The sequence below is a fragment of the Geobacter metallireducens GS-15 genome (assembly GCF_000012925.1).
GTDB lineage: Bacteria > Desulfobacterota > Desulfuromonadia > Geobacterales > Geobacteraceae > Geobacter > Geobacter metallireducens.
Genome location: NC_007517.1, coordinates 626,890 through 684,560, shown reverse-complemented (window position 1 = coordinate 684,560; position 57,671 = coordinate 626,890). Strand labels below are relative to the sequence as shown.

The window sequence follows — 57,671 nt, the reverse complement described above, 5'->3', positions numbered from 1 at the left end:
TACGGGTGATCTTCGCAACCTCTTCGTCAGGTATGGCAAAAGGGTTATTCCCCCCGACAAATCCAGTAACCTTGGAGGTTTCCTTCACTACATGCCATGTCTCATCGCTCAACTCCATGTTGACAAGGATATAGCCAGGAAAAAACTTGCGGGAGGAAGTCTTCTTCTCCCCCTTTTTCAACTCTACCACTGTTTCTGAAGGAATAAGAATCTCGCCGAAAGACTCCTCCAGGCCAAGGTTCTTTATTCGTTCAGAAAGGGAGAGCCTTACTTTATTTTCAAATCCGGAGTACGTATGGACCCCGTACCACTTTTTTGCCATAGTAGTTTGCGTCCTTTAGCCAAGGATAAGGCGCATCAGCTTCGCCAGAATCACGTCACACGCCCCGAGATAAATGGAGATTATGACAACGATAGCCACCACGACCCACGTCGTTGAGATGGTCTCTTTGCGGGTAGGCCAAGTCACCTTGCCCAACTCGGCCTTCACTTCAGTGAGAAAATCTTTGGCTTTTGCGATCACGTGAGAACCCCGGGATGGATAAAAAATGGCAGGCCAGGAGGGATTCGAACCCCCAACATCCGGTTTTGGAGACCGGCGCTCTAGCCGTTAGAGCTACTGGCCTGCGTCCGCTGGGGCTGCAGATCGCAACCCCAAACCTGTGACCGTGGTTACTTGGTTTCCTTGTGGACGGTATGAGTACGACAGAAGCGACAATACTTTTTGAACTCGAGCTTCTGCGGAGTAGTCTTCTTATTCTTAGTGGTCGTATAGTTCCTCTGCTTGCACTCGGCGCAAGCAAGAGTAATAATGTCTCTCATTGGCTTAACCCTTCATAGTAAAGAATGCGAGCAGGCCTAGGCCTGCTCGCGAAATTTCCAGCAACAATTATTCGATGATAGAGCTGACAACACCGGCGCCGACAGTACGGCCACCCTCACGGATAGCGAACCGCAGGCCTTCGTCCATGGCGATTGGGGTGATCAGGTTAACCGTTACGGCTACGTTGTCGCCGGGCATGACCATTTCGGTCCCTGCGGGAAGGTCTACTATGCCGGTCACGTCGGTGGTCCGAAAGTAGAACTGCGGACGATAGCCGTTGAAGAACGGGGTGTGGCGCCCGCCTTCTTCCTTGGTCAGAATGTAGGCCTCGGCCTTGAACTTGGTGTGCGGGGTGATGCTCCCCGGCCTCGCCAGCACCTGGCCACGCTCGATGTCTTCACGCTTTACACCACGGAGCAGGGCGCCGATGTTGTCGCCGGCACGCCCTTCATCGAGGAGCTTGCGGAACATTTCTACACCGGTAACAGTGGTCTTGGTGGTCGTCTTGATTCCAACGATCTCGACTTCCTCGCCCACCTTGACAACGCCACGCTCAACCCGACCAGTGGCAACGGTACCGCGACCGGAGATGGAAAAGACGTCTTCGACGGGCATCAGGAACGGCTTGTCGATGGCGCGCTCAGGCTCGGGAATATAGGCGTCGACGGCGTCCATGAGCTTGACGATGGCTTCAGAGCCGAGCTCGTCCTTGTCGCCATTGAGGGCCTTGAGGGCGGAACCCTTAATGATGGGAATGTCGTCGCCCGGGAAATCATAGGAGGAGAGCAGTTCGCGAATCTCCAGCTCGACGAGCTCAAGAAGCTCTTCGTCATCGACCATGTCAGCCTTGTTAAGGAACACAACGATGTAGGGAACCCCTACCTGACGAGCAAGCAGAATGTGCTCGCGGGTCTGGGGCATGGGGCCGTCGGCGGCGGAGACAACGAGAATCGCGCCGTCCATCTGAGCCGCACCGGTGATCATGTTCTTGACGTAGTCAGCGTGGCCGGGACAGTCAACGTGAGCATAGTGACGCTTTTCGGTTTCATACTCAACGTGCGAGGTGGCGATGGTGATACCACGCTCACGCTCCTCAGGGGCGTTGTCGATCTGATCAAAGCCCTTGAATTCGGCCTGGCCGCGCTCGGCCAGAACCCGCGTGATGGCGGCGGTCAGCGTGGTCTTGCCATGATCAACGTGACCAATCGTCCCTATGTTGACGTGCGGTTTTGTTCTCTCGAATTTTGCCTTTGCCATGTAGGATTCCTCCCGGACAATCTATTTTGAGAATTGCTTCTCGCTAAAAACGAAAAAAATGGAGCCCACAACCGGATTCGAACCGGTGACCTCTTCCTTACCAAGGAAGTGCTCTACCTACTGAGCTATGTGGGCATGATGCAAAGTATGGAGCGGGAAACGGGACTCGAACCCGCGACCCTCAGCTTGGAAGGCTGACGCTCTAGCCAACTGAGCTATTCCCGCCGAACCGCTCTGAAGCTTTTTGAAGCCCCGCAGCGCCACCGCTCCCAGTACCAACGGCTTCTCAACCTCCTGGGGCACGCCTACGTCACAAGACTTCTGAAGATTGTATGGTGGAGGGAGGAGGATTCGAACCTCCGAAGTCGTACGACGACAGATTTACAGTCTGTTCCCTTTGGCCGCTCGGGAATCCCTCCAGACGGAGATGCGAGTTTCAAATGGAGCTGGCGACAGGACTTGAACCCGCAACCTGCTGATTACAAGTCAGCTGCTCTACCAGTTGAGCTACGCCAGCGCGAAAAAATCTATACCTGCTTTTTATTTCACGGTCAAGCTTTTTAGCACAAAGAAGACACTCTATATAAACCACTGAATAATGCATGTCAAGTTAAATAATCCAACCGCCCTACTTTCACACCAGATACCAACGTCGTTTTCCTAGAAGGGAAGCAAGTCATTGTTCTGCAGGGTTTCCACCATCAGGCGCGCCGTTCCCGCCGGATCGGCTTCACCGTCTCCAATAATTTGCCCCTTGGCGCGCTCCGGGGGAAATATACGACTAACCCACGTCGGAGGCCCCTTAAGTCCAACGGTTGCTGGATCAAGTCTGAGCACCTCGTTGTTCCACATAGTCACCGGCGAATCAGCAGCCTCTATGCGCATCGGAACGGCAGGATATCGCGGGCGGTTGATTTCCCGAACAACCGTCAACATGGCTGGCAGTCGTGCCTCCACCATTTCGTAGCGCCCCTCAAGCTTTCGCCGCACCCTGATTTACGGGCGCCGAGATCAAGCTCCTCAAGCCGATCGACCAGTGTCAACTGGGCAAACCCGAGCCGGGTAGCGATCCCCGGCCCTACCTGCGCGGTATCGCCGTCAATGGTCTGCTTTCCGCATATCACGAGGACGACCTCGTCCTTTTCACCCAGACAGCTGATGGCAGAAGAGAGGACATTACTGGTCGCGAGGGTGTCAGCCCCACCAAACGACCGGTCGGAGAGGATAATTGCCTCGTCGATCCCGAGGGCTATCGCCTTGCGAATGGTGGCCTCGGCATTGGGGGCCCCATGGCTATGACCGCAACCCGCAGGCCATAACGGTCCCTGAGACAAAGGCTCTCTTCCAGGGCATGGGTGTCATAGGGATTTACTATGAATGGAATCCCTTCACGCACCAGCGTGTTGGTAACTGGATCAATCTGAACCTGCGTCGTGTCGGGACTTGCTTGATACAGCATACGACAAGCATGGCGCCCTCCTCCATGGGGGCAGCACGCCCCTTGTATAGGACTAAATTAATTAAATCGCATCCGTGTCCGGAGTCAAGGGCGGCGCTTGCCACCTCTCGGCGCGCTGCGGCTTTTTTCCCTCTGCCGGAATCCCCCAAGGAGTTCGGCAGCCTCCTTCTCGCGGCCACAGGCCCGAAGTGCTTCAAGAACGTTGCGCCGCTCTTCGGGCTGATGCCACAGAAGCAGCGCCTTCTGAAGCCGTTTCTCCCGGTCGCTTCGCGCCACATAGACGTTCCGCCCGGAGAAGGGATCGATACCCGTATGGTACATGCAGGTGGCAAGGGTTCCAGGGGTAGGTGTGAAGTCCTGCACCTGGTCCACCCGCATGTTGTGGCGCTTGAGAAACAGGGCCAGCTCCACCATGTGATCAAGAGTACAACCTGGATGCCCCGACATCAGGTAGGGAATCACGTACTGTTTTCGCCCCAGGCGCATGCTTTCGTCCCTGAAGCGGGCAAGAAAGCGCTCGAACGCCTCCTTCCCCGGTTTACGCATCAGATCGGTGACCACATCCACCGTATGCTCCGGAGCGACCTTGAGGAGTCCGCCCACATGGTGGGCCAACAGCTCGCCAAAGTACCCCGGTTGTCGCTCCAGGAGGTCGTAGCGGATGCCCGACGACACCGCCACGTGCCTCACTCCCGGAATCGCTCTCACCCGCCTGAGGAGGGTAGCCGCCCGTCGGTCGTGGGTGACAAGATGTCGACAGACCGATGGGAAGAGGCAGCTTTCGCGGCGGCAGTTCTTCCCTGCATCAGGACTGCCACAGCGCAGGCCATACATGTTGGCTGTCGGCCCGCCCACGTCGCTGACACTCCCGCGAAACCAAGGCATCTTCACCATTCGCCCGACTTCCTCCGTAACTGAGTGCTCGCTTCGCGACTGGATAAACTTCCCCTGGTGGTGGGTTATGGCGCAGAAGGCGCACCCGCCGAAGCAGCCGCGATGCGTGGTGATGGATGACTTGATCTGGTCATAGGCTGGTATTGGCTCTTTGTATGACGGATGGGGCGTCCGGGCGAACGGAAGTGCATAGACAGCATCTATCTCCGCTTCAGAGAGTGGAACGGAAGGGGGATTACAAACGAGCAGGCGCTCGCCGTGGCGCTGAGCAAGGGCCTTGCCGCTACCGGGATTCATTTCATGCGTGACGAGCCTGAAAGCTTCGGCATAGCGACGGGGATCAGCCATCACCTCCTCGCAGGCGGGAAGCACTATCGCGCCGGAAGGCACGTCTCCCCGGGCCGCATACGCCGTCCCCGGAATGTCGGTAAGCTGCGCGAGGGGTTCTCCGCCGCTCAGCCGCTCGGCCAACTCCAGGATAGGTCGCTCCCCCATACCGAATACGAGGAGGTCCGCCTTGGCGTCAAAGAGAATGGAGCGACGGACCTTGTCTTCCCAATAGTCGTAGTGGGCGAAACGACGAAGCGATGCTTCAATGCCGCCGACAACCACCGGTACGTCCTTGAATGCTTCCTTGAGTCGGGAGGTATAGACAATGGTGGCCCGATTGGGGCGGGCGCCATGGCGGCCGCCGGGGGTATAGGCGTCGTCGTGGCGTAGTTTCTTGAGGGGGGTATAGTGGGCAACCATTGAATCCATGGCGCCGGCAGAGACGGCAAAGAAAAGACGGGGACGCCCAAGAGCCATGAAGGGCTCCCGGGAGCGCCAATCGGGTTGGGGAATGATCCCGACCCTGAAGCCGTGGGATTCAAGCCATCGGGCCAGAAGCGGAACACCAAAGGCCGGGTGGTCGATATAGGCGTCACCGGTAACAAAAACGACGTCAAGTTCGTGCCATCCCCGTTTTAACGCCTCGGCTCTTGTGGTTGGAAGAAACGGCATAGATACCCGTCAGGGAAAAAGGGGGAGCCCTTCCAGCCCCATCGTCTCAGGGAAGCCGTACATAATGTTCATGTTCTGCACGGCTTGGCCGGCGGCACCTTTCACGAGGTTATCGATGGCGGAAACCACGATGACCCGCCCAGTGCGACTGTCCACAGCCAACCCGATGTCGCAGAAATTGGAGCCACGCACGTGAGCAGTGGATGGGACGTTTCCGGCGGGAAGCACACGGACAAAGGGCTCCCCTTCGTAGAATTCAGCATAGAGCTTCACCAGTTCGGCGACGGAGTCAGTGCCTGTAAGCCGCGCGTAGATGGTGGAGAGGATTCCCCGGTCCATGGGAACCAGGTGGGGAGTGAAGGTGATGGTGATCGGCCCACCAGCCAGAAGCGACAACTCCTGCTCGATTTCGGGGATATGCCGGTGCACTCCACCCACCCCGTATGCCTTGAACCCGTCATTCACTTCGCAGTAAAGGTTCTCTACCTTGGCGCCCCGGCCTGCACCCGAAACCCCAGACTTGGAGTCGGCAATAATGGTCGACGGGTCGATAAGGCGCTTTTTCAGGAGCGGCATGAGCCCCAGAATGACGCTCGTGGGGTAGCAGCCGGGGTTACCCACGAGCCAGGCATCACCGATCTTCTCCCGCCGGATCTCTGGAAGGCCGTAGACCGCCTCCTTCAGGTTCTCGGGGTTCATGTGGGGTTCGTACCACTTCTCATAAACGGCTGGATCATTGAAGCGATAGTCGGCGGAGAGGTCAACCACCCTCTTCCCCAGCTCCAGAAACGTGGGAACCACTTCCATAGCCGCCTTGTGGGGAAGGGCCGTAAAGATAAGGTCGGCCTTCTGGGCCACCTTGACCGGTTCCAGATTCTCAAGCACCTGTGTGTAGCGGCTGCGCAACGTCGGGAAGACAGCGGCGACGGGCCGGCCGGCGCTCTGTTCAGAGGTAATACAGGTGACAGCCACCTCGGGATGGCAGTAAAGCAGCCTGAGCAGCTCGACTCCGGTGTATCCGCTCGCTCCGACGACGGCAACATTCAGCATAGGCAAACTCCTGAGAAAAAAGGTGGCTGACACGAAGTATCAAAAGTATAGGGCAAACTCTGGCAAAGCAAAAGGGGAAAACCCGAATGGATTTTCCCCTTGAACAGCCGTGGCTGCAGATGATGCGCTTAGCGCTTGGAGAACTGGCAGCTTCTCCGGGCGGCGCGCTTACCGTACTTCTTCCGCTCCTTGATGCGGGAGTCACGGGTGATGAAACCAGCCTTCTTGAGGGTGCCGCGGAGGGCGACGTCCACTTCGAGAAGAGCTTTCGTAATGCCATGCTTGATGGCGCCGGCCTGACCAGAGTCGCCGCCGCCGCGGACGTTCACATAGATGTCGAAGTTGCCCACTTTCTCAACCAGTTCCAAAGGCTGTTTGACGACCATCTTGGAAGTCTCGCGCCCGAAGTAGTCGTCGATGGACTTGTTGTTGATGACAATGTTCCCGGTCCCCGGCTTCAGCCAGACCCTGGCGACCGACGATTTCCGCTTACCCGTACCGTAGTAGCTGATTGCTGCCATTCGTTATCTCCTGATCCGTATATTCTCTGAACCGATTAGATTTCGAGAGTCTTGGGCTGCTGGGCCTCGTGCGGATGCGCGGGACCGGCGTAGACCTTGAGCTTCTTGAGCATGTGACGGGCAAGCTTGTTCTTCGGAAGCATCCCCTTTACAGCCTTGCGGATAAGGTCTTCAGGCTTTTTCTCGATGAGCTTGCCTGCGGCGATGGACTTGATGCCCCCCGGAAATCCGGAGTGGCTATAGTACATCTTGTCGGCGAGCTTGTTGCCGGTGAGCTGAATCTTCTCAGCATTGACCACAACGACAAAATCACCAGTGTCAACACTCGGGGTGTAGATCGGCTTTTTCTTGCCGCGGAGGATATTGGCGATCTCGGTGGCCATGCGACCGAGCACCTTGTTATCAGCATCGACCAGGAACCAGTCCCTGGTTACTTCTTCTTTCTTTGCAACCTTCGTCGTCTTCATCGAACCCTCTCAAACTGGATGGAATAAAGAGTAAAACACTTTTCTCAGCGAAGGACGGATAATACTATGGCTATCAGCAGCTGTCAACCCTAAAATATATGTCAATAATAGACTTCCATGAGGCACAGCCCCTGAGGGGGGGCTGTCGGGCCGGCAAAACGTTCTCCAGGATACCGAAACAGAAGCGCCACGTCATCGGCACTCCGCCTCCCCCGGCCAACCTCCACCAGGGTGCCAACCATGATCCGGACCATGTTGCGCAGGAATCCGGAACCCTTTACGTCAATATGGAGGAGATCCCCTTCCAGTGCCAGGTCCACGGCATCTATCCGTCGGACTGTGGTCCGCGCGGCACAACCTGCTGTGCGAAAAGAGGCGAAATCATGCTCACCGACCATATGGCTGGCCCCCTTTTCCATGGCTGCCAGATCGAGCGTCTCCCTCGCGTGCCAGACATAGTGGCGGCAAAGGGGAGAACGGCGCTCCCCCCGGTGTATGGTATAGCGGTAGTGCTTGCCTGCGGCGTCAAAGCGCGGATTAAAGCCGTCCGGAGCCTCCAGCGCTTCCATCACAGCGATATCGGGAGGAAGAAGCGCATTGAGCCCATCGGAGAAGGCCCGCATCGGCAGCCCTTTGGCAGTGGTGAAGGCGGCAACCATGCCCCGGGCGTGGACACCGGCATCGGTGCGGCCAGAGGAATGCACGCGAACCGGTTCCTTCAGCAGCCTCGCCAACGCCTCTTCGACCACCTGCTGGACAGAGATGCCGTTGGGCTGAATCTGCCAGCCCGCGTAGTTTGTGCCGTCGTACTCGAGAACAAGTTTAATGGTATGCATAAAAATCAAGGACGCCCTGGAGGGCGTCCCGCTCATGGTGACATGTTGCCATGCGTCCCGGCTGGGGGATATACGAACAGGCCCTACCTGAGATACTTTTCGATCAGAATCTCGGCGATTTGGACGGCATTCGTGGCCGCACCCTTGCGGATATTGTCCGCCACCACCCAGAGGTTGAGGCCGTTGGCGATGGACTCGTCCTCACGGATTCGCCCCACGAGGGTCAGGTCCTGGCCGGCAGCGTCGATGGCCATGGGATAGGATGACGTGGCCGGATCGTCCACCAGCTCCACCCCGGGCGCCTTTGCCAGAAGTTCGCGGGCCGTGGCCACGGTCAGCTTGTTCTCGGTTTCGATATTCACTGACTCGGAGTGGCCGTAGAAGACCGGCACTCGAACTGCAGTGGCGGTTACCCCGATGTTCGCCTCAAGAATCTTCCGGGTTTCGTGCACCATCTTCATCTCTTCCTTGGTATAACCGTTGTCACCGAAGGAATCGATCTGAGGAAGGCAGTTGAAGGCGATCTGGTGGGGGTAGGTCGCCACTTCCGGCGACTTCCCCTGAAAAAGGGTGACCACCTGTTTCTGTAGCTCTTCAATAGCTTTCTTGCCGGTGCCGGAAACAGCCTGGTAGGTGGAGACCACGATCCGCCTGATGACAGCGTGGTCGTGGAGCGGCTTCAGGGCCACCACCATCTGGATGGTGGAGCAGTTGGGGTTGGCGATGATACCCTTCTTCCGGTAGTCGGCGATGGCGTGGGGATTCACCTCGGGAACCACCAGCGGCACGTCCGGATCCATCCGCCAGGCACTGGAGTTGTCGATACAAACGGCGCCGGCAGCTGCCGCCGCGGGACAGAAATCCCGGGAACGGTCGCCGCCAGCCGAAAAGAGGGCGATGTCGATCCCCTCAAAGGAGTCGCGGGTCAGCTCTTCCACCATCACCGGCTTTCCCTTGAACTCCAGCACCTCGCCGGCGCTCCGGGCACTGGCCAGGTAGCGGATCTTCCCCACAGGGAAGTTGCGCTCTTCGAGGCATTCGATCATCTGGCCACCGACGGCGCCAGTGGCGCCGACGACGGCCACGTTCCACAGTTTTGCCATTACTTATTTCTCCACGAGGATACGGAGCATCCGGCGCAGGGGCTCGGCAGCCCCCCAGAGGAGTTGATCGCCGCAGGTGAAGGCCTGCATGTACTGGGGGCCCATCTTCATCTTGCGGACCCGGCCGATAGGGACTGTGAGAAGCCCGGATACCGCGGCGGGGGTCAGGTCGGCCAAGGTGTCGGCCTTGGTGTTGGGGACGAACTTGACCCACTGGTTGTCGTTCTTGATCAGCTCTTCAATATCGCCCAGGGGGACGTCCTTGTTCAGCTTGATGGTCAGGGCCTGGCTGTGACAGCGCATGGCGCCGACGCGGACGCAGATGCCGTCCACCGGGATCGGGGTGGTTGTGCCGAGGATCTTGTTGGTCTCGGCGAAGCCCTTCCACTCCTCCCGGCTCTGGCCGTCCTCCACCTCCCGGTCGATCCAGGGAAGGACGCTGCCAGCCAGGGGGAAGCCGAACTCTTTCGTCGGCAGGGCGTCGCCGCGCAGGGTGGCGGTCACATCCCGGTCGATGTCGAGGATGGCCGACGAGGGATTCTTGAGGAGGTCAGCCACGGAACCGTGGAGGGTTCCCATCTGGGAGAGGAGTTCGCGCATGTTGGGGGCACCGGCGCCGGAAGCAGCCTGGTAGGTCATGGAGGTGAGCCACTCCACGAGGCCGGCCCGAAAAAGCCCTCCCAAGGCCATGAGCATGAGGCTCACGGTGCAGTTGCCGCCGATGAAATCCTTTTGCCCCTTGGCCAGGGCCGCGTCGATGACGTTGCGGTTCACCGGGTCGAGGATGATGACCGCATTCGGCTCCATCCGGAGGGTGGAGGCCGCGTCGATCCAGTATCCCTGCCACCCTTGCTTGCGGAGTTCCGGGTGGACGGCCTTGGTGTAGTCGCCACCCTGGCAGGTAACGATGATGTCGAGCTTTTTCAGTTCTTCAATGTCATCGGCACTCTTGAGGGTGCCTGCATTCATGGGGGCAGGCTGCCCCGCCTGGGAGGTGCTGAAGAAAACCGGCTCGATGCCGGTGTTGAAATCCCCCTCCTCCACCATCCGCTGGAGGAGAACCGAACCGACCATACCGCGCCAACCGACGATTCCTACTTTCATGGGCAGAACTCCTTTTTCGGGAATAAGGTAAATCCGTTACAGGGCCACGATGATCGCGTCACCCATCTCTTTGGTGTTGACGAGCTTTTCGCCCGGCTTCTCCTGAAAGATGTCACGGGTCCGACATCCCTGGTCGAGCACCTTGGCCACGGCGTTGTCAATGGCATCGGCCGCGTCCACCATGCCGAAGGAGAAGCGGAGCATCATCCCCATGGAGAGGATCTGGGCGATGGGGTTCGCAATCCCTTGCCCCGCAATGTCCGGGGCGCTGCCGCCGGAGGGCTCGTACATGCCGAAGGTCCCCTCGGCAAGCGACGCGGAGGGGAGCATCCCCAGGGAGCCGGTCAGCATGGCTGCCTCATCGGAGAGGATATCGCCGAACATGTTCTCGCAGAGGATGACATCGAACTGCTTGGGCCAGCGGACCAGCTGCATGGCAGCATTGTCCACGTACATGTGGGAGAGCTCCACGTCCGGGTATTCCTTGGCAATGCCGGTGACCACCTCGCGCCAGAGGACCGACGAGGAGAGAACGTTGGCCTTGTCGATGGAGCAGACCTTTTTGCCCCGCTTGCGAGCCGCCTGGAAGGCAACGTGGGTGATCCGTTCGATCTCGGGGACACTGTAGCGCATGGTGTCGAAGCCGACCCGGTCGCGCCCCTCGCCTTCGATCCCCTTGGGCTGGGCAAAGTAGATGCCGCCGGTCAGCTCGCGGATAACCAGCACGTTGAAACCGCCGGCGATGACCTCCTCCTTGAGGGAAGAAGCGCCCGTCAGGGACGGGAAAATGATGGCCGGCCGCAGGTTGGCGTAGAGACCGAAGATCTTTCTGAGGGGAAGGAGCGCGCCCCGCTCGGGCTGCTCATCCGGGGGAAGCGTCTCCCACTTGGGGCCGCCCACGGAGCCGAAGAGGATGGCATCGGACGTCTTGCAGATAGTAATGGTAGTTTCGGGGAGGGCCTTCCCTTCAAGGTCAATACCGGCGCCCCCGACATTGGCGTGGGTCCGCTCGAATTTCACGTCGTACTTCTTCTCTATGGCGTCCAGCACCCGGAGCGCCTCGGCCATAACCTCGGGACCGATGCCGTCACCGGGAAGAACCGCCACCTTGAACACCTGAGACATCCCTACACCCCCGCACAAGAAATATACAAAAGTACTTAATGCTATTGAGCAAAGTCTCTGTTGTCAACAAAAAACCGGCAAAGTGAAATCAGCCCAAACGAGGGGGAGACCCTGATTAGCTGCAGGAAAATTGAGCATTGGGAAGGGGCAGACCAATGGGAAGGGATGACGTAAAAGGGGCGCCTGCCGCATACGACAGACGCCCCGGGTTTAAATACCGCCGGCAAACAGCAAGGCAACCCTCACTGTCCGGCCAGAGGACCTACCAGGCCTCACCGGTTGTGTTCTGGTGGGAGCCGTGGCAATCCGCGTCGCAGGACGGCGTGTCATAGCGGCTTGCCGATGTCGCCTTGGTGTAGCGCAACAATTTGTCCTGCAAGCTGGGGGTCCCGCCACCTTTCCCGTCAGGATAGTACCGGCTTGGCAGTCCCGAAGTGAAGGTCACAATCAACCGGCTTACCTTGCCGCCATGGGGTACCCGCGTGTGGCAATACACGCAGGGGTATTTAGAGTGGTTGCTTTCCGAGTGCGTGTTGTTCGTATTGACGAGGGGGTGGCAGTTCTTGCAGAACAGCTTGCTGTTGCTGGCGTCACCGAGCTTCCAGAGCTGGCCGGTGGCGGAGTTGTAGGGCCAGTCCCTGCCGACGCCAACCAACTTGCCATCGGCGCCGTGGCAGTCGAAGCACTTCATTGTCTGCTTGCCCATGTTGACGTTCCAGGGCGAAGACAGTTGAGTCTTCACAAGGGCCTTGGGCGCGGGAGAATTGGGGTAATTGTTGAGACCGGTGACAATGGGGTGGCCGGAGCGGTTATACTGGCTGAATTCCATGGCTTGGTCGGTAAGAAGCAGCCCCGACGGTCCCGTCACGCCGCTCACGCTATTGGTGGTTGAACCAAGACCGTTGGATGAGTGGCACTTGACGCATACCTGGTACTCCTTGGTTGCAGGAGTAACCTTTGTGTACGATGACGGTGCCGTCCAGATCCCACTGGTAACCGGTTCCACGCCGTTATAGGCGGCGAAATTCGCGGCGTAATCACCATGCTTGCTCAAATGCGTCTCGGCCCCGTGGCAGTTGGAGCAGGTATAGGGCTGTCCCGCCACACCAGTGGCAATGGTATCCTTGACGGCAGCAACGGTGCTGTCATGGCAGGTCTGGCAGACGGTGGCGACAAAACCGCCGTGCTGGGTGACCAGATTGGTTCGATGACAGGAACCGCACGTGCCCGTCCCTATGGTTGCCACGTGTCCCGCCATGGCCGGAGCGGCCAAAGCGAGGAGCGCGATGAATGTGATCCCGATGCGCTTCATTTCGTTTCTCCTTTCAGTTCCTGGACTCTGATTAGTCTCACTACGTTACTGTACCTGGAAGGCACCCTCGGCAACGTAGAGGCTGTTCGAAGTGGGGGTGACACGGAACTTCATCCAGCCGTAGCCGTTCATCTGCTGGGCGATGGAAGTGACGTCGATATCCTTCCACCCGGTGCTGCTCGTGCTGTAGCTCGTGTAGTAGCGGGTGTTCACCGAGGTTCCGTTGGACTGGTACGGGTAGATCCTCAAGGTCCGCGAGGAACTGATGGAGGAGACATACACCCGCAGCACCACCTTGGTGGCGGTCAGGGCATCGCGGTTCAGTTTCATGGCGATGACGTAGTTGCTGCCGCTGCTGCCATACTGCAGCAGGTAGCGGTCGGTAGTGTTGCCGTCGCGGAAGTTGGCGGTGACGTCGCTGCTGTTGCTGTCCGAGGAGGTGACGGAGTAGAGCCGCTGCATGGACAGAACCTGGTCGGCAAAGACCGAGCTGCTGGTCGGGGCCGCCTGGACGGTGACGATGGTGGTGGCGCTGGCGCTGGCGCCGGCGTTGTCGGTGACGGTCAGGGTCACGGTGTAGGTGCCGGCCGTGGCGTAGGTCTTGGTGACGGAGACGCCACTGCCGGTGGTGCCGTCGCCGAAGGTCCAGGCGTACGATACGATGGTGCCGTCCGGGTCGCTGGAAGCGGCCCCGGAGAGGGTCACTGCCTTGTTGACGGTGGTGGTCACATTGGCGCCGGCGTTGGCCACCGGAGGCTGGTTGCCGTAAGCGGCGTGGCAGGAGGTGCAGGTCTGCGGTATGCCGGCCATGCCATCGTTGATGGCTTTCTGGTAGCCGGCGTTAGTGTTGTTGTGACAGGTGAAGCAGTAAACCATTTTCTCTTCATGGGCGGCGATGAAGCCGGTGGTGCTGTTGAGGGTGACCATGTCGTGCTGCTTCGCATGGTTGCCGAAGCCGCCGATGGCGTTGTGGCAGTCGGCACAGACAACCGGTTGGCCACCGAGACCTTTCTGAACAGCCGCGGTTATGGCCGTGTTGGTGCTGGCGTGGCAGGCGGCGCACTGGAAGCCCCGCTGGGCGTGCAGGTCGGTCAGGTTGGTGATGTGGCAGGTGTTGCAGTCGGCGTAGGGAGCGCTGACCTTGCCGGTGTGGGCCGTGGGATGGTTGTACTGGCCGTGGCAGGTGACGCAGTTGACCACCGTGCCGGCACGGCCGGCGGTGATGGCGTTCTGGACTTCAACCCGGGAGCTGGAGTGGCAGGTGGCGCAGGTGGAAGTCCGGGTCAGGTGCTCGTCAAGGACACTCTTGGTGTGGCACTGGGCGCACTCGGCCGCGGTCTGGGCCATGTCGTGCTGGGCAATGTGGTTCACCGTGCCGTGGCAGTTGGCGCAGGATACCTGGATATTGTTCCGACCGTCGGTGATCGTTTTCTGAACGGTGGCGTTGGTGCTCTGGTGGCAGGTGGCGCAGGTGGAGGTCCGGTTCGTGTGCTCGTAAACCACTCCCTGAGTGTGGCACCCTGCGCAGTCCGCAGGCGTTACCACCATGTTGTGCTGGGCTACGTGATCAAAACCAACGTGGCAGGAAGTACAGGTGACCACGACCCCTGTCTTTGCGGAAAGTATAGTCTGTTGCACCGTGACATTAACGCTGCTGTGACAGGTATAGCAGGTGGACGTGCGGGAAAGATGCTCGTTCACCACACCAAGGTTATGGCACTGGGCGCAACTGACATCGGCCATGGCATTATTGTGATTGGTCTTGGGGTTCATGGTCGCATGACAGACACTGCAGTCCCGGACCACAACGGGCGTATTGGCGCCGGAAGCGTCCACAACTATCTGGTGACAGTCAAGGCATTGTTTACCGCGCTCAGCGATCAGTTGATGGTGTCGTCCCTGGTGAATCAGGTCGCCATGACATGCAATGCAATCGCGAACCACAACAGGAGTCTGACTTCCGGACGGACCAACCATCTGGTGGCAGTCAAGACATTGCTTTCCTAGACTGAGCAGCGCATGGTGCCGGTCCGCGGTTTTCCCCTGCGCATCGTTATGACACCCCCTGCAATTGTTCTCAACAAGCGCATGGGCCTCGGGCTGCATAATCGGCACGAACAGGAACAGTGCCAGCAGCGCAAAAACGGTCAGGCGCCCCCTTTCAGAGCCATCTTCAGTCTTCATCTTTTTCCCCTTTCAACTCCGTGACACAGCCTTTTACACGACCAACGAGAAGAATCAAGCCCCAACCATTGATTAACGAATATTAGTTATTTGTGACACATATTGCAAGAAGTACAAAAAAGGCGGCACCGTATCTGCCGCCTTGAGTAGGTTATGGAGTTCGTCCACTATGACCTCTTCTGTTGAGTTTTTTCAGTGAGGCCGGGGGAAGGCTCCCCCGGCCATTCTCTCTTGAAACAAACTCAATTGCACTCTACCAGGTTTCGCCCCCTGATATGGAACCATGCTCACCGCAGTTGGTGCTGCAGCTGGACGTACCGTACGTTCCCGAGGCGGCCTTCTTGAAGGCGGTGACGTGAGGCATCTCGCCTCCCTTGCCGTCGCCCGAGTAACGGGCAGGCAGGCCGGGGGTGGCTGTCCCAATGAGCCGCGACACCTTGCCGCCATGGGGCACCCGAATATGACAGTCGATACACTTGACGCCGCTATGGTCACCGGTGGTGTGAACCTCGCCTGCCCCGGAGAAGTTGTGACAGTTCCAGCAGAACGACATGGAGTTGTTGTTCATCGTCTGGAAGGTGCCGGTGGTAACCCCGGCCACAGTGTAGGGCCATGCCTTGTTGGTCCCCTTCAGGGACCAGGTGATTCCCGCCCCCTGAATACCGGTATCGACGAAGTCGTGGCAGTCGGCGCAGGTCATAGTCTGGTTTCCGACATTCAGCCACGGCGCCTTCATTTCCGTTGTTTTCAGGGCGCGCGGTGCGGGGGAGCCGGTCTGGTTGTTGAGGGTGACGATGACCGGGTGGGCGGACCGGTTGGTGGGGCTGAACTCCCAGGCCTGATCCGTCAGGTTGAGCCCGGAAGGACCAACAACACCAGACGTGGCATTGGTTGTGGCGCCAAGGCCGTTGGAGGAGTGGCACTTGACGCAGAGTTGGTACATCTTGGCTGCCGGCGTTGCCGGGGTATAGCTGGTCGCTCCGGTCCACGTCGTGGTGCCGTAGCCCGGCTCAACCCCGTTATACGTGGAGTAGTTCGCCGCGTAGCCGGGATGTTTCTGGGCATGGGACTGCGACCCGTGGCAGTTGGAGCAGGCGTACTGTTGGCCGGCTACCCCGGCAGCGATAGTGTCCTTCACGGCGGTTGCCATGCCGTCGGTTGCCGGGATGTCGTGGCAGGTCTGGCAGACGGTGGCGGCAAAGCCGCCGTGCTGGGTTACCAGGTTTACTTTATGGCAGTAGGAGCAGTTCCCCTGCCCAACCGCGGCGGTGTGTCCCGCCATGGCCGGAGCCGCCATGGCGAGGAGCGCGGCTGTAGTGATGACGATGCGCTTCATTTCTTTCCTCCATTCGGTTCGCTGGATTCTGTTCACGTCACACCTCCCTTACTGGACCTGGAAGGCGCCCTCGGCAACGTAGAGGCTGCTCGAGGAGGGAGCGACACGGAATTTCATCCAGCCGTAGCCGTTCATCCGCTGGGCGATGGAGGTGACGTCGATATCCTTCCACCCGGTGCTGCTCGTGCTGTAGCTCGTGTAGTAGCGGGTGTTCACCGAGGTCCCGTTAGACTGGTACGGGTAAATCCTCAGGGTCCGCGAGGAGCTGATGGAGGAGACGTACACCCGCAGCACCACCTTGGTGGCGGTCAAGGCGTCGCGGTTCAGTTTCATGGCGATGACGTAGTTGCTGCCGCTGCTGCCATACTGCAGCAGGTAGCGGTCGGTGGTGTTGCCGTCGCGGAAGTTGGCGGTGACATCGCTGCTGTTGCTGTCCGAGGAGGTGACGGAGTAGAGCCGCTGCATGGACAGAACCTGGTCGGCAAAGACCGAGCTGCTGGTCGGGGCCGCTTGGACCGTGACGATGACGGTATCGCTGGCGGTGGCCCCGGCGTTGTCGGTGACGGTCAGAGTCGCGGTGTAGGTGCCGGCCGTGGTGTAGGTCTTGGTGGCGCTGGCGCCGCTGCCGGTGGTGCCGTCGCCGAAGTTCCAGGCGTAGGAGGCGATGGTGCCGTCGGGATCGGTGCCGCTGCCGGTGAAGGTGACCGCCTGGTTGACCCCAACCGTCACGTCGGCGCCGGCGTTGGCGGTCGGCGGCAGGTTGTTGCCGGCTACGGTGTGGCAGGCGTTGCAGCTCTGCTGGATGCCGGCCATGCCGTCGTTGATGACCTTGACCACCGTGGCGTTGGTGCTGGTGTGGCAGGCGGTGCAGTAGACCATTTTCTCTTCATGGGCGGCGATGAAGCCGGTCTGGTCGATGAGGCTGATTTTGTCATGCTGGCCGGCATGGTTACCGAAGCCGCCGATGGCGTTGTGACAGTCGGCACAGACTACCGGCTGACCGCCGAGACCTTTCTGGACGGCCGCGGTTATGGCCGTGTTGGTGCTGGCGTGGCAGGCGGCGCACTGGAAGCCCCGCTGGGCGTGCAGGTCGGTCAGGTTGGTGATGTGGCAGGTGTTGCAGTCGGCGTAGGGAGCGCTGACCTTGCCGGTGTGGGCCGTGGGATGGTTGTACTGGCCGTGGCAGGTGACGCAGTTGACCACCGTGCCGGCACGGCCGGCGGTGATGGCGTTCTGGACTTCAACCCGGGAGCTGGAGTGGCAGGTGGCGCAGGTGGAAGTCCGGGTCAGGTGCTCGTCAAGGACACTCTTGGTGTGGCACTGGGCGCACTCGGCCGCGGTCTGGGCCATGTCGTGCTGGGCAATGTGGTTCACCGTGCCGTGGCAGTTGGCGCAGGATACCTGGATATTGTTCCGACCGTCGGTGATCGTTTTCTGAACGGTGGCGTTGGTGCTCTGGTGGCAGGTGGCGCAGGTGGAGGTCCGGTTCGTGTGCTCGTAAACCACTCCCTGGGTGTGGCACCCTGCGCAGTCCGCAGGCGTTACCACCATGTTGTGCTGGGCAATGTGATTCACACTCACGTGGCAGTTGGAGCAGGTAACCACCGTGCCTGCCTTGCCGGTTGCGATGGTCTGCTGCACCGCCGGAACCGTGCTGGAATGGCAGGTGGCGCAGGTGGACGTGCGGGAAAGGTGCTCGTTCACCACGCCAAGATTGTGGCACTGGGCGCAGTCCACGTTAGCCGTGGCCTTGTCGTGCTGGGCAATGTGGTTCACCACCCCGTGGCAGGAAACGCAGTTGACCGTGATCCCGGCGCGGCCATCGGCGATCGCCTTCACCACCGCCGCGTTGGTACTCTGGTGGCAGGTGGCACAGGTGGAAGTACGGTTCAGGTGCTCGTAGACAACCCCCTGGGCGTGGCAGGAAACGCACTCGGCCGAGGGAACGGCCTTGTCATGCTGGGCGATGTGGTTGATGCTGATGTGGCAATTGAGACAGTTGACCGGCTGCCCGGCGGGTCCCATGCCGATCGTGATGGTATTCTGCACTTCGGGCTTCGTGCTGTTGTGGCAGGTGGAGCAAGTGGAAGTGCGCGTGAGGTGCTCGTTCACCATGCCAAGACTGTGGCACTGGGCGCAATCAGGGGCGGTGGACGCCTTGTCGTGGGCAGCAGCGTGGTCAACCAGGGCGTGGCATGATCCGCAGTTATAGACATCGAGCAGAACGAAGCCACCGGAACCGTTGGAAACAGTCTTGTGACAAAAGTCACACGCGTATCCATTAAGATTCGCCCGGCTATGGTGCATAGTGGCAATAGTGTCGGGCAGTGGGGGGGTATGACAGCCACGGCAGTCGTCCGTGGTCAGCGCCATGGCGTTGTTCGATGCGCCCGTTCCGAGGAGCATCGCAACCGCCATCGCTCCCGCCACCATCAGCGTCGGCAACAACTTTTTCAATTTAGTGTACATGTTCACTCCCTTTCTCCTCCTTTAATGGACTGTTTATCTGAAAACCAATACTGGTGGTTGACACTCCGAGGGGAAACGACGCCTAATAACGGGGTCGCGCCGTGCTTTGACGGCATACCTCTAAACATCCCATACTGATTTCAAACATTTTGCTGCAACTGAATACCTATTTAGCATTCCACATGCCAGAGTTCGGTTCGGTACAGTGAAACGGAAAGAACTCATGGAATGGGCGCTATCGTCTGGTGGGGGACATGCTTGTGCTGGCTGACCGTTTTCAGGAGCGCCTTGACCTCCGCGGGCATCTCCTTCCCCTCCTTGAGCATCGCCTTCATCTGGCCGGCCAGATAGGAGTGGTTAATGAGGAGATCGAGGACCGACAGCATGAACTCCTGCTTCCAGGGGGAGAGCTTGTCCAGGTTCTGGAACTTGTGCATGAAGAACTTCTGGGATGCTTTCCCCAACTGGCGCTCCAGTTCTTCCATGGTCATGTTTTTGGGCTTGATGACCGGCTCCACCAGGTTGTATTTGCGGTAATCCTTGGTGGCCACGTAGGGCTCGAGCTCGGGGTAGAGCTCGGCATAGGGCCAGGGGGCGATGGCAAGAAAGAACGCCATGTCAGGGTTGTAGTGCTTGGCGAGCTCGATGGTCTGCTCAATGGATTCAGGGGTGTCGTCGGGCATGCCGAGGACGAAAGAGGTTTCCGAAACGATGTCGGCCCCATTAATCAGGTCGATGGCCTGCTTGGACTGGGCAACTTCCGTATCCTTCTTGAAGAGGTCGAGGGTTTCCTGGCTTCCCGCCTCGACCCCCACATAGATGTGCTCAACGCCACCTTCCCGGTACTTGTCCATGATATCGGCGTCCCGCAGAATGTCGTCCACCCGGGTCTCCATGAGAAGCTTCACCGGCACTTCCCGTTCCACCATGAGATCCAGGATCCGGACCCACCGCTCCCGGTCGAAGGTGGGAAGCTCGTCGGAGAGCATGGCCACCTGGACACCGTGGACGTTGTGGAGCATCTCCAGCTCGGCCACGAAGTTCTCGGCGCTCCGGGCGCGCCATGACTGGGCCCAGAAGAGCTGCTGGGAACAGAAGGAACACTGGGATTTGCAGCCGCGGGAAGAGGAGACGATGGCCAGCCGGGCGTTCTTCTTGGCCCGGTAGGTATAGATGGGCCACTCCACCAGATCCCAGGCTGTGGGAAGATTGTCCAGGTCATGAATGTACGGGGCCTTGGGGGTAACCACCACCCCGCCGTCGCGCCAGTAGGCGATTCCGAGAACCTTCTTCGGGTCATCGCCGGCATTGAGGCAGTGGCAGAGCATGGGGAGCGTCTCCTCCCCCTCCCCCCTGACGATGTAGTCCACGGCGTCGTGGTCGTGGGTAAGAACCTCGTCGTAACAGAAGGCCGCGTGGACGTTGCCGAGCGCCGTCACGATGCGGGGGTTGATGGACTTGGCGAACCGGAGCAGTTTCACCGCTTCGACAATGGAGGCGGTATAGGCGGTCGTGGCAACCATATCGGGGCGGAACGCCTCGATCCGCTTCTGGATGTCGGGCCACTTGTGCCACAGAGACATGGCATCGTAGTAATCCACCTCGTACCCCGCCGCTCTGAGTGCCCCGGCGATGTAGACAAAACCGACATTGAGCCAGGTGCCGGCCGACTCCACAACGCCCGCGTGGTAGGGGGGGGTAATGAGGGCTATTCTCTTGATTTTCATTCACTTCTCCTCGACGAGGTTGGGAACTGAGCCAGACAAAAAGCAAAAATCGGGCCGCCCCCAAAGAGCATTAGCTTATGCACATTCTGCTTATAAAACGCAAGTTTTTTAACTTGAGTGGCACCGGAGGACACCGCGAGTTGGCGGAACGCTCCGGCTTATGACGGAACAGTGGGGATGGAGAAGAACCGGTGGGAGGTACAATGTCCGTCAGTGAAACACCAGCGGGTAAACGAACAGATAGCCGGCGCCGAAAGCCGAAAGGAGAACCACATGCTTGATAATGAGCATCCGGCGGCGAACCCGCTCAGCGTCGGCGCCGTACCAGTTGTCGACGTAGGTAAAGGTCCGTCCGGCGCCGGTGGCCATGATAAAAACCATGGAAACGACGCTCGTCCAGAAAAAAATATGCTCCAACCGGTTCAGTATGGCGACGACTTCCGGCGACCGGAGCTGATGCATCCGGTGGATGAGGGCTATGGAGGCAATGGCGGCAAGCCAGATCCCGGCGGCGAAGTCATGGACAAAACCGTTCAGGATGACGGCGATGCTACGGATGTTGTTTTTCATTCTACTCATTCCCCTCCCGCACGATCATCTCCTCGATGGCCTCGCCGCAGGGGCAGAGGGGATCATCCTTCTTGATCTTCGCCACGTACCGGCCGATGGAGAATTTCATGTAGAGATCGAGGAAGGAGAATATCTTTTTCTCCCCCATGGGTCCCACCGGCTTCTCCGAGGGCATCGGCGACACCTTGCCGTCCACCACCTGGGCCCGGCCAATGATCTCGAAGCCGTCTTCCGTTCGGAAGCCCAGGTTGTCGGTCTGCACGCCGAGGACCGTCGGCAGGTTCGCCAGATCGTAGTGGCGAAGGAGCCCCACCTCCCCCGGCGGCAGCACCCGCGAGCAGGTCTCGATATCCATGGCCACGACGCGGCACCAGGGAAGATCCGGCTTGATCCGCTCCCGGTCGAGGCCCGTGCGGAGGTCTTTCAGGCTGGAATCGGCGCTGTTCGTGGCGCTCTCGGCCATGCCGAGGACGTTGAGACAGTAGGCGGGGTCCACGCCGAAGGTGTCGCGGCACCGCTCGTAGTACTCATCGCGGCCGCAGTCCCCGAAACGACCCCGGTACCCGCCGCCGTCCACAATGCGGCTCCCGGCCGGGAGCGCGAAGCGGAGGCCGTTTTTCCGGCAGGCATTAAAGAAATAGATGAAGGCGGAGGTGGAGCCGATGAGCGCCACGGGCCTGTCCGCCACCACCAGTTCCCGGAGCCGGTCCATGAACTCCCGGATGAGGAACCCCCGCCGCGTGATGAAAAAGCCGCTCTGGTCGGTGCCGAAGGAACGTATTGTCTCGGCCATGCCGATGGCCATTCCCATGGACGGGGCCGTCTCCGGCGACGGAGCAAGGACCAGGATCGGCATCCGCTCCCCCTCGGGAAAGACGTAATCTCCCATCACCTTGCGGTTGGCCGCCAGCACCAGTTCGCGGCCATACTCGTCCCGAAAGATTATGCCGCGCAGGTCAGGGTCGGTGGTTCCCCCCGTGATGTTGGCCATGACGGTCTTCTCGTAGGGGAAGGAAATGACCAGGTTCTTCTTGAAGGCGTCCGACGGATAGGCGGGGATATCCTCCCAGCGGCCAATCCCGGCAGGGTTGATTCCCTTGCCGTCGCAGTAGGCACGGTACGCCTCGTTGGCCCCGTACTGGAAGCGGAACACCTCCAGCGCCAGCGACTCGAACCGGTCCTCCCCGCGGGAGTCGGTGATGTAGTCACGAATCGTCTCGAAAAGCTCCCGCCGGCGGTCATCACTCATTGGTTCTCTCCAGGTACAAGGCAAAGCGGCCATGGGCCGGGATCATTTAAAGTACTCAGAATGGACCGAGCCACCGATCAGCGGCGTAAAGAAGAGGGAGAGGACCGACAGCAGGAAGCAGAGGATGTAGAGGTAAGCCGCCGCTTCCCCCTTCAGCCCGAAGAAGCGCCGCAGGTGCAGGTAGATACCGAAGGCCACCCAGGTAATGAGCGACCAGGTCTCGATGGGGTCCCACCCCCAGAAGCGCCCCCACGATTCATAGGCCCAGATGCTCCCCGCCAGCATGGCGATGGCCCAAAAGGTGAAGCTGAAGCCGGCGAAGCGGAAGGCGAGAATATCCATGGTCTCCATGTCGGGGAGGCGGGTAAGCCACTGGATGCCGGTGCGCTTGCGCAGGATGAAGAAGATGGAAAAGGCCAGGGCCACCAGGAGCGTGCAGACCGAAATCTTGTAGAAGGTCACGTGGAGGATGAGCCAGACACTGCGCAGCGTCGGCGGCAGCATCTTCACCTGGGGCTCGAAGAAGATGCCGACGGCGATCATCAGGAAGGCGGCCGGAAACACCAGGATGCTCGCCGGCCTTATCTTCGGCAGGAAGTGGGCAAAGACCATGAAGAGGAAAAGCCCCATCCATGCCTGGGAAGAGAGGACCTCGAACCGGCCGATGTACGGGCCGTGCCCGACAATCTTCCACCACCAGAGGATGCCGATGCCGTGCACCAGAAGCCCCGCCCCCACCAGGAGATAGCTGATCCCCGTGGCGCGTTCCTTGCGGAAGATGAGACCTGCCACGTTGAAGATGGTGGCGAGCACGTAGATGACCACTGCCGCCCAATGGATGATGGTTATTGACGAAAAAGAGCTTTCCATGAAACGCATACCTCTCTGAAAAAATCGCCGGTTGATTCGTACCGCCCCCGGGTCAACCGGCGCCTACCGCACGGAAGCCTTCCCGGAAGCCGGCGCGGCCGGGGAAGCCTTCGTGTCGGCGCCTTTCCCCTTCTCGCCCTCCGCGGCAACATCCCTGACCCACCAGGCGCCGTTCTTCTTGGCGAGATGGTAGTTCGTCCGGTAGACAAACCCCTTCTCGTCCCGCTCCACTTTCCCGGTATCGATGTTCACATGCCGGAAATCCCAGACCTCCCGGGTCTTCACCGAGGCGGAGGTGGCGGCGGCGAAACGGATATCCTTGAAGGATATGTCCTTGAGCTCCGACATCATCCTGATCCGCCCCTCGCCCAGGGCCGCCATGTGGAAGTAGACCTTGGCAGTCTGGGGCTCCTCGGCCACCCGGGCCAGCCCACCCATGTTCATGGTCGCGTACCCCTGGGCCAATTGGGTGTTGTAGCGTTTCACCGTCTCCCGCACCTGCTCCGCTTCCCGCGTATCGACGCTGCTGCAGGAAGCCGTCGCAACGGCCAGCAAAAGCAAGGCAATACTCTTTTTGATCATGTCATGCAACTCCCCATGAAATAGATAGTCAAACATTCCGCTCATCCGTCGCAACGGGCAACCCCGCCAGCCGGCGGAGATAGTCAAACTCGTCGCGGTAGAGCCGTTCAAAGCGCGTTGCCCGCCAGGAGAGCCGGCACCCTTCCCCTGAGGGAGAAAGGGAGCACTCCCGGGGGGGGCAGAAATAGCTCAGCGACCCGCCCAGGCAGACGATGAAGAATCCGAGGAAAATTCCCGCCATGCCCGTGGTGTCGATAAAAATCAACCCCCCCCAGCGCTCCACCTTGACCAACTGGGCCGTGTAGCCGCCCAAGCGCCCCGTCTCCCCCACCTTCAGGGGAAGCTCCGCGACAGCCTTTCCGCCCTCCATGAGGCGCATCACGAAGAGGGGGTTGCTCCCGTCAAGGGAACGCCGGTCGGCATCCCCGTAATATTTGGTTTTGAGTGCGCTCGGCAGCCAGGGGAGGACAAAATCCTTGTATGAGGCAGTATTTCGGTCAGTTGGCTGGTCGAGGGAGAAAACCTCGCCGTGCTCCTGGCCGTCCTGTCCCGTGAACTTCACGAAAAATGCCCTGCCGTAGGACTTCCCCTGGAAAATCCGCACACCCTTGTACCGTATCGATTTATTGATGTGCATCGACAACGGCGTCGGCCGGCCGGCAGCGTCGACAAAACTGAAGTCGGTGGTAAGCTGCCGCATGTTGTCGTTGTCGTAGTATTCCGGCACAACCCGGTCGAGGCGCACCGCATCGGGGAGAACCAGCTTGCCGGCCAGCAGGCCCCGCTCCTCCTTGATCCAGTCCGCGCCGGGTTTGTGCACTTCCCCTTCGAGCAGATCGATCACCGCCCGTTTCTCATAGAGAAGGATCACCAGCGACGAGGCAATGGAGACGACGATCCCCAGGTGGAGGAGGAAGTTGCCCCAATAGCCCCACGGATGGCGGACAAACCGGGTGGCGCCGTCCCGCCCCCCCATCCTCAGATAGCCCAGGGAGCGAAGGCCCGCGGCAAGCTCGGCGGCGCCGGCGGCAGATTCAAAGGATTCTCCTCCCGCGCCCCCCTCCCGGCTCTTCCGGAGAGCAAGCCGGAACTGCTCCCAGGTGGAGAAGCAGAGCGAAACGAGGAACAGCACGAGCAGCACCGCGAACCAGGGTGATGTATAGACATGGTCGAGGGCCAGCACCCGCGACAGTTTTGCCAGGGCCGGATTGGCCAGCTGCCACTTGTCCAGCTCCGGAGGCGAGGTAAGGAAGCGTTGCGGGAACGAGTACCCCAGGAGAATCGCCCCGAGCATGAGAAGAATAAGGGATATAACGGTTTTTCGGGAAAGGAAGAAACGCTTGAGCATCAGAGCACTTTACTACAACTGGTGCCCTCGATGTAACTGCTTTTTGCCGGATCGCATCACTGCCTCACTCCGACGCCACTCGGAGGCCCGGGGAGAACGGGGGTCAGCAGCACCGCCCCCAGATCGGCATCGGTCTTTCTGTCGTATATCTTCGAATAAATTCTGTCCAGCGCCGCGGTTCCCCACCAGTTGTCCCGGGCCACCGTGTCGTACCGCTGCCGGTCGCCGAACCGGTAGTCGTGCGCCCGGTTCCCGCTTATGGCGTTGAACCTGATGACCGGCATCATGGCGTAGGCCGGGTCCGCCTCGTATTCGTCCGGCAGGAAATCCACCCGGTTCTGGCCGGAGGGGACGAAGAAAATCCCCACGTCGTTGTTGCGGATCAGGTTGTACTCCATGGTCACCGGCCCCTCCAGCCGGTGGTAGCGGATGCCGTAACGGTTGCGCTCGATGTCGTTGTGGACGATGACCAGTTCGGCCCTGCCGAACCGCAGCCCTTCGCTGTTCCCGGCAAAAACCGAATCGCTCACCACCGCCCGGGAGAAATGGGCCTGGAGCCCCGTGAAGGCGTGCTCCACCACGCAGTAGCGGAGCACGTTCTCCGCCCCCGAGGTAAAGAGGAGAATGTACGACCAATCCCCAGGCCGGGGCTTCTTCTCGGCGGACATGAACCGAATCCGCTGCCGCGGCGTCCCCGCCGCCACCAGCCTTCCGAGCACCCTCAGCTCGCCGTCGCCGATCCCGTCCTTGTCCCGGTCGATTTTCCGGAACCTCACCACCGTTCCCGGGAGGATGGTGAGGGTAGCTCTCCGGGACACCACCACCCTTCCGGCAATCTCCACCCGGCCGTTCCAGACCGTATCCCGGTCGATCACTGTGTCGCCCAGGCGCAGCGCAGCCTTGCGCCGCACGGATTTCTCCACCGTTGCCGCCGGCGCCGGGACTTCCCCGCTGGCGGTCATGACCCTGCCGACCGTTATTTTCACATCCTCAAGCTGCCCCGCCACGGTCACGGCGTGGTCCGCATTCCCTTCGTACAGTCCGAACAGCTCCCCCCGATGGGGCGACATGCCGGTAAACTCACGGGCAACGGGATAGTACGTGCCCGGCTCCTTCAACCCGATCGTGAAGGCGCCGGATGCGTCGGTTTTCGCCATGAATTCCGATTTCAGCCGGGGGATGTTCATGCGGAAGAGCTGGTTCGGCTCGCCCTTGAAGGCCATGACCACAAGCCCCGCCACGGGCTTGCCGTCCAGGCCGGTGACCCTGCCGGAAATGCCGTAGCGGCTCGGTTCCTCCGCGGCTCGCTCCCTGAAGCGGGCCAGTCCGCCCCGCTTCCCCCCCACCGACGCCCCGTCCGCCAGGAAACCCCGGACGTCGTCCCTGGGATAGCAGGGAATGACAACCGCCGTTTCCGTGCCGGGGGCCACGGTCACGGGATTGCCGGCAAAGTAACAGAAAAGATCCCCCCTGCGCAGCTGCATCACCCTGTCGGACGCCAACCGCTTCCGGGCCACCACCAGGTAGTCGCCCTCAACCGTGTCGATGGCGAATTTCCCCGCGGCGTCAGTGGTCTTCGTGACGACACCCAGCCCCTTGCACTGTTCCCCGGCGGCGGAATAGAGCGACACCTGGGCACCGGCCACCGGCTTTCCCTTGTAGGTGACGACCCCCGTGAGCCGGGAGATGTCGGACTTCCTCATTGCGGCCGGAGCCGTGGGGGTAGCGATAAAGGGGAGCCAGAGCTTCTCGCCGGCGACGGTCACGGGATTGGCGCCGTGGAACGAAAAATACTCCGACCCTTCCCGATTTCCCGTTGCAACCAGATGGTAGGCGCCCGGAGGGAGATTCAACCGGTAGAAGCCGGGCTTTTCCCCCGGCGAGGACCGGCAGAGGGGCGTTCCACCGCTGATATCCTTGAGGGAACCGTAGGCGGATACCACTGCCCCCTCCAGGGGCCCCTGCTCCGCAACCACCACCCCCTCCACCGGCGTTGCCCGACTGGGAGCCGGGAGGAGCAGGAGGACAGACAGCAACAGAAGCGATATTGCGGAATTCATTGCTGCTTGCGTTGCTGCGTACTGAATCTGGTGACCTGGATATCGATGCCCTGCCGGAGTTGCCCGCCATCAACGACAACGGGGCCGGAACCGTAAGCACCCAGGAATTCGCCCTCTGCCGGCTTCCCGCCGCCATAATGGGTACGGGCCTTGAGGAAATAGGTCCCCTTCCCGGTAAGGACCAGCACATACTTCCCGTCCGCACCGGTCTCGTTGGAGGCATAACGCGGCATCCCTTGCATTTCCGCGGCTTCGTAGGCAAAGACGCGGATACCGGCCACGGGTTGCCCCTGTTTGTCGGTTACGGTCCCTTCGATACCGGTCGTGCCGTCCTTGACGGCGGCCACCCCTTTCCGGTAGGGGACCGCCTCGGTGATGGTGCCGATATTCGTGGTTTTTCCGGCCTTCACCACGAACTCCTTCGGTTTCCCCTTCTTGTCCCGGGCGTAATACTGCGGATCCCCTTCCCGGGGAGGGCCGGCGCTGTTGGGGTCCACCCGTTTAAGCATGACCAGGTAGTACCTGCCGGCAGGGGCCTGCACCCGGAATCCCCCCTCCTGGTCGACGGGGGTTCCCATATCGGGGGTGCGCAGATACTTGTGGCCTGCCGGAGGAGGACCCTTGGCCACGTTGAACAGCAGCACCTGCGCGTCAGTCATGGGGCCGTACTCCTTGGTGATCCATTTGCCGGTGATGGTTCCGGTGTCATCCGCGGCAAAAACTGCCTGTATCGAGCAGAAAAACACCATCAGGAAAAAGCCGATCATTTTGTTCTTCAAGCAACTCACCCCCGATCTTTAGCGTGAAACGGCAGTACGCTTCCGTGACGTTATCAACCCATCACGTCAAAGTATACTTGGCTATGCATCTCACCGACGAAATGAAATCCCTCCAGCCGATTTTCTTCCCCTCGGCGGATGTTCTGCCGCGATATGATATCCCGACCTCACGTATTCTCACCCCCAGTTTCGCCAGCTTTGCGGTGATCTCCGGTTCACAGCCGAACCGGTTCTCTTCTATGGTGATCCGCTCCAGGACGTCCCTGCTGAAGACCTTGTAACAGGTTTCGACGTCGGTCAGCTCCAGTTTTGTCAGCGTGTTGGAAAGATATGTCAGTATCCTGTTCCCGGCCCTGTTCCAGAACGACATGCCGAGGCTGCGTTCCCCGGAGAGGAACCGGGAGCCATAGACCACATCGACCTCGCCGTTCAGAATCGGCTGGATCAGCAGCGGGTACTGTCCCGGATCGTACTCAAGATCGGCATCCTGAATGAGAACCACGTCCCCCGTAACATGCCGGAAGCCGCTCCTCAAGGCAGCCCCCTTCCCCATGTTCCGGTCATGGAGAACCACCGTGGCCCCAGTGGCACCCAGTTCCCTGACGATCTCCCGGGTGCCGTCGGTGGAGCAGTCATCCACAAGAATTATCTCCTTGTCGATCGTCACCGCCGCCACCTGTTCATAGATGGCACGAAGGGTTGCCTTCTCGTTGTAAACCGGCATCACCACCGACAGTTTCATGATTCGAAATCCGCCAAGGATAAATAACAGGGCTCATCGCATCGCCATCCGGCACCACGTATCATCGTCACAAGCATCCTATCTTCCAGCATTGTTCCGCACCAGGCGGTCGAAGCGCGGGCTGTCCCGCAGGGCCGACAGCCGCGGATCGTCGTACATCCGTCCGAAGTCGTCGTACCCCCGCTGCACGGCCTTCTCCAGCCAGGCGAGGCCGGCATCGGCATTGCCCGACAGGGCCTCGACGCTCGCCAGGGCATAGGCATTGGCGGCGTCCCCCGGCGCCTGTGCCTCCACCTGCACGAAGTATCCGCGGGCCTCTTCCAGGCGCCCCCGGGTCAGCGCCAGATTCCCCAGCAAGGACACCACCTGCCACGCCTCCGGTTGCAAAGAGTGTGCGCGCTGGTATGCCCTTTCAGCCTCCCCGTAGTCGCCCCGTTTCATGTAATTGGTGCCAAGACTGGCCCAGCCGGAGACGTAATCGGGCTTCAGCTCCAGGAGCCTCTTCAGCATCCGGTATCCCTGGTCAAGCTCCCCCGTGTTGGTGGCAATCTGCCCCAGGGCATGGAGGATCTCCGTATTTGACCGATTGAGCGCAAAGCCCCGCTGATAAGCCTCCCTGGCCTCCGCAATCCTGCCAACGTCCAATAGCGATCCACCCAGGATCTGCCATGCCAGATCGCTCCCCGGTTCCTTGGCAACGGCATCGCTCCAGAGGGTCAGGGAATTCTTCCAGACGCCGGTCCGCTGAAAAGAGGCCACGGAAAGGGCCGCCAGCACCGGCAGCACAACCGCATAGAGCAGGAAACGGCGCTCCGGTGCCAGGCGCTCCCACAGCAGTGCCCCGCCCGATCCGGCCAAGGCGGCCGCGCCGATGATTGGGAGATAGAGATAGTGGTCGTACAGCAGCGAGATGACCGGCACGATCTGGGAAACCGGCAGGAGCCCGACCCAGAAAAAGAGGACCCAGAAGGCGAGCCGCCGGTCGACCCGATACAGCCGGACCGAGGCCACGGCGATGCCGGCAAGGAGGAGGGCCGACAGGACCACTGTGGCGTCAACGGCCTGCCGGATCGGGGGAGCATAGGCGGCACTGAGGCCGGCGGGCCAGACCAGCATTTCCAGATAACGGCAGAACACGGGGAGCATCGTGTAGAGCGTCCCCAGGGGACTCCCGCCGTGGTAGGCGGTGCGGCCACCTTCCGCCACCTCCGGCGACTGGGTATAGAGGGTCAGGGCAGAAAAAATGCCGGCCAGCAGCACGTAGGGAACCTTGTCCGCATACCGGGACCGTCGGTCCCCATCGGCAAAGCAGTGGTCGTACAGCACCAGGATTACGGGAAGGACCACCGTGGTCGGCTTGGCCAGCAACGATAACAGGAACGCGCCGCAGGATGCCCCATAGCTCCATCGTCCTCTCCCTGTCGGGGCCAGGCGATAGCGGCAGTACTGTTTCCAGGCGATCAGGAAGAAGAGCAGGGCCAGGAGTGATTTTCTCTGGGAGATCCAGGCAACGGCCTCGACCTGGACCGGATGAACCAGGAAAATTGCCGATGCCACCAGAGCAACCAGACGCTGCCCGTACCAACCGAGGAGCAACCGGTAGATCAGGAGCCCGTTCAGCAGGTGCAGCAGGATGTTCGTCAGGATGAAGCCGCCGGGCCAGAGCCCCCAGAGCGAATAGTCAAGCATGTACGAAACGACCTGCACCGGGGCGTAATATCCGCCGAAGTAACCGGTGAATGCGCTGCGGATATGGTCCCATGAAAAACCGCGCACGGCTTCGTTATAGAGCACATACCAGTTGTCATCCCAGTTGGTCTGGAAATCATGGCCAAGGGCTCTCCCATACACAGCCAGGACCACCACCGCAAGGCAGACGAAATCCAGCGCCTGTTCCCGTTTCAGAGAAAAGAAATTCACCGCTCGCTCCCGCGTCGGAATCGCCCCCGCGCTTTGTGGTCGAACAAGAGATTCAGTTCCAGATGACAGTTCAGATAACAGTCCCGGCACGCGGACGCGATATCGCGATGGGTCTGGTACCCATCGGAACGCCACAGATCCACAAGGCTGCCATGCCTGACATTGCCGGCCCGCCGGCCCCAGCTCATCCGGGGAAAACAGGGGAACACGTCCCCATGGCAGTCCACCAACAGGGAATGGTACCCTGCCCGGCAGCGCACCGGAGACGGGACACCGGCGACCGATGACCGGAACAGCCGCAGGTGGGCGGGAGAATTTTCGACCATCCCCCGCTCCCGGCCCATTGCGAGCAGATACTCCACCAGCCGGTCGACTTTTTTCATGAAGGACTCATCGGGCGTCGCTTTGTCACCCCCATTGCCAGTGAGCGGCTGGCACGGAATGAACTCGATGCAGTCGGCGCCGAGTTCGCGGGAAAGTTCCGCCAGATCCCCGGCCTCGTCGATGTTGGCTTCACTGAGGACCGCCACCATCTTGATGCGCAGCGGCACTCCCCGCTCCCGGCGCAGCCGGTGCAGGCGCTCCACAGCCGCCGTGGCCCGCTCGAAGGCGCCGCCGCAGTTCCTGATCCGGTCGTGGGTCGCCGGAGAGGCCCCGTCCAGCGAGATATTGACCGATTCCACCCCGGCATCGACGATACACCGCGCCGCCGTGTCGTCGAGAAAATAACCGTTGGTGTTGAGATGGGTAATCATGCCGTTGTGCCGGGAGCAGGCCAGCAGTTCGTAGATGTCCGGGCGGAGCAGCGGCTCGCCGCCGGTAAAGCCGAGGCCCGGCGTTCCCAGGCGGGCAAACTCCCCGATGATCTCCTTGAGGCGTGCGGTGTCCAGCTCGTCGCCCCCGGTGCCAGCTGATTCCCGGCGCTTCGAGGGGATGTCGCACATGGTGCAGTCGCAGTTACAGCGGCGGGTGACCATGAGGCTTCCGTGAACCGGGCCGCACAGGGCTCGCCCGGCAAGCGGCGAGAGGTGCAGCAGCAGGTACTGGCGCGCCCGCCGGGCAAGCCACCCCACCCCATCCTGCTTCAGCTTCGCCAGCAGGAAATCGTGATAGACCTTCCTGATCATCACCCTTTGCCGCCTCCAGCAAACAGGTTCGCCATGATGGTCTGGTATGCCTCGCAGGGTGTCCAGCATCCCGGACAGGCCCCATCCCGAACTGCCTGCCTGACCTCGTGGCGCCGTGGGCTGCGCCAGAGCCGCCCCAGATCATACCCCCATTCCCTGAGGGAGCCGACCGGGGCGTCAAAACCGGTGCAGGGATAGACGGTGCCGCCCGGATCGACGTAACAGGAGGCGGCAGCCGCCTGACAGGCAAGCGGCGTAGTCCCTCGCTCCAGATACGGACGGACCAGGGATTGGTAGCGGCGTTCGAGGAACGAGACCGGACTCATTACCCCGCTCCGGCGCGACGCGCTGATCCGGTCCAGAAGGCGGCAGGTCTCCTCCGGAGCCGGCAGTCCCGAAAAGGTGGCATTATCGTAATAGAGCCCGGAAACATGGGCCACATTGACGTGGAGCTCGTCATCCGTCACTTCCACCTCCCGCCTGACCGCCTGGAGCATGCCGTCGAACCCGTCCAGATTGGCTTCCTGCACGGTGTAGCCGAGAAACACCGAAAAGCGCCGGGACCGCAGTTCCCGCAAGCGGCGGAAGGTTGCCACGGCCCGTTCCCACGAACCGTCCACCCCCCGGATCCGGTCATGGAGTTCGGGGGGACCATCGAGGCTGACCGAAACCATCAGGCGCGGCACCGACATCCTGGCGAGAAACGCCCGCACCACCGCCACGATCCGGTCGCTGTCATGGCCGTTGGTGGGGAAGTTGAGCAGGCAGAGCTGCCGGCAGTGCCGGTCGATGACATCGAGAATCCCGTCGATATCGTCGCGGAGGAAGATCTCTCCGCCGGTCAGGTTGATCCACGAGAACCGGTTCGAACGGGCCAGGAACCGGTCGATCTCGGAGAGGGAAAGCTCATCTCCGGCCGGCCGGCGCCAGATGTTGCACATGGCGCAGCGGGCCTGGCAACGGCTGGTGACCCCCCAGGTCATCCGGTACGGCTCCGGAAGGTCCCCCAGGTTGCTCCGCAGAACCCGGTATGCCAGCCGCGGGAAGCGCATCACCGCATACCCCCGGAGAGCCTGGTGAGCAGAAACGGGGCATCCGGCTCCAGGAAATTCCGCCGGATGGCAGCCGCCACATCTTCCACCCCGATGGCCCCCATGCAGGCCCCCCGTCCCGCGGGGTGGCGACAGACATGGAGCTTGGCGTTGAAGTTGGTGATGCAGGGGCTACAGTCAAGTCCCTGACAGACGGCCACGCCCCCCCTTCCCCACGGGCCGTAGAGGCGTGGCGTGTTGGGACCGTACAGCCCGACCACCGGTGTTCCGACCGCCGATGCCATGTGCACGGCCGCCGTGTCGGCCGAAACCACCAGATCGGCAGCCGCGATGAGGGCGAGGTAGTCCCGGAATTTCAGCTTTCCCCCCAGATCTAGGGCGGACAACGGCCGGTGCAGATGCCTTGCCGCTTCACGGGTCAGAAAGGCCTCTTCAGCCGCTCCGGTGAAGATGGTGCGGGCATTGTGCCCGGCATGAAGCGTATCGGCAAGGGAGGAAAACCGTTCGGGCGGCCAGCGGCGCTCACTGAAATTGCCACTGGTGCCGGCATGCATGACGACGCAGAGCTCATCCGGCCCGATTCCGATTTGCGCGAGCAGTTCCTTGCCGCGTTCGCGCAGATTTTCGCTGCCGCTGATCCCGGCCGCCGGCAGGCGATCAACCGGTGCCGCTCCGGCAGCCGCAACGAGGGCATGGAAGGAACGCGTGACATGGATCGCATTGTCGTACGGGACCTGAACGGTGAAATTGAGGCTCCGATGCTGTCCCTCGGTCCGGAACCCGATAATTTCCGCGGCCCCGATCTGGCCGGCAACCAGCGCGGAAAACCGCGCGAACTGCTCGAAGTCGATGATGATGTCGTAGCGGTTCCTTCTCAGCAGGGCGACGGCCCGCCGCCACGATAACAGGAAGCGGAGCGGACCGGCGGTGGTTATGGTGGCGACGCCGTCAAACACGCCGCAGGCCCGGATGGCATCCCGGTTGCTGTCCAGCGAGAGAACATCGATGGCGGCTGCCGGGTGGGCCGCACGCAGCGCCTGAACCGACGGGAGCATCATGAAAAGATTGCCGATCCCCCAGAACTTGATCAGCAGGATGCGCCTGACCGTGGCCGGCCGCTGCGGCTGCCGCTTCCCGAAGAGCCGCCCGGCAACAAAAATCCCGAAAAGTATCGGGATCCCCAGCCAGACATCGATGATGCGGATAAGCTTCCAGTTCATCCGACCCTACCGTCAGCCAACGCTATGGCGGGAGCGCATTCCATGGCTCAATACACCTCCCACGCAATGGGCCCGGTTGCATCGCCGGCCTCCCGAAAATCCGCCGCTGCCTCCTCCCCGCGCCCAAGGGCCATGAGCGCGGTTCCCCGATGGTAGAAATACTCCGGAACTGGCTTCAGATTGATGGCGGTGGTGAATTCGCGCACCGCATCCCCATAACGCCCGGCCCGGTTGAGGGCATCGCCCCGCATGGCATGCAGGTTGAACACCCCCGGGAAACCGTCCCGCTCCCCAATGGCGATGGAGTCGGCCAGATCGGCCGCCGCCTCCAGGTAGCGCCCCTTCTGCTGCCGGTAGTCCGCCCGGAGATAGAATGCCCTGCCGATCGGCTCGACGGCGATCACCCGCGACCAGAGCGTCTCCGGATTCTTCCAGGCGCCGATCAGGTGATACGAAACGGTGCCGCAGAGGATAGTCGCCGCCACGGCTAACGCCACGACCAGTTGACGCGACCGGCCACGACAGCGGGAAACCATCCCCCCCAGCAGACCGGCGCCACCAATGCTCAGGGCCACGCCGGGAAGATAGGTGAAGCGGTCCGCATAGGCCTGGGAGCCGTTCTGGAGAAACCCGAGGACCGGCGCCAGCGGAAGGACAAAGAGCAACCAGGCGGCCAGCAGCCCCGGCCGGCGCTTCCAGCCAAAGAAGCAGAAGCAGGTCAGGGCAAGAATCCCGAGAGCGGCCAGGTAATAGGACGCGGGGAACACACGGGGAAGCAGGTAGAGGTTCACCAGCCCCACCGGGAAGACGGCCATGCGGAGATAGGCAAACAACGAGCTGCCGGCAAGGATGATGCGCTTGTACAGCGGAAAAACATGAAACGAGACCAGGATCGACTCCCCGCTGGCAAGGGTTATAGTGGCGGCAACCACCGCCAGAGCCAGCGCGAAAAACGGCAGTTTTTCGGCGACCCTTTTCACGGCATTTTCGCGCGACAAACGCCCCAGCGGGTACCAGTCCAGTACCAGCAGCATCGCCGGGATAACCACGCTGACCGGCTTGGCCATGAGCGAGAGCAGGAAAAACAGCAGGGAAACCGCATAGGCGGACCGGGCACCCTTGCGCCCGTTGTCCTCGCGGTCAGCGTAGCAGAGGTAGGAAAAGATCGAGCCGAGCGCGAAAACGCCGTTGAGCACGTCCTTGCGCTCCGTCACCCAGGCCACCGACTCCACCCGCAGCGGATGAATCCCCCACAACAGCCCGGCCAGCAGCAGTACCGCCGGGTACAGGAAGCTCGTCCCCCCCCCGGACCATTCCCCCTGCCACCGCCGCAGCAGCCGGTCCGCGACCAGCACCACCAGGCCGGCATTCAGGGCGTGGAGCACGATATTGGTCAGGTGATACCCGAGCGGATCGAGCCCCCAGAAATGGTAGTCGATGGCAAAGGAGGCCCAGGTGAGCGGCATCCACCACCCCAGGTAGGAGGTGGTGAATGCCTCCCGGATGAACTGCCGGTCAAGGATCCTGATGCCGGGATTGTCGATCACGTAGTACGGATCGTCAAAATTGATGAAATCGCAGCCAAGGGCCCGCAGGTACACCGCCAGGCAGATAAGCGCGGCCCATGCTGCGGCAATGCCTGCGGCGTGCTTCGCGTATTTTTTCGGCTCACCCAAAAAGAATGGCATGTCTAGGGGCACAGTCCCGCGGGGATATTTCCGGAATAGGCGAATCTCATCCAGTATTTTACGTTATTGTTCTCAGGACTTAAACAGTAAGCTTGGCCAAGGTCTCTGATATCGTTGTAGAAACCATACCTGGTCAGCAGCAACCCCGTCTTCTGCTCCTTTCGGATGTCGCTGCGCAGCCGTTCATCACCACCGGTGAGATACCGCGTGACATCGGCCTGGAAAAAGGGAAGCTGCCGTTGCGGCGGGATTTGGGCCTGCATGGAGGACTTCTCGAAATAATGGCGCATATCCGTGTTCACACGGGTCTCGGCGCCGATCATCCGGCCCATCATCTCTTCATCAAGCCAGAAGAAGCCCGCCACCTTCGCGACTGAATCGAGCTGGTATTCCCCGGCCCTGAACCAGGGGGCGAGCCGGTCCAGGCGCTTCTGGAGCTTGCCGGCATCGAGCCTGAACGGTTCCGGCGTGGCGAGCATCAGGGCCTGGTTCGACCCGTAAACATACCAGAAGGTCGCATGGGGAAAGACGCTCCGGAAGGTATTCAGATAGATCGGGAAGAGCTCGCCCCGCATGATCTCGGAGACGGAGACCCACTGGGCAAAGACGCCGCCCGGGGGGAGGCGCCGCTTCACATCGCGATAAAACTCCCGGGTGTACAGGATCCAGCTGTCGTAGGAGCAGGGGTGGGTCGAGTCGCTGATGATCAGATCGTATTTTTTCCCGCTGGTCACCAGATAATTTCTGCCATCGTCATTGTGAAAGCGGAAGCGGGGCTCGTGGAACACGTCGCCGTTGAATTCCTTGAACAGATTGTTGATCCCCTCCACATCGGGGTTCAGATCGACCACATCGAGGGAAGAGATCATATCGGACGCCAGGACCGACCCGGCGGTAATCCCCGAGCCGAAGGCGATGACGAGGGCGTTTTGGGGCCGTTCGGCCCCATGGACGACAACCGGAAGCATCCCCAGGAGCTTGAAGAGCTGGGCGTGGTAGAAGCGGGTCGACGCCTCCTCGATGCCGTTCAGATACATGTCCCGGAATTCCCCCTGCTTCGGATCGTTCTGATCGAGCACCGTCACGTTGGCGGCGCGCCCTTCGTGAATAAGCCTGATCGTAACCTCGGGGGCCCCGGTCCACTCGGCGATCTTCAGGGCATAGCGGTTCATGATGTTCGGCAGGGCATTCAGCGTGATGAGCGGCATGAGCGCCGGAACCAGCAGCAGGGTCGCCCACCTGAAGCCGCGGGTCAGGGACGGGACGAAGCAGGCGACGGCAATGGCGGCGCAGATGCCGAACAGGAGCCCGACCGATCCCTGCAGGCCGATCCTCGGCAGAAGCTGATAATTGATGAGGCCGGCCCCCAGCATCCCGCCGACCGTATTGGCGGCGTACAGGAAGGAGGTCCCCCGGATCGCGGCTTCGCGATCCCTCGCGTGCAGGGTCCGGATGGCGAAGGGGAGCAGCGAGCCGAGAAAAACCATCGGGATGACGATGATGCCGAGGGCCTGCAGCGGGTAGCTGGCCGCCATGATAGCATAGGGGGTCGCAGCTAGCAGGATGCCCGACAACAGGGCAATGGCCCCGAACAGGCGCACCCCGTTCCCGCCGATCCTGTTATTTGCGGCATGGGCGCCGTTGGCCAGCAGCGCCCCGGCGCCGGTCCCCAGCAGGAAGCCGGTCAGGGCCAGCGCGAACGTGGATGCCAGATTGTTCAGAAAGAGAATCACCATCCGGGTGACCAGCACCTCGTAGGCAAGGGCCACAAACCCAACTAGGAAGGAGGAAACCGCCAGGAACCGGAACAGCCCCCCCTCGCCGGAAGCAGAAGTGCCTTCGTCGGCCACCTCCGGCTCCGGAGCGAGCTGGAAACAGGCCCGAGACGGAGACAGAACCGCTGCCACGGCCACACAGAGGACTGATACGCCGCCAAGTCCGGCGGCCAGCCAGAGCGTTGCCTGAACCCCCAGTTCGAAGAGCAGATGATACCCCCCCACGAAACAGCCCACCGCCGCCCCCACGGTGTTCACGCCATAGAGGAGCGCATGGCTGTTTTCGGGATACCTGGATCGCACCCCGGTCATGATGGCGGGGAACGTCGCCCCCATGAGGGTCGCCGGGATCAACAGGGCCACCACGGTGACGGCAAACCGCAGCAGGCTCAGCAGCGCCGGCTGTTCCCACTGCTCGGCCAGGGAGGAGAAGGCACCGGCAAGGAGGTCGAAGAGGATTGGCGAGAGGAGGATGTAGGCGGCAATGAGAACTTCAAGGATCGCGTAGGGAAGCAGCGAGCACCGGCGGCGCGCCAGGAGCTTCCCGCCGGCATACCCCCCGAGGCCGAGCCCCCCCATGAAGACCACGACGATCATGGAGGTCGCGGCGAGGGAATTGCCCACCACCACGATGAGCATCCGGTTCCAGGTAACTTCCGCACAGAGGCTCGCCGCACCGGAGGAGAAATAGGCAATCAGGCAGAGCAGGAGCTGAACTCCGGGCCGTAGAGGCTTCGTCACGTTATCGTCCCTTTTCCAGCAGTTCCACGATGGCGGCATTTCCCCTGGCTCGGGCTATATCCAGCGCGTTCTTGCCGCTGTCCATTGTGGCCGACACATCGGCCTTACGTTTCAGAAGCCCGCGCACCATCTCCAGATTCCCTTCCGACACGGCGATGTGCAGGGCCGTGAGTCCGTCGCGGTTCCTCACGTTCACATCAGCGCCGGCAGCCAGCAGGAGCCGCGCCACAGCCGTGTGCCTGCCTGCCAGGGCGAACATCAGGGCGGTATCACCCCCGCTGTGGACGTAATCGAGCTTTGCCCGGGCGGCGATCAGGGCTTTAACCACCTCCCCATGCCCGTTCATGGAAGCCGCCATGAGCGGCGTGACATCCTCGAAGTTCCGGTTATTGACATAAGCGCCCGACTTCAGGAGATATTTAACGATGGCGACATCGCCCTTATTGGCGGCGATCCAGAGCGCGTTCACGGCCATGCTGTTCATGTAGTTGACCCAGGCCCCCGCGGTGACCAGCTGCTTCACGGAATCCAGGCTTCCCGAGGCCACAGCCGACATGAGCGGCGTCCACTCGTCGATGTGACCGCCGCCGCTTTTCTTGATGCTTTCCGTATAATTGACATCGGCCTTGGCCTTGACCAATCTTTTGACGGCTTTCGCGTCACCCCCCATGGCGGCATCGAACAGTTCACCGTTGATGGAGCGTTTTGAGGAACTGACGGTGACTTCATTTCCTTCGAGGGCGATGTCGTAAATGCCGTCCCTGATGGAATCATTTTCGCGGCAGTTGCTGTACACCCCGTTGTAGGTCGTCAGCGCACCGTTTTGAACGATGGTCACCTTTTTCGTGCCGCCATGGACGCAGCGCATGACTTTACCGCTGTTCGCGCGCAGGCCGTCATGCCCGCCGAGGTCCCTGACCATGTTCTCGATCAGCTTCCGGGTCTGCTCCTGGTCGTATTCGTAGGCCGGAGCGGCCAGGGGGGCGGTCAGCACGGCAATCAGGGCACCGGTCAGCAACAAACATTTGTTCAGCATCGTTTTTCTCCGTTAGTGGCGGCAATTCCGCGGATTCTCGGGCCACCTTGCTGAAATCACGAACAGTATACTCTTCACTCCGTACCACGTTGCAAGCGCTGAATTGCCCTTGCAACATGAATACCCACCCCCTCAAATGACAAAAGGTGGGACCATGAACAGGCCCCACCTCTGTCTCCCCTTGCGGTCTCCGCCTCAGCAGGGATGAACATTCGCCGATCCGACGATCCTCGGCTTGACATAGCTGCGCTTTTTCATCCGATCATCTCCTTTCTGTGTGCCGGGGCGGGGGCAAGCCACGGACTCCCCCCCGCCTGTCTGCCGGCATTCTACCACGGTGTTTTGTTGTTCCAGTGCTGCGTCGTGTAGTTGGTGTAGGTTATGCCACCGGCTGTTGCCGTGTTGTGGCACTGGGTCTGGGTGGTCAGGGTCAGTGCCGGCGCCGCGTTCTGGACCGTGCTCTGGGACTTGCCGAAGAACCAGGTCCCCGGGTTGATCGCCGAGCCACGGGACTTGAACCCGCCGCCGCCTACAGGGAACCGTCCCTTGCCGGCCCCGCTCTGATACCATTTCGAGTACTCCACCGGATTCCCGCCGGCAGCCACCCCGCCGCGATGTTTGGCATCGAGGCAGTTGGTCACCATGAGCCGTGGTAGCCGGGCGTTGTGGGGCGTGTGGCACTTGGAGCAGGTGAAGGCATGCACTTTGTTGCTCACGTTGCCGCCGCTGCCCGTTGTGAGTGCCCAGCCATCGACGGTGTTGTGGATCCGGGTCATGGCTTTCCAGCTTCCGGTCGAACCGGGGGCACCGGTCACCGCCGCCGTGTTGTTGAGCACCGACTTGTTGTGGCAGCCGGTGCAGAGCCCGGCGAACTGGGTATCGGCCGTGGTCTGCAGTGTCGCGGCGGAAGTGGTGAACGTCCAGGACCGGGCGGTCGTCGGTTCGCCCACCGTTCCCGCCTGCATGCTGTTCTGGTCGATGAAGTACCGGGGCGTGCTGCCGACGGTAATGGGCACATAGGACGATGAATGGGTACTGCCGCCCCGGGCTTCGTTGGTGTTCCGCGGTGCCGAATCCTGCCGGTAGGGGGAGGTGACCCAGGTCCCCTTGAGGAGCGGCACGCCGTAGTTGCGGTCGCTCACATAGGTCGTGTTCTTGCTGACGCCATGGGGGTCGTGGCACGGCGTACAGAGGCCGTTGATGGGCGAGGAAACCCCGGCCGAGTACGGATTGTCCTTGATGCCGTTCGCGAACGTCCGCTGGGTGACGGCAGTGGTCAGCGGTGACGACGGGCCGTAGTGGCCCCCCTTGTTGCCAGGGTTGCTGGCCTTGTACGGATAGGTGACCGTCATGGCAAAGGTGGAGTAGTTGCCGAAGTACGGCTTGTCATGGAAGCCGTAGATGGGCTGGTTGGAGCCGAAGGTGTCATTGTAGCCCCACGGCATGGAGGTATTGGACGTCTTGTTGTTGTGGCAGTCGAAGCAGAGGGACGCACCCGTGTTGTAGGCGTTCCTGTTGGGCGCGGCCGAATCGCCGCCTGCCACCGGCGCATAGGTGGAGTTGTAGCCGCCGACCCCCTGGACGGTGGTCTTGAGCATGCCGCCGCTGTAGCGGCCCGTGGCGCTGGAGTAGCTGGTCATGATGCCGCTGGCCACGGTGCCGTGGGAGTTGTGGCAGTCGAAGCAGAGCACATTGTTGACGGCGCCGCTGGTGTTGCTGTGTTTCGGGCCGCCCGTGTAGGAGCCGAACGCCCAGCCGCGCTGGTTGCCGCTGGCATTGCCATGGGCGGAGAAGGCCTTGTTAAGCCCCTTCTTCACCGTGTCGTTGCCGGTGACCTTGCCCCACAGCGTGGTGGCGGTGGAACTGTACCGGTTGAAGATGCTGCTGTTGTCCCAGGCATAGGTCTTGGGTGTCCTGGTATCGCCGCTGGCGCTGAAGGGCGTTGTGGCATTGTTCTTGGTGCTGTGGCAGCCGATGCAGACGTTGTTGATCTTGGCGTATTCCGTCCGCTTGCGGGTAGCGCTTCCCGCGGCCGTGTACCTGGTGAAGACCGTGCCGCGCGTGCCGTTGCCATAGAGCACCAGATCAACCGACTTGCCGGTGGTCCGGTCATGGTAGGTGGCATTGGCGGTGCCGTCGGCGTTTGCCTCCATATGGCACGGGTAGCAGTAGGTGGCGCTCATGGTTACACCCTGGACGTGGTGCGACGCGCCGGCAAACTGCGGGATAACCGCGGTGCGGCCGCCGACCTCGCCGCTGTGGCAGCCGATGCAGGTCGGCTTGTTGGTGCCAGTGGCATAGCTGCCGCTGGCAGATCCGCCGTTCCAGGCCGGACCGGTGGTTGCGTCGGAAACGTGGCAGAGGATATTCTTGCAGGTACCGGTCCCTTCGGTGGCGCCGGGTGCATACACGCCATTGGGACCGACCACTGACGAGTTGAAGATGATGTCAACCGTGCCGTTCACATGGAGCGGGTTGCCGGCGCCGGAACCGTAGTGGCACATGACGCAGTCGATGCCGTAGCCTCCGTTGGCCGAACTGGCGGTATGTTTCTGGTGCGCGCCGGTGTACCTGCCGGCCGAGGTCTGGTCCCGGTGGCAGGAGTTGCAGGTGGTGGCGCCGCTACCCCAGGTGATCGCCTTGAATTGGTGATCGTAAACGTCGCTGTGGCAGTAGACCTGGCAGGTGCCGTACGCGGCGCTGGGCGCCAGGTTGCCGGTGCCGCCTTTGGCCGCAAAGGACGAGGCGCCGGCGGCTTTGTAGCCGGGAACGACAACATTGCCGAGGCTGTCTTTAAAGCTGTCGTTGACCGCAATCTGGTTCATCCGCTTGGCGGAGGTGTAGAACTCCCACTCCACTTGGCCGTTCACGTGGTAGTTGTTCTCCTTGACGCCGTGGCAGTTGGAGCAGGCCAGTTTCGGCTCGCCAAAGAGCGTGCCCACATGGGCGCCATGGGACCCCCTGGTCCGGTAGGTTTCGCCGGTCACGCCGTGGCAGCTGCCGCAGGTGGCCTCGGTATAGCCCAGCTCCCAGTCCGGCTTGGTGTTGCTGCCGCCCCCCAATGGTGGCAGGGCCGCGCCCGAGCCGCCACCGTGGCAGTACACGTTCTCACAGGTATTGAGCTTGGCCGTGTTCGTGGTCCGCCGCACGGTGGTGCTGGTGATGGTCGCGAAGTAGACAATCGGCTGGGAATAGCTGTTGGTCAGGGTGGAGTAGCCGTAGAACGTTCCGCGGCGGACCTTGCCGCCAAAGGCGTTGAAACCGATCTCCAGCTTGTAGCTGGGCATGTCGCCGGAATTGTTGTAGTGGCAGAAAGTGCAGCGCTTGCCGATATTCGGGTTCAGGAAATGCCCCTGGTGCGCGCCGGTCATGCCGGCACTCAGGGCATTAATCGGCGGGTTGGTCATGCTGTTGTCGGTCGGCGGGAGGCCGTGACAGGTCAGACAGCTGTCGACAACGCCGTTGGCGTGGATTTCCGGCTTGGTGAAGCCGTTGCCGGCCGCATTGACATGCTTGTGGCAATTGATGCACTGGTTGGCCTGGTAGGGGCGGCTGTTGTCATCGTCCCAGTGATTGTATCCGGGGAGCGGTGCCGGCGGCGGTGATGCGTGACACTTGTTGCAGTCGGCGGTGGTACCGTTCAGGAACGGTGCATTCCAGACCGGCGAGGCGATCCGGCTGGCATTGGGGGTGGCTCCGTCGCTCACGGCGGAACCGTAGAGGCCGGTCCCCTCGACGGAGTCCATGCCGGAGCCGTGGCACCAGATATTGCTGCACTGGTGGGCACCGTAGTTGTAGCCGGGCTGGTGCTGGGCGCTGGTGTAACCGGTCAGGACCGCGCCGCTCGATGCGGTTGCGCCGAAAGTCAGCTCGGCCGGCAGCTGCGAGTCGATATGGCCGGGAGTGTAGGGGCCGGTCGGCTTGTTGTGGCATTCGGAGCAATCGTACTGGGACGACAGCTTGAACGGCATCGAGGTGATATGCTGGAAGTGGGCGCCAACGTACGGGTCCGTGTTCGAGGTGGTCCCGTTGGGGCCCATGGTGCTGTAGAAGCCATTTTTGAGGGATGGATCCGTAGTGTGGCACTTGTCGCAAAGCGGGATAGCGTCATTGGCCGGGCCCCAGGTCAGCGCGGTCGGGCCGGTCTTGGGACGGCGCAAGCCGTGGCAGTTGCCGTTGTAGCAGGTGCCATAGGAGGCGGAGCCGGGCACCTTGGCCGAGCTGTAGGAATAGTGCGTGTTCTCGGCAAGGCCGCCGAACTGGAAGTTTATGTAGTCGTTGGCATGGTTGAGCGGGTTGGCGTCACCGCCGTTTCCATGGCAGATGCGGCAATCAAAGCCCGTCACGCCGGCGCCGGCATGCTGCGGATGCCCGCCGGTCACATTCGGCTGCGCCTGGTGACAACTGTTGCAGGTGGTCGTCCCCCCCCAGGTCGGGGTGGAATAGGACGTCGGGGGACCGGTGCCGTTGTTGCTCTGGACATTGCTGTGGCAGTAAAGGTTGGAGCAGGAACCGTAACTGCCCGGCGGCGTGGGGGCCGGAGCGCCGGTGTTCCCCTTGTCCACGCCCCTGTAAAGGGCCAGCCCGAAGGTTCCGGGAGGCAGCGTGGAGAGATCCCATTCCACATTGCCGTTGATGTGGGCCGAGCTGGTGGAGTAATTGCGGAAACCGTGGCACTTGCTGCAGGCAATGCCGTTGCCGAAACCGGGTTCATTGCTGGCATGCTTGTGGTGGCTGCCGGAGGTGGGGGGCTGGTCGTTGGTGGCGGCATGGCATGAGCCGCAGCCGACCTGGCTGATGCCGGTCCAGGCCGGATCGGTATTGTAGCCGCCATTGCCGTCCCAGCCGTGGCAGTAGACATTGCAGTTGATTATGGTGCCGGGTGCCTGCTGCACCGTCGTGCCCGGGGCGGTCGCAAAGGTATAGCCGTTACGGGGCGTCAGCGAACGCATTATGCCGGTGGTGTATTGGCCGAACCAACCGGGGAAGCTGGTCCCGTTGACCTTGAACCCCATATTGATGTTTTTGTCCGGTACGGCGGTGACCAGGTGGTTGCCGTTGCTGTGGCAGGCCTGGCACTTGAGGCCGCGGTCGTTGTGCTTGCCATGGGAGCCGGCATTGGTTGCATACGAGGAGAGCACGTTGGTCGTCGGCACCACCAGCTGCTCCTTGATGGTGGGGGGATAGCCGTGGCAGTCGGTACACGACCCCGCCTGCGCCACCGTCTTGAAACCGAGCTTGTGCGAGTGGCACTTCATGCAGTCTTCGTTGTTGTTATGGTCCTTCCAGGTCACCTTCGACGAGCTGTACTGGTGGAAACGCGCATTGTGGTGGCAGACTTCGCACACATTGGTGGTGGCTGTCCCGCTTCTGTGGTCATTGCCGAAAACACCAGCCACATTGGCACTGGAAGCGGTGGAGAGAATATTGAACACGACCGGCCGGTTACCGGTCGGGGTGGCGATGCTGTTTTTGACCTGCTTGATATTGGTGGCGGTGGGGGAATGGCAGGTGGCGCAGTCGTAATTCTTCCCCCAGATACCGTACTTGGTGGTGCCCAGTTGCAGACTGCTGTGCATCATGGTGCCATATTTGTTGACCGTGACATAGACCGGGTCCGCGTGCAGGGTTTCTCCGCCGGAGCTCTTGGCGACCTTCACCTGGAAGGTCTTGACCGCCCCCTGAACCGCGCCGGGCTTCGCGGTAATGTTCAGCTTCGTATACTGCGACCCCATGGTCGGGATTATGAAGTTGTTGCCGCTGAATGTGGAGACGGTGTAGTTGCTGTCGTCGATGTCGGTGCCCACTATCGAGAGCGTGTAGGTGGTTGCCGCACAGACGCCCGTGTCGTTGCTGGTGATGGCGACATCCAGGCCCAGCGTATTGCCGGCCTTGATGTATGAGGCATTGGGATTGATCTCAAGTGAGGGAAGCTCCGTACATCTGTTCTTGATACTGGCGATGGCGCTGCCGGCGGTTCCCACGCTGACGTTGTTGACCGAGTCCACCGCACAGGCGCGGTAGCCGTACGAAATGCCTTCATCCAGGTTTTTGTCGATAAGTGATGTGCCCGTGCCGGAGTAAACCGGGAAGGTCTTTACGTTGTCCACCGTGCAATTGCGTGGCGGCGGCGCATTCCCCAGGCCACGCACGACAACGTAGCTGACCGCGCTCCCGCTGGTATCGGTCGCGGTGGTCCAGTTCAGGTTGATCTCGGCGCGGTCAATATCATTGTGATAGGTGCCGGTGGCGACAGTCAGGGTCGGGTCGGTCGGCGGCTGCTGGTCCATGATGACCGTTGCGCTGGACGGGTCGCTCAGCAGCAGCCGGTTGGTCGTCCTGGAGTGGACCACCGAGACAACCTGGGCCTTGACGTCGTAGGTAATCCCCTGGCCCGCCTTGGGAGTAACGGCCACGTAATAATCGGTGGGCGTGGTGGTGGCGGCCAGGCCGGTGGTCGTGACCTGCCAGTTATTGACCTGGGTGGGAGAAGTCAGGTGCCCGAAGGAAGTGCCGTCAGCCTTGATGATATCAAGCCGCGCAACGTAGTCGGAGATGACCTTGCCCGCGGGCAGGGTGCTGGTCGTCGAAAGCGTGACCGTGACGCTGGAGAACGTGTCGTTGACCCCGCCGTTGGTGGCAAGATTGAACGCATCCAGCTTGGTGGCGCCGGCGCCGGAAGGAACGATCACGCCGGGAGGCTCGGCAGTGCCGCCGCTCACCGTCGTGGTCGGCAGGATCGTCAGATTCGCCGACGAACTGTCGCTGTTCTCGCCGATGGTGCCGGAAGTGACAACCGCCAGGTCACTGACCAGAGCGTTCAGGATTACGTTGGTGTTGGGGGTGTCGCCGATATCGACGACCACCAGGAATCGCTTGGTCTTGTTGTCGATGGCCAGGCTGCCGACCGAAACCGTCGCGACGTTGCCGGTGATTACGGAGGTGGACCCGATCAGGGTGTCGGTGCCGTCAAGGGCCCCAAGCATGCCGCCGGTCGAGTTGTCCTGATAAATCCAGACATTTTTGATATTTGTGCTGTTGAACAGGGGGTTGCCCTTGATCGAAATCGAAGAGACGGTCTTTGCCTTGGAAGCGCTCAAGGTGAACGAATCGATCACCTTGCTGGTGTCGCCCGCATAGACGTTGGCATTGACACTGGGGAAACCGTCGCCCACATCGACGTTTTCATTCAGGGCCGCCGTTTCCTCCACCTGCAGTTGGGCGCCGACCGCGCCGCCGAGGCCGATCTGCGCATTGGCGGTGACGCCGATCTGGATGCCGAGGCGGGCGCCAAGGGGGACATTGGAAAAATCCTGACCGGACAGGGAGGTGGTAATGGTCTGGCTGAGAGTACCGGTGGATTTGTAGGTCGATGCAATCGGGGCATTAACCCGCACGCCCCCGCTGGTGACGTAGAACATCTGCAGGGTGACCGTGCCGCCGCCTGACGGGGTATAGAGCCGGTAGGTAAAACTGCGCCCCTTGATGGACAGCATATCGGAGTGGTAGCCGTCCCCGCTGAAATAGAGCCTGACGAAATCCGGCTGGGTGCTGCCGCTGGTGTTGCTGTAGTTCTGCCCCGCCACACTGGCACAAGAGTGGTTGGGGTAGTTGAGCAGGCCGACCAGCGGGAATGCCGACCCTGCCGTGGTTCTGGTAATACAGGTGGAGGTTGTGGAGCCCGGCCCGCCGGTTTCGGCGATGTTCGTCAGTGACGTGCCGGCATCCCAGTCCGCCGCGTAGTTCTTGACGACCGGGGTGCCCCCATACTGGATGAGGGGCGTTGAGGACGACGTGCTGGTCACATTTCGCACGCCGTTCGTCGCCGCGGCGTCGACGGTGAAATAACTGCCATCCACAATGCGGGCGCCGACAGTGGTGTTATAGGTCGCGTTCTTGCGAATGGTGTAAGTGATGAAATAGCGCCGGGGCGTGGCGGTAAGTGCTTCCGGAGTCGGCAACGAATACCCCTGTTTGGTCAACTGGCTGAAATTGTATGGTCCGCCGATCAGGGTGTCGGTGGGTTCGAAGACGCCGTCATTATCGGCATCCCGGTAGATCGAAAAGGAGACGTCTCCCGGTTCGTCCACCGGCAGAAGGGGGTTGAGGACGCTGGTATTGGTGCCGATCTTATCCAGAAGCCCGCCCGACCAGTTGACCCCCCCGGCCACGTTGGTGTACAGGTCGAATCTAAGCATGGGAACATTGGTGTCCCCCTGGGTGACGGAGGTGAGACCGCCGGCATAGTAATCGGCCAGGTTTGAGACGGTAACCGAATCAGCCACATAGGGGGCTTCGGTGACGGTAAAGAACGAATAGTTGCTTCCGCCCCCCCAGAAGAGGCGGGCCGACGAGGCGGTACTTGCCAGGCGGGCGGTGATGACCACCTTGATCCGCTGTCCGGCATCTATGGTCTGCAGTGCAGGATTGGTGAAGGTCATGTCCAGCGGCGTCTGCACCGAGGGATGGGCCTCCATCTCGTCCGATGTCCAGAGCAATCTCGCGTTATTGGCGGCACCGGTAGCCGTGGGGTTGCCGGTGCCGGGGGCCACCGCCGGGTTATAGGCGTAGACGTAGGCCTTCCAGTAAATGGCATTTGCGGTGCCGTTGCGGTCCCTCACGCCGATCGTGACGGCAGGCGCGTTAATGGTCTGCTTGGCGGCATAGACCGGCCCATAGGCGCTGATCATCCTCTGTTCGGAGGTATTGGACGCGGCGCTGACACTGCGGGAGAAGGCATAGACACCGACCTTCATGGATATTTTGCCGCCGAGCGACGCCGCGGTGCTGGTGCTGCCATCGGCGCCGAGGTTCACCGATGTGGAATCAGTGGTGAAATAATAGGTCTGGGTGGCTGTATCGCCAATCATCGGCTTGAACATGATCTGATACAGGAAACAGCCCACGACCAGCATCACAATGATGCCGATTTTAGTCCGCAGCCCCATGCTCCTGATCTGCCTGGCGATTGTCGTTCCCATATAAGTTCCCTCGTTCAGTGCTGGAAAGTCCGTTACTTTGTTACGACGTACAGGGGCAAAAACACCTCCCCCCTGTACGAAGCGCATACCTTACCGGTTACATGGCGTTATGGCAATTGACACACGTTGTCGCGCCGTCATTATCGGTCCATTTCACGCTCTGGCTGTTATGGCAGGCGACATTGGAGCAGGTCTTGCTGCCGCCGTCCCACATGGTTGCCGTGTTGAGCGCTGCCTTGGCGGAGTCGTACGCGCCGGAGGTCTTGTACACGCCGTTGCGCTTGAAGGTGCCGCTGTATGACGTGAAGTAGATCTGCCGCATCTGCGCCTTGGAAAGCACGGTAACCGGCTGGAACGCCACATCGGCCGTTCCGTTGACGTGCTTCGACCGGTCGGCGATGGCGGCCGGGTTTCCGGCCAGGGCGCCCACGGTATTGCCGGCATAGTGGCAGGTTTTGCAGACAAAGTTGTCATCGTTGCGGGCGGTGGTGACCGTCAGGTAGTGGCAGATATTGCAGCCGATGGTTGTTGATGTGGCGGCATTGCCGTGGCTGCTGTCATTGCCGGTGCCCGCCTTGGCCAGGCCGCTCGGGCTGCTGTAGATCCCCATGGCATGGATTGCAATCTGGTGCCCCCCCGGGTTGCTGGTGTAGCCGAGGAAGCGGTTGTTGTAGTGGGACTTGGAACCGGCAATGGTGGTGTTGGGGGCGTTGCCGTGGCAGTTGGCGCAGCGGTCGCCGGTGAAGCTGCCGCCGTACCAGTCCGGCGTGGTGGCGTAGACCAGGCCGGCGGCGTTGCCGTTGCTGTGGCAGTAGGCCATCGAGCACCTGATGCTGACTTTGGTTGTGCCGGTGATGCCGCTGTTGGCGACGTTGACGCCGACCGCCGTGGCACTGTTTTTGGCGCGCAGGGAGCCCACCCCGGCCTCATCCTTCTTGAGGGTCACGTTGATGACCGAATTGTAGTGATTGCCCGTTGCGGTGACAGGATGGCAGTTGGAGCAGCCGAAGTCGTATTCCGTCGCCGTGGAGCGGTTGGCGGTGTAGTTGTACATGGTCGGCGAGGCGGTGGCGCTGATATGCTTGGCATGGGCGCCGCTGGCCCGCAGCACGGCAAGGGTGTGGCAGCCGAGGCAGCCGATGGGGGTCGACGTTCCCCAGGTCGGGGTGGTGGTGCTGTAGTGGCAGTTGACGTTGGAGCAGGTGCTGTAGCCGTTGCCCGGCCTCGGGGTGCCGTTGTAGGCCGCCGTAGCACCGAAATTGGACGGGAACGCAAGGTCTATCTTCCCGTCAGTGTGCCGCGATAGCCCGCTATGGCACGAATTGTTGCAGCTGCCGTTGAACGGCAATCCGCCGACGTTGTGACAGACTATGCAGCGTGTCGCCATGGTATAGGGAGTCGCTGTCGATGACAGATGCTTGGTATGGCTGCCGGTCGCAATATCAGCCTCCATAAAGTGGTTGCCGCCGCCGTGACAGGTGCCGCAGGTGCCGCTCGCCCCATTGCCCCACGTGGGCTGCCGGTAGGTTATGCCGACCCCGCCGTCGTTCTGGACGTTCGAATGGCAGTAGACATTGTTGCACTGGCCGTAAGCGGTGCCAGGATCCTTGGCATAGGGGGTCGCCTGGCCCCCATAGGTGCCGTTGACGGCAGTGGTGAGGCTGTTGAACTTGATATTAACCTTGGCGTTGACGTGGACGGTGGTGTCCGCAATGGCCATGGTGCCGTTGACCGTGGCGGCATGGCACTTTGCACAGGCTATGTTGTTTGAATAACCTTGCGAATCAGTACCCACGTGCCGTTTATGGCTGCCGGTGGCCATGGCGTTGCCGGAGGCGTTGTTGGACCTGTGGCACCCCGTGCAGTTGGCCGGCAGGGGGGTTCCCCAGGTCGGTACGGTGACGGTGGAGAAGTTGCCCATGCTTTTCTGGCCGTTACTGTGGCAGTAGAGGCTGGTGCAGGTGCCGAACCCATTGATCTGGCTCGGCAGGTAATCATTGAGGGGGCCGGAATAGACGCCGCTGCCGTTGTTGGGGGCGGCGGCGAAGCTGATGTTCAGATTGCGATGCCCGGCGCTGGTGGCATGCTGGAAGGTCGTATTGTTTGAATGGCACTTCTGGCAGTTGGCGACACCGGCATAGTACTGGTCGTGCCGGGAGTGGCTGCCGGCCGCGCCCGATGTTCCGCCACTTGGCGGGGCGCCGTGACATTTATTGCAATCGGCCGGAGAGGTGAACGCCGTGGAGCCCCACAGGGGAGTTGCCGCCTCGAAGTGGCAGTTGACGTTGCTGCATGACCCGGGGACCGGAATGGACGTCTGGTTCCAGAAGGTGACTGCCGATCCGGATACCTTGTACAGGCCGCCGCCGGGAGCCGGCGAGGTATTGATATTGGACGCCAGCTGAATTTTGCCGTCCCGGTGGCTGTTGAGATAACCGGAATTATTGTGGCACCTGGTACAGTCGCCGGCACTGGCGGAAGCGCCGAGATGGGTACCGTGATTGCCGGCAAAGCCGCCGGTGGAGATGTTGCGGAAGGCGGCGTCCGCCGGCGGCATGCCGTGACAGCCGGAACAGCTGGTGATGGTTCCAGCGTGGACAGGGGTCGTACCGCACAAAACGAAGAGTACCAGCGCCATCGAAGCCGCAAAGGCAACCAGCACTGGTACTGCACCAGAGGTTCGTTTCGTTCTATTCTCCGTACCCATGACTTCCCCCACGTCAAATCATGATGAGCACAACAACGTCCAGACGTTCAAAAAAAGCAAAATTATGACACCAGCCTGTCAAACCACTGTTAATTCGGCCTCAAAGACTGGAATCCATTTACAGCCCATCACAGGTTAACACGCTTGGATGCTTACGGTTATACCTCCAGCACCCTACACATAAACCGCCGGAGCGGTAACGTCCAATTACCTGACAGCAAGAGCGGTACCAATATCAGGGAAAAGCGGCGCCAGTGCACAACCATTTAACAACATTAATATAATAAATTTTTCATATTGAAATGAGGGAGGAACAGAAATTGTTATTGACGGTGGAGAGGACGCGGGAAAAGAAAGAATATACTCAACTATTATGAACTTAAAACATCTGCCGAACGGCCGTGGCACACCTTTCCGCGACCCTTACAACCGACGATCGGATGGCACATTGTAAAGCTTCCCACGTGCCAACGCTGGGTGAATACACTATTTGACCATGTAACTGCTGTGAATGCCGGGGCTGACAATGGTGATAAGGAAGGCGGTGAATATGGCGAGAAGAAGTGCCGCAATGGTGAGCCAGGCCATCCTTCTGCCACGCCACCCGTGGAGACGACGCAGGTGGAGTATGGCGCCGACGGTTATCCAGGAGATGAGAGACCACGTTTCGATGGGATCCCACCCCCAGTATCGCCCCCATGCGCTGTTGGCCCAGATGGAACCGGCGACGATCATCAGCCCCAGAGCGCAGAAGCCCAGTGACAGAAAGCGGTACGAGAGGTCGTCGAGCGAGGCCACGTCAGGAAGTCTTGGCCAGCGTTCGGGCCGTTTGCTCTTCAAGAGATAGAAGACGGCAAGCGCCCCCGCAATCAGCATGGCTCCGGTGATAACCTTGCCGAACAGGATGTGGATGACCAACCACCAACTCTTGAAGGTGATCGGCGCCGCAGCCTTGGTATCCACCGACAGGGCACCGTATCCCATCATCAGAAAGGCTCCGCTCATGACGATCGCCCCCGCGACCCTGATCTTCCGGTACAAAAGGCCGGCCGCGAGGAAGACTGCAACCGCGATGAGCGCATCGGATGAAAAAACCTCGTAACGGGTGATGTAGGGACCGTGTCCGGCCTGCACCCAGCGCATGGCGACGGCAGCCACGTGGGGCACGATCCCCCCTGCCGCCAGCGCCGCCGCCCCCTTCTCGCCCCACTTTTTGTCGAAGATGAAGTGGATCAGGTACAGCACCGCCGACAGGGCATAAAGTGTTGTCGCTATCCAGAAAAAAATGACGTCCATCAGGTTCTTTCCTCCGTGATTTGTTCGAGGATCCGCTCGGCCACCGACCTGAACCGCTCGCACCGGACAGCGACATGAACGGAGTCCGTCCCCCCTGCCCCCAGAAGCCGGATTTCCGCGGTCGGAAAGAACGCAAAAAGGACCAGGGTCAGGGCGGCGGCGGCAAAGCCGGCGTAAATGAGATAAATGCCGGGATCACGCGTGGCGGCGATGTCGCACCAGTAGTCTATCTTCCCGAACGTATAGCTGATCCCTTCCACTACCGTTCCCTCACCGGGACGAAGGAGGCGCTCGGCAACGACGCCTCCGTTTCGCATGAATCTCATCCGGATTGCCGGTGCTGCAATCCCGGCCAAGTCGTCGTACCTGCGGTTGCGGGAGAGGAACTCAACGTCAACCTGCGCATTGGAACCGGGTATTTCGGCTTGGACCCGGGGAGTTTTCCCCCCCTCGGGAAAGTTGAAATTAACGTAGCCCGATGCCCGCCCACCGTCCCGGCGCACCGTGTGGAGGATGACCCCGAAGCCACGACGGACGGAGAGATAGAGGTCGAGCCCACCATAGGATACCATCCCGGAGCGGAGGAGCCTCGTCCTGAGGGGGCCTCCGGCTGCGCCTTCCAGCAGAAAATCCGCCGCAATGTCGGGGAGATAACCCGCTTCCCGATACCGGTTATCGAAGGAAAGAAGCGTGATCTTGAGCCCTTGCGGGAGAGCCGGGGCAAACATCCCCCTGTCCTGCTGGAAAAAGCCCGATTCGTCGAGTTGTTCACTCTGCCCCACTCCCAGCTTCATATAGCCGCGAAAATAGGTGGCGTGGCTCGCGAGAACGCCGAGGATGAGCAACAGCAACGACAGGTGGAGCGACACGACGGACCACCGTGCGATCCCGAAGCGTGTGCCGGCAAGGTATCTGCCGTCAGCACAGAGCCCTTCGTGCCAGGAAAAGCCCGAAACCCGCAATTTCAACTTTTCCAGCGGTACGCCGGAAACCGTTGTCGAAAAGGGCTCCCCCACCATGGCTGCGGCGCTCGGCTCCGGCTTCTCCCGTCTCAGCAGGCCCCGGGCGCGTATTATCGTCGCAGCGAGGGTGCTGGCGAAGAAGAGGATCATGACCGCGAGAAAATACCAGGTTGAAAAAATGCGGGTAAATCCGAGCTTCAGCCAGAGATCGTGGACCCCTCCGGCTGCGACCCATGCGGCATAGCTCTCCGGCTCCAGGGTCGACTTCTGGGGGACCAATGCGCCGATGACGCATATGCAGAGGAGCATCAGGATAAGCGTCAGGGAAACACGCCGCGAAGCCAGGCGTTGCATGAGATCGTTACCCGTCATTGAACCAGGGTTTCCTTTCGACGGGAAAACCCGGAGAGGTTACCCTCACCGGGTTGCGGTCCTGCCGATATGCCAATGTGCCTAATCGTTCCCGCCCCCGTCGGTGCCGCCGACGTACCGGTTGCGGACACCGGTGGTGCGGTTGCCGCGGTTGGTGCCGCTTCCGCCGCGGTCATAGACGATGCCGTTTTCCACGTTGGTTATGCTGTTGGCATTCAGGGCGTTGTTACGGGATTCCGCCCCGGAGACGACGATTCCGAAGGTGTTGGGGATGAAGGAAGCGTTGCCGATCTGGTTCCCTTCGATGACGTTCCCGCCGGCGGCATAGACCCGAATCCCGAATCCCCGCCCGCCGGAAGCCCCCTTCATCTCCGTGATCCTGTTGTCGAGGATACGGTTCTTACCCCCCATCGCCACGATGCCATAGGCCTCGAAAGCGGCGCGTGCATCGGTTACGATGTTGTTGCGGACAACGCTCCCGGCGCCGTTCACCAAGATTCCCGTCCGGGTGCTCTTCTCGATCCACAGGTTCTCAATGAGCGAACCGGACCCGCCGGCGATGCCGATATTGAAGCCGCTGATGGTCCCATTGCGGAGTGTTACTCCCTTTTCAGAGCGGATGCCGTAGCTCCCCTCGCCGCCCGTCCCCTGAAGCCGGTGCCCCCCCAGGTCGATGACGGTCTGATCGGCTTCCACGAGAATCCCGACCGCCCCGTCGTGCAGTGAAACGTCTCTTGTGAGACAGTAGTCCCCCTGCTTCCGAACCGTAAAGGGAACCTTGTCGATGGCGGTACAGGCCGCTGATGCCGCCGCAGGCATCATGACAAGACAGTATGACAACATGGCGATAGCGCAGAGTGTCTTCTTCATCAAGTCCTACCTCTTCGATATGGCATCGGATGCATCAGGGGGTGTGAATGCCAGCACTGCAGGCTCCGATCCCACCCTTGCATTCGGAGCCGTTGTAGGTCTTGTTCGCCTTGCGGGTAAAGCTGCCCACATGGTCCGAGCCGACCATGTACGGCGCCGGGTCCGTTTTAAGGACGAACATCGACTGTCGGGGAGAACCGTGGATATTGGCCGCATGGCACATGGAGCACTTGTACCCGCTGATCCCCTGCCGGAAAGCGTGCTCCAGGTGCAGGTTATTGGTGCCGGAACTGTAACCGCTGGAACCCTGGGTGCCAGTGGGGTCCGCGGAAGAAATGCCGTACGACAACGGATTGTGGCAGAGGCCGCACATCTCGGCCGGGCCATGGTTGGCCATGTCGACCGTCGAGGCCAGGGTCGGCTGGTAGTTCCCCCGGAGCATGTAGGGGTTCGCGGAGGCATGCCCTCCCTTCGGGTCGTTCGCACCGGTGTTGCTGTTCACGTGGCAATCGGTGCAGGTCATGATGCTGTTCTTGTTCCAGGGGGTCCCGGCGGCGAAGTTGGACGGCGAATCCGCCGGCACCCGGGAGTTGCCGATGATGGCATGGCCCGACTTGTAGGTGGGGTTCAGCTGGATCGCCAGGTCGGCGCCGCCGTAATTGGTGCCGACCCACCCGGCCTGGTTGGTGTTGTAGCTGCTGTGGCACTTGAAGCAGATCTGCCACTCCTCCGAGGCCGGGACCAGGGCATCCGGCCAGACTACCGTGGTGCCGGCGGCCCGGGCCGTGGACCACGCGTTCCAGGTGGGGGGGGTGACCCCCATGGCCCCTTTCAGGGCGGGCGAGAGATTGCGGGGACCGGCCTGGATATGAAGCCCCTTCTTGGAACCATGGTGGTTGTGGCAGTCGTCGCAGGTGACGTGCTTGTTGGCGGAGAGCTCGGCCCTGGTCTCGCCGGCATGGTGTTTGTCAACATAGGCGGCAAGCTGGACCTGGTGTTTGTGGGTCAGGGCCGCGTCGTTGAAGTCGGCGGCGATGTTCTTGGTCCGGGCGGTCATGAGCGAAGTGCTGTACCAATCGTACCGCGGCGTTGACAGATACACGTTGATGTTCGGGGTCGTCGTGCTGAAGGGGGCCACGTTGCCGTGGCACTTGAAGCAGTAATCGGCCTTCTGGGACGAGGTGACCGGGGCGCCGAAGGTGGTCAGCATCTGGGGGATAGAGCTGGTATGGTTGCCGAACTTGATCCGTGAGGTCCCCTGGGCATTGTAGCCGGATTTCGGGTTCAGAGTGTCGTTGTGGCACTTCGAGCAGTTGGCGACAAATGAGTTGGTGCCGGTTCCGGAGAAGGTGGAGCTTACCGTGTAGTTGTGGGCCGAGCTCATGTAGACGAAGATCTGATTCTGAACGGTATCAGGATAGGGGATCGCCGGCTTTCTCTGGGAGCCGTCCGGCTGGGTGTAGCCGAGGTTCGTCTGCGCAGTCCGGTGGCAGGAGATGCAGATACCGCCGTTCTTCGTGGCATCGGGAATGAAGTCGGTGTTGGCGTAACTGGTCGTATCGGCGGCGGTCGGGGTCGTCGATATGTCGGCGCGGAGGTTCTTGGCCCGACCGCTGCCGGCGTTCAGGTTGATGTCGGGGCGGAAGATGTCGTGGTCCACGTGGCACATGAGACAGCTGCGGTTGGTGTCGGTGGCCCCTCCCGTCAGGGCGGGCTGCGCGATGGTGCCGTACGTGATGCTGTCGGTGTTCTGCAGATAGTGGTGGTACCCGTTCGATCCCTTGAGGGCAGAGGCGAACTTGCCGCTGTTGTGGCAGTTGGTGCAGGCTTTGCCCCCCTTGGATTCCTCCCCTTTGAAGGCAATATTATGAGAATGGCAGCCGACGCAGTCAATGCCGTTGTTGTGGCTCTTTCCGCCGGTGTTCTTGGTGGTGTTGTAGTTGTGGTACTTGTTCCTGTTGTGGCAGACCTCGCATACCCGGTTGGAAGTGGTGTGATTGTCGTCGTCATGCCCCATGCTCGTGAGGTTCGTGAAGCTGACGGAGACGCTCGGGGTACCGGAGGAACTCCAGTTGCCGAAGGGAGCGGTTATGGAGGTTCGGACCCGCTTGATGTTGGCCGACTTCATGGTGTGGCAGGTGGTGCAGGAAAAGGCGCCGTACTTGCCGCCGGTCACCCCCCAGCCGCTCGGCCATTTGTTCGATCCGAGGATGGCACTGTTGTGCAGGAGCGGACTGTACTGGGTGAGGACGATGGAGGGAAGCACCGTGGGGCTCGTGCCGAGCACACCATCCACGTCGTTCCAGGTGACCCTGACCCAATAGGTGCTGCCGGTGGTTAGGCCGGCTATGGTGTACTGGTAGGGGACGGCCGGGTGGGTCGGCGTGGTCACCGCCGTGACGAAACCGGTGGACGCGGAAACGCTGCTGTACTCGATGGTGATGTTGTTGTTGCTGTTGTCGTCATTCGTATAGCCGACCATGACCGAAATGCTGGTGGGGGATGCCCACATGGCGGAGGCGGAGCCGGCGACCGTCTTGTTCTGCGGTGTGGCCGTGACGGCGGTGGACCATGGGGCGGTGGCCGCATAGTTGAAGCAGCCATCGTATTCGAAGATGCGGTAGTAATACGTCCCGGCCTGGACAGTGTCGGTGGCGGTAACACCCGATCCGGCGTAGGCTACCGTCCCGCCGGTCCCGAACGAAGAGCCCACGGTATAGGAAGTGCCATCAACGGGCATGGTGGTGTCGGTGTTCGCCCCATACCGGACTATTACCACGTTCTCTCCTGCAGCGCCGAGGGTCCAGTTGAGGGTCACCGATGCGACGCCGCCGGTGTTTGTCCCCCACACGGCTGCAGTGCCGGGGACATTGTCGAGGGTGAGTGTCGTGTCCGCCGTATCCGTGCCGGCCGCCACCCCGGTCGAAGGGGTGAAGGCGGTGACGGCGGCCGTGGTGGCGGTTGAACCCGCCGGAGCGGTGGGGTGATCCTTGTACGTTACCAGAACCTTGTAGTTCTTGACGGTCGTGTCAACGGGGATCGGCGTACCGCCGCT

39 protein-coding genes, 5 tRNA genes and 1 pseudogene (2 of these 45 only partly in view) are annotated in these 57,671 nt (G+C 61.0%); all 45 read right to left on the bottom strand.

The window, feature by feature from the left end; all coding sequences use genetic code 11:
• On the bottom strand, positions 1-322 hold the 5' portion of the coding sequence (gene nusG / locus GMET_RS03095) for a transcription termination/antitermination protein NusG (RefSeq protein ID WP_004514630.1). Its footprint begins 206 nt before the window's first position; only the first 322 of its 528 coding nucleotides appear in the window; it begins with the start codon at positions 320-322; the stop codon falls past the left edge of the window.
• Between the two features lie 15 nt (positions 323-337).
• Complete coding sequence (secE, locus tag GMET_RS03090) at positions 338-523, bottom strand: preprotein translocase subunit SecE (RefSeq protein ID WP_004514629.1); 186 nt, start codon at positions 521-523, stop codon at positions 338-340.
• 26 nt (positions 524-549) lie between these two features.
• A tRNA-Trp gene (locus GMET_RS03085) sits at positions 550-626 on the bottom strand.
• A 46-nt stretch (positions 627-672) separates the two neighbouring features.
• Positions 673-822 (bottom strand): 50S ribosomal protein L33, encoded by a 150-nt coding sequence (gene rpmG / locus GMET_RS03080; protein WP_004514628.1) that lies wholly within the window; start codon positions 820-822, stop codon positions 673-675.
• 67 nt (positions 823-889) lie between these two features.
• A complete protein-coding gene (gene tuf, locus GMET_RS03075; protein WP_011365695.1) occupies positions 890-2,080 on the bottom strand; it encodes an elongation factor Tu in 1,191 nt (396 codons plus the stop codon).
• Positions 2,035-2,151, bottom strand: a complete 117-nt coding sequence (locus GMET_RS19260) for a hypothetical protein (RefSeq protein ID WP_187148462.1) — start codon at positions 2,149-2,151, stop codon at positions 2,035-2,037. The genes tuf and GMET_RS19260 overlap by 46 nt, the downstream gene beginning before the upstream one ends.
• Positions 2,140-2,215 (bottom strand) — tRNA-Thr (locus GMET_RS03070). Before GMET_RS03070 ends, GMET_RS19260 begins: the two co-directional genes overlap by 12 nt.
• A 13-nt stretch (positions 2,216-2,228) precedes the next feature.
• Positions 2,229-2,305 (bottom strand) — tRNA-Gly (locus GMET_RS03065).
• A 108-nt stretch (positions 2,306-2,413) separates the two neighbouring features.
• A tRNA-Tyr gene (locus tag GMET_RS03060) sits at positions 2,414-2,499 on the bottom strand.
• A 22-nt stretch (positions 2,500-2,521) separates the two neighbouring features.
• Positions 2,522-2,597 (bottom strand) — tRNA-Thr (locus GMET_RS03055).
• A 143-nt stretch (positions 2,598-2,740) separates the two neighbouring features.
• Positions 2,741-3,550: pseudogene (locus tag GMET_RS03050) on the bottom strand (electron transfer flavoprotein subunit beta/FixA family protein).
• A gap of 73 nt (positions 3,551-3,623) precedes the next feature.
• The gene (locus GMET_RS03045; RefSeq protein ID WP_011365694.1) at positions 3,624-5,435 is read right to left on the bottom strand and encodes a YgiQ family radical SAM protein; all 1,812 of its coding nucleotides are present in this window, start codon (positions 5,433-5,435) and stop codon (positions 3,624-3,626) included.
• A gap of 9 nt (positions 5,436-5,444) precedes the next feature.
• Complete coding sequence (gene argC / locus GMET_RS03040) at positions 5,445-6,485, bottom strand: N-acetyl-gamma-glutamyl-phosphate reductase (protein WP_004514738.1); 1,041 nt, start codon at positions 6,483-6,485, stop codon at positions 5,445-5,447.
• 128 nt (positions 6,486-6,613) lie between these two features.
• A complete protein-coding gene (gene rpsI, locus GMET_RS03035; protein ID WP_004514737.1) occupies positions 6,614-7,006 on the bottom strand; it encodes a 30S ribosomal protein S9 in 393 nt (130 codons plus the stop codon).
• Between the two features lie 35 nt (positions 7,007-7,041).
• Complete coding sequence (rplM, locus tag GMET_RS03030; protein ID WP_004514736.1) at positions 7,042-7,473, bottom strand: 50S ribosomal protein L13; 432 nt, start codon at positions 7,471-7,473, stop codon at positions 7,042-7,044.
• Positions 7,474-7,574: 101 nt separating this feature from the next.
• On the bottom strand, positions 7,575-8,309 hold the full coding sequence (gene truA, locus GMET_RS03025; RefSeq protein WP_004514735.1) for a tRNA pseudouridine(38-40) synthase TruA: 735 nt from the start codon (positions 8,307-8,309) through the stop codon (positions 7,575-7,577).
• Between the two features lie 83 nt (positions 8,310-8,392).
• Positions 8,393-9,412 (bottom strand): aspartate-semialdehyde dehydrogenase, encoded by a 1,020-nt coding sequence (locus GMET_RS03020; RefSeq protein ID WP_004514734.1) that lies wholly within the window; start codon positions 9,410-9,412, stop codon positions 8,393-8,395.
• Between the two features lie 3 nt (positions 9,413-9,415).
• Positions 9,416-10,516 (bottom strand): aspartate-semialdehyde dehydrogenase, encoded by a 1,101-nt coding sequence (gene asd / locus GMET_RS03015; RefSeq protein ID WP_004514733.1) that lies wholly within the window; start codon positions 10,514-10,516, stop codon positions 9,416-9,418.
• A 36-nt stretch (positions 10,517-10,552) separates the two neighbouring features.
• Positions 10,553-11,641, bottom strand: coding sequence for a 3-isopropylmalate dehydrogenase (gene leuB, locus GMET_RS03010; protein WP_004514732.1), 1,089 nt, complete (start codon positions 11,639-11,641; stop codon positions 10,553-10,555).
• Positions 11,642-11,903: 262 nt separating this feature from the next.
• On the bottom strand, positions 11,904-12,953 hold the full coding sequence (locus GMET_RS03005; protein WP_004514731.1) for a hypothetical protein: 1,050 nt from the start codon (positions 12,951-12,953) through the stop codon (positions 11,904-11,906).
• Between the two features lie 45 nt (positions 12,954-12,998).
• Positions 12,999-15,137, bottom strand: coding sequence for a PKD domain-containing protein (locus GMET_RS03000; protein ID WP_011365693.1), 2,139 nt, complete (start codon positions 15,135-15,137; stop codon positions 12,999-13,001).
• Positions 15,138-15,390: 253 nt separating this feature from the next.
• Positions 15,391-16,473, bottom strand: coding sequence for a hypothetical protein (locus GMET_RS02990; RefSeq protein ID WP_004514788.1), 1,083 nt, complete (start codon positions 16,471-16,473; stop codon positions 15,391-15,393).
• A 48-nt stretch (positions 16,474-16,521) separates the two neighbouring features.
• Positions 16,522-18,942: a PKD domain-containing protein gene (locus tag GMET_RS02985; RefSeq protein ID WP_011365692.1), complete on the bottom strand. Its 2,421-nt coding sequence runs from the start codon at positions 18,940-18,942 to the stop codon at positions 16,522-16,524.
• A 221-nt stretch (positions 18,943-19,163) separates the two neighbouring features.
• Positions 19,164-20,669, bottom strand: coding sequence for a B12-binding domain-containing radical SAM protein (locus GMET_RS02980; protein WP_004512295.1), 1,506 nt, complete (start codon positions 20,667-20,669; stop codon positions 19,164-19,166).
• A 210-nt stretch (positions 20,670-20,879) separates the two neighbouring features.
• The gene (locus GMET_RS02975; protein ID WP_004512294.1) at positions 20,880-21,239 is read right to left on the bottom strand and encodes a hypothetical protein; all 360 of its coding nucleotides are present in this window, start codon (positions 21,237-21,239) and stop codon (positions 20,880-20,882) included.
• Position 21,240: 1 nt separating this feature from the next.
• The gene (locus tag GMET_RS02970; RefSeq protein WP_004512293.1) at positions 21,241-22,488 is read right to left on the bottom strand and encodes a hypothetical protein; all 1,248 of its coding nucleotides are present in this window, start codon (positions 22,486-22,488) and stop codon (positions 21,241-21,243) included.
• Between the two features lie 42 nt (positions 22,489-22,530).
• Positions 22,531-23,358 carry a cytochrome c biogenesis protein gene (locus GMET_RS02965; RefSeq protein ID WP_004512292.1) on the bottom strand — a complete coding sequence of 276 codons (828 nt, stop codon included), beginning with the start codon at positions 23,356-23,358 and terminating at the stop codon, positions 22,531-22,533.
• 63 nt (positions 23,359-23,421) lie between these two features.
• Positions 23,422-23,940 (bottom strand): hypothetical protein, encoded by a 519-nt coding sequence (locus tag GMET_RS02960; RefSeq protein ID WP_004512291.1) that lies wholly within the window; start codon positions 23,938-23,940, stop codon positions 23,422-23,424.
• A 28-nt stretch (positions 23,941-23,968) separates the two neighbouring features.
• A complete protein-coding gene (locus tag GMET_RS02955) occupies positions 23,969-25,288 on the bottom strand; it encodes a cytochrome c biogenesis protein ResB (protein WP_004512290.1) in 1,320 nt (439 codons plus the stop codon).
• A 56-nt stretch (positions 25,289-25,344) separates the two neighbouring features.
• Positions 25,345-27,348: a right-handed parallel beta-helix repeat-containing protein gene (locus tag GMET_RS02950; protein ID WP_004512289.1), complete on the bottom strand. Its 2,004-nt coding sequence runs from the start codon at positions 27,346-27,348 to the stop codon at positions 25,345-25,347.
• Positions 27,345-28,136 (bottom strand): carboxypeptidase-like regulatory domain-containing protein, encoded by a 792-nt coding sequence (locus GMET_RS02945; protein ID WP_390138754.1) that lies wholly within the window; start codon positions 28,134-28,136, stop codon positions 27,345-27,347. The genes GMET_RS02950 and GMET_RS02945 overlap by 4 nt, the downstream gene beginning before the upstream one ends.
• A gap of 52 nt (positions 28,137-28,188) precedes the next feature.
• Entirely contained in the window at positions 28,189-28,869 is a 681-nt protein-coding gene (locus GMET_RS02940; RefSeq protein ID WP_004512287.1) for a glycosyltransferase family 2 protein, read from the bottom strand.
• A gap of 78 nt (positions 28,870-28,947) precedes the next feature.
• Entirely contained in the window at positions 28,948-30,789 is a 1,842-nt protein-coding gene (locus tag GMET_RS02935) for a tetratricopeptide repeat protein (RefSeq protein WP_004512286.1), read from the bottom strand.
• A complete protein-coding gene (locus tag GMET_RS02930; RefSeq protein ID WP_004512285.1) occupies positions 30,786-31,916 on the bottom strand; it encodes a radical SAM/SPASM domain-containing protein in 1,131 nt (376 codons plus the stop codon). Before GMET_RS02930 ends, GMET_RS02935 begins: the two co-directional genes overlap by 4 nt.
• Positions 31,916-32,968, bottom strand: a complete 1,053-nt coding sequence (locus tag GMET_RS02925) for a radical SAM protein (RefSeq protein ID WP_004512284.1) — start codon at positions 32,966-32,968, stop codon at positions 31,916-31,918. The genes GMET_RS02930 and GMET_RS02925 overlap by 1 nt, the downstream gene beginning before the upstream one ends.
• Positions 32,968-34,188, bottom strand: a complete 1,221-nt coding sequence (locus GMET_RS02920; RefSeq protein ID WP_004512283.1) for a glycosyltransferase family 9 protein — start codon at positions 34,186-34,188, stop codon at positions 32,968-32,970. Before GMET_RS02920 ends, GMET_RS02925 begins: the two co-directional genes overlap by 1 nt.
• A 47-nt stretch (positions 34,189-34,235) precedes the next feature.
• Positions 34,236-35,876, bottom strand: a complete 1,641-nt coding sequence (locus GMET_RS02915) for a tetratricopeptide repeat protein (RefSeq protein WP_004512282.1) — start codon at positions 35,874-35,876, stop codon at positions 34,236-34,238.
• A gap of 2 nt (positions 35,877-35,878) precedes the next feature.
• The gene (locus GMET_RS02910; RefSeq protein ID WP_011365690.1) at positions 35,879-38,392 is read right to left on the bottom strand and encodes a spermidine synthase; all 2,514 of its coding nucleotides are present in this window, start codon (positions 38,390-38,392) and stop codon (positions 35,879-35,881) included.
• A gap of 1 nt (position 38,393) precedes the next feature.
• Complete coding sequence (locus GMET_RS02905; RefSeq protein WP_004512280.1) at positions 38,394-39,428, bottom strand: ankyrin repeat domain-containing protein; 1,035 nt, start codon at positions 39,426-39,428, stop codon at positions 38,394-38,396.
• A 329-nt stretch (positions 39,429-39,757) separates the two neighbouring features.
• Complete coding sequence (locus tag GMET_RS02900) at positions 39,758-48,409, bottom strand: CxxxxCH/CxxCH domain c-type cytochrome (protein ID WP_004512279.1); 8,652 nt, start codon at positions 48,407-48,409, stop codon at positions 39,758-39,760.
• Positions 48,410-48,506: 97 nt separating this feature from the next.
• Entirely contained in the window at positions 48,507-51,116 is a 2,610-nt protein-coding gene (locus tag GMET_RS02895; protein WP_004512278.1) for a CxxxxCH/CxxCH domain c-type cytochrome, read from the bottom strand.
• A 486-nt stretch (positions 51,117-51,602) separates the two neighbouring features.
• A complete protein-coding gene (locus GMET_RS02890) occupies positions 51,603-52,412 on the bottom strand; it encodes a cytochrome c biogenesis protein (RefSeq protein ID WP_004512277.1) in 810 nt (269 codons plus the stop codon).
• Positions 52,412-53,746 carry a cytochrome c biogenesis protein ResB gene (locus tag GMET_RS02885; protein ID WP_004512276.1) on the bottom strand — a complete coding sequence of 445 codons (1,335 nt, stop codon included), beginning with the start codon at positions 53,744-53,746 and terminating at the stop codon, positions 52,412-52,414. The genes GMET_RS02890 and GMET_RS02885 overlap by 1 nt, the downstream gene beginning before the upstream one ends.
• Before the next feature lie 81 nt (positions 53,747-53,827).
• Complete coding sequence (locus GMET_RS02880) at positions 53,828-54,616, bottom strand: NosD domain-containing protein (protein ID WP_004512275.1); 789 nt, start codon at positions 54,614-54,616, stop codon at positions 53,828-53,830.
• 34 nt (positions 54,617-54,650) lie between these two features.
• Positions 54,651-57,671: the 3' portion of a cytochrome c gene (locus GMET_RS02875; RefSeq protein ID WP_011365688.1), read on the bottom strand. The gene runs 834 nt beyond the window's last position; 3,021 of the gene's 3,855 nt are visible here — the last part of the coding sequence; its start codon lies beyond the right edge, outside the window; it ends in the stop codon at positions 54,651-54,653.

What these genes read in the sequence shown, in the direction of transcription:
- rpmG (WP_004514628.1), bottom strand. Translation starts at nt 822, where the DNA reads ATGAGAGACATTATTACTCTTGCTTGCGCCGAGTGCAAGCAGAGGAAC.
- tuf (WP_011365695.1), bottom strand. Translation starts at nt 2,080, where the DNA reads ATGGCAAAGGCAAAATTCGAGAGAACAAAACCGCACGTCAACATAGGG.
- GMET_RS03045 (WP_011365694.1), bottom strand. Translation starts at nt 5,435, where the DNA reads ATGCCGTTTCTTCCAACCACAAGAGCCGAGGCGTTAAAACGGGGATGG.
- argC (WP_004514738.1), bottom strand. Translation starts at nt 6,485, where the DNA reads ATGCTGAATGTTGCCGTCGTCGGAGCGAGCGGATACACCGGAGTCGAG.
- rpsI (WP_004514737.1), bottom strand. Translation starts at nt 7,006, where the DNA reads ATGGCAGCAATCAGCTACTACGGTACGGGTAAGCGGAAATCGTCGGTC.
- rplM (WP_004514736.1), bottom strand. Translation starts at nt 7,473, where the DNA reads ATGAAGACGACGAAGGTTGCAAAGAAAGAAGAAGTAACCAGGGACTGG.
- truA (WP_004514735.1), bottom strand. Translation starts at nt 8,309, where the DNA reads ATGCATACCATTAAACTTGTTCTCGAGTACGACGGCACAAACTACGCG.
- GMET_RS03020 (WP_004514734.1), bottom strand. Translation starts at nt 9,412, where the DNA reads ATGGCAAAACTGTGGAACGTGGCCGTCGTCGGCGCCACTGGCGCCGTC.
- asd (WP_004514733.1), bottom strand. Translation starts at nt 10,516, where the DNA reads ATGAAAGTAGGAATCGTCGGTTGGCGCGGTATGGTCGGTTCGGTTCTC.
- leuB (WP_004514732.1), bottom strand. Translation starts at nt 11,641, where the DNA reads ATGTCTCAGGTGTTCAAGGTGGCGGTTCTTCCCGGTGACGGCATCGGT.
- GMET_RS03005 (WP_004514731.1), bottom strand. Translation starts at nt 12,953, where the DNA reads ATGAAGCGCATCGGGATCACATTCATCGCGCTCCTCGCTTTGGCCGCT.
- GMET_RS03000 (WP_011365693.1), bottom strand. Translation starts at nt 15,137, where the DNA reads ATGAAGACTGAAGATGGCTCTGAAAGGGGGCGCCTGACCGTTTTTGCG.
- GMET_RS02990 (WP_004514788.1), bottom strand. Translation starts at nt 16,473, where the DNA reads ATGAAGCGCATCGTCATCACTACAGCCGCGCTCCTCGCCATGGCGGCT.
- GMET_RS02985 (WP_011365692.1), bottom strand. Translation starts at nt 18,942, where the DNA reads ATGTACACTAAATTGAAAAAGTTGTTGCCGACGCTGATGGTGGCGGGA.
- GMET_RS02980 (WP_004512295.1), bottom strand. Translation starts at nt 20,669, where the DNA reads ATGAAAATCAAGAGAATAGCCCTCATTACCCCCCCCTACCACGCGGGC.
- GMET_RS02975 (WP_004512294.1), bottom strand. Translation starts at nt 21,239, where the DNA reads ATGAAAAACAACATCCGTAGCATCGCCGTCATCCTGAACGGTTTTGTC.
- GMET_RS02970 (WP_004512293.1), bottom strand. Translation starts at nt 22,488, where the DNA reads ATGAGTGATGACCGCCGGCGGGAGCTTTTCGAGACGATTCGTGACTAC.
- GMET_RS02965 (WP_004512292.1), bottom strand. Translation starts at nt 23,358, where the DNA reads ATGGAAAGCTCTTTTTCGTCAATAACCATCATCCATTGGGCGGCAGTG.
- GMET_RS02960 (WP_004512291.1), bottom strand. Translation starts at nt 23,940, where the DNA reads ATGATCAAAAAGAGTATTGCCTTGCTTTTGCTGGCCGTTGCGACGGCT.
- GMET_RS02955 (WP_004512290.1), bottom strand. Translation starts at nt 25,288, where the DNA reads ATGCTCAAGCGTTTCTTCCTTTCCCGAAAAACCGTTATATCCCTTATT.
- GMET_RS02950 (WP_004512289.1), bottom strand. Translation starts at nt 27,348, where the DNA reads ATGAATTCCGCAATATCGCTTCTGTTGCTGTCTGTCCTCCTGCTCCTC.
- GMET_RS02940 (WP_004512287.1), bottom strand. Translation starts at nt 28,869, where the DNA reads ATGAAACTGTCGGTGGTGATGCCGGTTTACAACGAGAAGGCAACCCTT.
- GMET_RS02930 (WP_004512285.1), bottom strand. Translation starts at nt 31,916, where the DNA reads ATGATCAGGAAGGTCTATCACGATTTCCTGCTGGCGAAGCTGAAGCAG.
- GMET_RS02925 (WP_004512284.1), bottom strand. Translation starts at nt 32,968, where the DNA reads ATGCGCTTCCCGCGGCTGGCATACCGGGTTCTGCGGAGCAACCTGGGG.
- GMET_RS02920 (WP_004512283.1), bottom strand. Translation starts at nt 34,188, where the DNA reads ATGAACTGGAAGCTTATCCGCATCATCGATGTCTGGCTGGGGATCCCG.
- GMET_RS02915 (WP_004512282.1), bottom strand. Translation starts at nt 35,876, where the DNA reads ATGCCATTCTTTTTGGGTGAGCCGAAAAAATACGCGAAGCACGCCGCA.
- GMET_RS02905 (WP_004512280.1), bottom strand. Translation starts at nt 39,428, where the DNA reads ATGCTGAACAAATGTTTGTTGCTGACCGGTGCCCTGATTGCCGTGCTG.
- GMET_RS02900 (WP_004512279.1), bottom strand. Translation starts at nt 48,409, where the DNA reads ATGGGAACGACAATCGCCAGGCAGATCAGGAGCATGGGGCTGCGGACT.
- GMET_RS02895 (WP_004512278.1), bottom strand. Translation starts at nt 51,116, where the DNA reads ATGGGTACGGAGAATAGAACGAAACGAACCTCTGGTGCAGTACCAGTG.
- GMET_RS02890 (WP_004512277.1), bottom strand. Translation starts at nt 52,412, where the DNA reads ATGGACGTCATTTTTTTCTGGATAGCGACAACACTTTATGCCCTGTCG.
- GMET_RS02885 (WP_004512276.1), bottom strand. Translation starts at nt 53,746, where the DNA reads ATGACGGGTAACGATCTCATGCAACGCCTGGCTTCGCGGCGTGTTTCC.
- GMET_RS02880 (WP_004512275.1), bottom strand. Translation starts at nt 54,616, where the DNA reads ATGAAGAAGACACTCTGCGCTATCGCCATGTTGTCATACTGTCTTGTC.